This is a genomic window from Shewanella sp. SR43-8 (genome assembly GCF_014163775.1).
Classification (GTDB): domain Bacteria; phylum Pseudomonadota; class Gammaproteobacteria; order Enterobacterales; family Shewanellaceae; genus Shewanella; species Shewanella vesiculosa.
Genome location: NZ_JACJDX010000003.1, coordinates 1 through 57671, shown reverse-complemented (window position 1 = coordinate 57671; position 57671 = coordinate 1). Strand labels below are relative to the sequence as shown.

Genomic DNA, 57671 nt, shown 5'->3' with positions numbered 1-57671 from the left:
TTACCGTGGGGCAGAGTATCAAGTGGATTTTTTACCTAAAGTAAAATTAGAAATTGCGACCAAAGATGAAAACTTGGACATGCTTATTGAAGCGATTACCAGTGCTGCCCATACCGGCAAAATTGGTGATGGTAAAATATTTGTTACTGATTTAGAACAAGCGATCCGTATCCGTACGGGTGAACTTGATAACGAAGCATTATAGGAGACTGTTATGGAAGAGTTAACTCAATTAGGCCTAACGGTTACTGAATTACGTTTCGCACTAGATACATTTTATTTCCTTATCTCTGGCGCATTTGTGATGTGGATGGCCGCGGGTTTTGCCATGTTAGAAGCTGGCCTAGTCCGTTCAAAAAACACCACTGAAATTTTAACTAAAAACGTATGTTTATATGCAATCGCCTGTGTCATGTTTTTATTGGTTGGCTATAACATTATGTATGTAGACAATGTCGAAGGTGGCTTTATTCCTTCTTTTGGCACATTGATTGGTTCGCAAGCTGAAGGTGCAGACCATGCATTAGAGTCAGACTTTTTCTTCCAAGTGGTGTTTGTTGCTACTGCAATGTCGATTGTGTCTGGTGCCGTTGCTGAACGGATGAAATTGTGGTCTTTCTTAGTCTTCTCTATCGTAATGACAGCTGTTATTTATCCTGTCGAAGGCTACTGGACATGGGGCGGTGGATTCCTCTCGGAAGCTGGTTTTGTCGACTTTGCTGGTAGTGGTATTGTTCACATGGCTGGTGCGGCAGCGGCGATATCTGGTGTACTGCTTCTTGGTGCTCGTAAAGGTAAATACGGTGAAAATGGTCAAGTTCATCCAATTCCAGGATCTAACTTACCAATGGCAACCTTAGGTATGTTCATTTTATGGATGGGTTGGTTTGGCTTTAACGGTGGTTCACAACTGTTAGTTTCAGATGCTGAAAATGCCAGTGCAGTCGCTAAAATATTCGTAAATACTAACTCTGCCGCTGCTTTTGGTGCTATCTCAGCATTGATTGTGTGTAAAGTTGTCTGGGGCAAAGCTGACTTAACCATGATATTAAACGGTGCGTTAGCAGGATTAGTGGCGATTACTGCTGACCCGTTATCACCTTCACTGTTAATGGCTGGTGTGATTGGCTTAGTGGCGGGCGCTGTTGTTATCTTCTCGGTTATCGCATTTGATCGAATTAAAATTGATGACCCAGTTGGCGCGATTTCGGTTCACGGTGTTGCTGGTTTCCTTGGGGTGATGTTAGTTCCATTATCAAATGCTGATGCTAGTTTTGGTAGCCAGTTATACGGTGCCGCCGTTATCTTTATTTGGGTCTTTAGCGCATCGTTACTTGTATGGTTTATATTAAAAATGACCATGGGTATTCGAGTAACAGAAGAAGAAGAGTACAACGGTATGGATGCTTCTGACTGTGGTGTTGATGCTTATCCTGAGTTTGTGAGTGTCAAAAGCGCTGGTTAAGTTAATTCTTTAATCTAAGTAAGATAAAAAAACAGAACCTTTAGGTTCTGTTTTTTTATGCATCCAACAAAATTCTTAACGCCGCTGTTGGGGAAAGCGAGTCAATGTGCTAGCGTGATATATTGGTATTTGGATGATAAAAACAGTGATGAGGTAACTATGATGCGAGCATGGGTAAACTTATTGATCGCGGCGATACTTTTTAGCTTGTTGTTTGGTGTCATGAGCCATGCTGGCACTGTTGTGGTGCGTCAATCATCTACGCCTTTTGATGCTTTTGCTGTTCGCGACCAATTGTTACAACAGCACCAATGGCAAGAGCTGTTACGGCAGCAACAGCAGGTTACTATCCTACAATCGTTACCGATTGGATGCTTGGCGATAGCGTCACCGTTTAATTATTTTAGCTGTGGCCAACAATTCTATCGTCCCTATGACTATCAAGACACACAAGTTTTCATCCAAATTGATCCTCCTTTGAGTGACACCCCAGCTCAATAGCGAATGCCTTGGTATCAAACCTTATCTCAGTAGCTTTGGCTGAATAGGCAACTATTGACTATGCTTTTAGATAGCGTATTTCTATCTGAGGGCTGAATTATGTTCACTCGTCACTCAAAAAAGACAGCGGTTGATGCCTGTTACTATCATGACTATTTATCATTCAAATGGATTAAACTTCTACTCGTTACCTTACTTTTCGGTATGAGTGCTTGTCAGTCAACGCCATCTCCAAATCAAGCATTCAAGATTGCGAACTTATTTCATGATGAGCTATTTACGCCAATAGACACTGTGGAGGTTGATGATATTTATCGTTTACCTGAGCCATTTGTGGCTCAATTTAGGCGACAGTTTCAAGCGGATAATATGCTTCGTAGCCAGAGTATTATCGCCAATGAATGGTTAGCTCAGTATATTGGTGCTCAAGATGGTGGTTTTGAATACCGCGATAATGTTACTCATACCGCAAGTGAAACAGCGCTTAATCGCCAAGGTAATTGTATGTCTCTGGTGGTGTTATCGGCAGCTTTAGCTGATGTGTTAAATGTGCCTGTTGAGTTTTATGATATTGATATTGAACCCGTTTGGGATAGGCGTGGTGGTTTTTATTTAGTCAACGGTCACGTCAATTTGAGCCTGTTACCAGCGAAGGATTCTCATACTGTATTATTTAGGGGGACTGATATTTTGGTGGATTTCTTACCTGAACGTTCAGTTCGTGCTTACCATAAAAAAACAGTCAATAAGCGTCAATTAACCGCGATGTTTTATAACAATATAGCCGCGGAGGCATTGGTTGATGCTGATTATGATACCGCTTATTCACTGGTAAAAAAAAGTATTTTATTAGACCCGCAGTATGTAGCGGCAATCAATACAATAGCGGTTATTTATCGTCATAAAGGTTATGAAGCTGAGGCCGAATATGCATATCGGTTAGCGCTACAAGTTGACTCTCAAGATCTAACGACATTGTATAATTTAGCCTTAATTTTAGGGGAGCAAGGACGTCTACAAGAGTGGGCCGAGATACATAAGGTCCTTGAGTTAGCGAGAATTAATAATCCATTTTATTACTATGATATGGCTCAACAAGCATATTTTGATAAGCAATATCAAGATGCACTGGTGTGGTATAAACGAGCTGTTGAAAAAGCGGATTATCGGCATGAATTTTATTTTGGCTTATCTCGAGCGTATTGGGCAACAGGTGAGGCAGGGCTTGCTGAGAAAAACCTTAAGCGTGCAATGGCCTTGAGCGATACCCTTCATAAACAAGGCTACCAAATGAAGTTGCAAGCAATGATGCAACACTAATTATTGCGAAGGTGTTTTAGTCTGTGGTTGATAATAGTTCTTTTCTGCAAGCTCGAGTATGTCTTGATAACGATTTGATTGTTTGAGTGAAGTAATTGCGCTATCAATTTCCTCAGCCGTTATTTTATCATGACAGGCAATTTTTCGTTGGGCAGGTTCAAACAGTGAGACTTCTGTTACTGCAACACTCGTATCGAGTTTTGATGCGAGTAAATAGCGATAATATTCAAATATCCGCCTTTCTAGAACGATGACTTGTACATAACCATTAAACAGCATCACAACTTGGCTTTTTTGATTGGTAATCTCACTAAAATGAGGATTGCCGTTGGCAATATCTTTAAATTTATTACCTAAATATTGTTTTGAATTTTGAAAGCCTAAAACGGACAAGGTATTGAGATCACTTATTTTTTCTATATTAAGATTGTTTTTTGATAAGTAGAATGCGCTATTTTTATATTCAATCAAGCTTTGGGTATAAAATAAACCTGCAACATTGTCTGGCGTATTAATCATGCAGTCGATTTTATGGGTTCTAACTAAGCGTTGCGCACGTAAATTTGGTGCATGAACAATTTCTTTAATAGCAATGTTTTTACTGTCGAGGGCGGCTTTTAATAGATCATATTGCACACCAATCTCTTCATCAGCAAAGAAATACGGAGCAATACTATCACTGGTTGAAAAACTAATGCTGTCGATCATTAGCGGCGATTGTTCATTCTTGTTCAGCGCGTTCAATTTATCTGATAGGGGGACATTTTCTATTGGGGATAATAAAGTGGCAGATAAGGGTCTACAAAAGCCTAATAATAAGTTAAATAAACAGATAGAAAAAACGATATTGCTTTTCAATGGTTAGTCTCCTCAGGAGATACTGCTTAGTGTTAAATAGATCATCATCCTTGTGTTGATTCATGGTAATAACCAAAGTAAAGCACATTAACATCATGAGTACACTTTGATTATAAGACAAGTTATCTTTAGCGTCATTGAATATAAAAAAATCATCAAATAGCCTTACTTAATACTCCGTTTATACCAAGGTCCTGTCGGATCATCAGTCATTGTTTTAGCGTATTGCTAACGAATCAATTTTTATTGTCTCTTTTATCGGCCCAGATGAGTAATACTTGATTGATTTGTCGATAAATACTGGTTAAATTGAAGATTCTTATTCATTTTCTCGATGGTTTTTTATCATTTCTTAATGGATTGTATCAGCTGATTTAGCCTTATATTAAATCAGATAAATTATATGTTTTGCCGGAGTTGTAACCACTATGCATTATCAAAATGACGATATTCGTATCGATGAAATAAAAGAATTGCTACCTCCAATTGCGATTCTAGAGCGATTTCCGGCAACCGAACATGCATCAACAACCGTTTTCAATGCACGTAACAGTATTCATAATATTTTAGCGCGTAAAGATGATCGCATCTTGGTGGTGATTGGCCCTTGTTCAATCCATGATCCTGTTGCCGCGTTAGAATATGGTCAACGTTTGGTTAAGTTACGTCAGCAGTATAAAGATCAGCTTGAAATTGTTATGCGAGTGTACTTTGAAAAGCCGAGAACAACGGTTGGTTGGAAGGGGTTAATCAATGATCCTTATATGGATAACAGTTTTCAATTAAATGATGGCTTACGCACTGCTCGTAAACTATTAGTTGATTTGAACGATGCTGGTATCCCAACCGCGGGTGAGTTTTTAGATATGATAACACCTCAATATGTTGCCGATATGATGTGTTGGGGCGCTATTGGGGCACGCACGACTGAGTCGCAAGTTCACAGAGAGCTATCATCAGGTCTTTCTTGCCCAGTCGGGTTTAAAAATGGTACCGACGGTACCATTAAGGTGGCCATTGATGCGATTGGGGCTGCTAATGCTCCACATCATTTCTTATCGGTGACTAAGTTTGGTCATTCGGCTATTGTCTCCACTAAAGGTAATCCTGATTGTCATATTATTTTACGCGGTGGACGCACTCCCAATTATAGCGCTGAACATGTGGTTGATATTGCTCAGCAGCTGACTAAATCAGAATTGCTTGATAACATTATGATCGATTTTAGCCACGCCAATAGCAGTAAAGATTATAAAAAGCAGATGATGGTTGCTGAAGATGTGGCAGGGCAAATATCTCAAGGAAATTATGCTATTTTTGGTGTAATGGTCGAAAGCCATTTAGTTGAAGGGCGTCAAGATTTAATTGAAGGCAGTGCTCTGTGTTACGGGCAAAGTATTACTGATGCTTGTATAGGATGGGATGACACTGAGACGCTGCTAGCGACATTAAATCAAAGTGTCCTGAACCGTCGCCAAGCATAAAGTGAGTGTAAACTGACGTAAAAATAAGGCGCTAAATGCGCCTTATTTTTTTATACCTTGTACTAAGTATTCATTGGCCTTAGCTAAACTGCCAAAAGCCGATATGAGATTATCACGGCCTTTTTCTTGCAACTCAGGGTTACCTGATTCAATCATCATCCATACCCATGTTTGTATTAGTTGTAATGGTGGGTACTGAATTTTTGAATTCTCCAACATAAAGTATCCTTTAAACTCGTAAATCGTTGTTTGTTTACTATCAAACAAGCATTTTTATGTAACCAAAGAATAACAAATTCTGCTTACAGAAATAACTCAATTTAGATTAAAAAAGCTTAAAAGGGCTAAAAAAGTTTGAAATATAGTATTTATGACTAATGCGGATCCTATAAATATACTACTAAAGTGCTATCTACGTACTACTTACATGCGATTAACCCCCCCTTTTATGATCCTGGTGAGTTTGCCGTTATTACATCGTAATGTGAGCAATGTCTGATAAGAAAATGGCATATAATAAGACAATCAATATTAGATCGTCGTAAACTGCCTAGCAGCGGTAAATAACTGGAGCATAAATGAGACCTTCTGCGTATTTTGAAGGCCCGGTAGGGAAGTTAAATTGGCATGTTTTACGCCTGTTATGGCCATATTTACTAGAATTTAAAGCGCGCGTGATTTTGGCTATGATTTGTTTAGTGGTTGCTAAGCTCGCCAGTGTTGCATTGCCATTTCTTTTGAAAGAATTAGTCGATACCTTAGATAAACAATCTCCGGCCCAGCTTATTGCAGTCCCGGTTGGCTTGGTATTAGCTTATGGCGCGGTTCGTTTACTCAATGTCATTATTGGTGAGGTTCGTGACACCTTATTTGGCCGAGTCACCGAACGTGCTATCCGTCGTCTTGGGCGGGCGGTATTTGAACATTTGCATCGACTCGATCTTGATTTTCACTTAGATCGTCGCACCGGTGGCTTATCCCGCGACATTGAACGTGGCACCAGTGGTGTCAATTTTTTAATGCGTTTTATGGTATTTAATATCGTACCAACCCTGCTTGAGATTATGCTTGTTATTGGGGTCTTCTTTTATAATTATGGCATCAGTTTTGCGCTGATAACCTTAGTTTCTGTTGTAGCTTATATTGGTTATTCTATCGTAGCGACTGAGTGGCGCACCGGTTATGTTCGTGATGCTGCCCGAGCTGACTCGCTGGCCAATACTCGTTCAGTGGATAGCTTGTTAAATTATGAAACCGTAAAATATTTTAATAACGAAGAATTTGAGTCACAACGATATGACTCTGCACTTGAGCAATGGGAAGTGGCAAAACGAAAAAATCGTTTATCATTGTTTGCCCTAAACGGTGGTCAAGCGTTAATTATCGCTGTGGCTATGACAGCTATGATGGCATTAGCGGCTTATGAAGTAAGCCAGGGCTCAATGACTATAGGTGACTTTGTGTTAATTAATGCATTTATGATGCAGTTGTTTATTCCGTTAAATTTCTTAGGGTTTGTGTATCGTGAGATCCGCGGTGCATTAGCCAATATTGAGCGTATGTTTGATATTTTAGACAAACAACCACAAGTATTAGATTCGGATGATGCTATTGAGATTAGCCCAACGATTGGGACGATAAAGTTTACCGATGTGAGTTTTCAATACGACCAACGCCCTATTTTGAACAGTGTTAGCTTCGAGGTGCCAGCAGGGAAAAAAATTGCTGTAGTCGGTGACAGTGGCGCGGGTAAATCAACTATTATTAAATTGCTATTCCGCTTTTATGATGTTGCCAGTGGTGCAATCACTATTGATGGCATTGATGTGCGTCACTTTAGCCAGCAAGCTTTGCGAAGAGCTATTGCTGTTGTCCCGCAAGATACTGTGTTATTCAATGATTCTATTTACGAAAATATTCGCTATGGTCGTGCCGATGCGACTCATGATGAGATTGTCGCTGCAGTTAAGCTAGCGCATTTGAGTGACTTTATTGAATCATTACCAGATAAAGGCAATACCAAAGTGGGGGAGAGAGGTTTAAAGCTCTCAGGTGGAGAAAAACAACGAGTTGCTATTGCTCGAGCGGTGTTGAAGGGCTCGCCCATCCTAGTGTTTGATGAAGCAACATCGTCTCTCGACTCACGATCTGAGCAAGCGATTCTCAGCGCGCTTAGAGATGCTGCTAAAGGACACACAAGTTTAGTGGTGGCCCATCGTTTATCGACCATTATTGATGCCGATCAAATAGTGGTATTGAGTAAAGGTAAGATTGTTGAGCATGGTACTCATGTCAGTTTGTTAGCTAAACAAGGTCTTTATGCGCGACTTTGGCATATTCAACATGAACAAAAAAATCTGCCACATGCCTAGTGGACGTTGCTATGTTGCTAGGTGATATAAAAGAATAAAATACCGAAGTTGCTGTTTTTCATTTATGCTTTATTGACTATGAGTAAGGCTTATACAGCATTTAAGTTTTACATAAATGGCCGCTATTTATAACGCTAAACGCTATAATTGAATACTTAAGCAGCAAAGAATAGCGCGTAAACTGACTTGTTAGATTTATCGTGACTGAAATTTTTGACGGCAGTGATCAACGCAGTTAATCTATAGTCCGACTTATGGTGTATTATCCCCAGATAGCTATACTTTTCAATCAATTGGATTTTATTAAAGGTGCGAATTCGTGTATGGAGGTGACTTGTGCATAATATTGCGTTAATTGCGGCGCTAGAAGGCACCCGACATCAAGTGACAACTGATTGGTTTGCTATTATGGCAATGCTAAAAGGGCGTAACATGTCTGATGATGCGATTAAAATAGTCTACAACGATTTGTGTGCCGGTTTAAGAGTGACGACTCGTGGAGTGACTCTCGCGAAGGCAATGGACAGCGACTTGGATAAGAGCAATATATCAATCTAGCCATCCCACAATACAATTCCTATGTACTTTGGGATTAATCGAGTGTAATAAAATCATATTCTAGTAGCGGCTGTTATCACAAGCTGAAGTATTGGCTTTGGCTTAAGTGGATTTAATTTAATGCTCAAAGAGGATTAATCGCTAAATGAGATTTTCTGGATAATGTAAGTACAAGAGGATTGGCTGAAACAATGGTTTAGTAGAGAGTATAACGATGACTGGCTTATTTTTTTTGCCAATTAATACACACCATTTTTATCAATGCTGCTGGAGACGGATCGAGAGTTAAGCATTTAATTTTTCCTTGCTCAAAACACACTAGCTCGCCTTCGATTTCTGTCATTCGATTACAGTTTTTACAGCTTAAACTTAAGCTTTTGACATTTAGATCAACATTAAGATCTACTGCATTCTTTTTGATATTCAACATGAAATCCTTCTGTTTGATTTCGCTTTAAAATCACACTAAGACCGCTTACTGTGACAAACATCAAATTTTATTATACACCCTTTAATGATATTCGGCAAAGTAATCGCGCGTAGCGAACCCCAGTAGTTTACTGGGGTTGATGTGCTTCTCTACTGCATATGACGGTAATGGTTATCAAGGGTGACTGCAACTCCAGACGATTGCACTATTCGAGCGTGATGACGGGTTAAATACCTTGGGTCTGTTACGCCACAAGAGTGGGCAATCATGGTTAAATCATAATGTAAGAAATGATTGTAGTTTGCCACTCGCACAGATTTATCTTTAGGATCTAAGCCTTTTTGCAGACGGATATTATGGGTTGTGATACCCGTTGGGCAGGTGTCTCTGTTGCACTGTAGTGATTGAATGCAACCCAAGGCAAACATATTGCCGCGAGCTGAAGCAATAAAGTCTGCGCCAGTGGCCAATGCCCAAGCCACATAAGATGGCATAATCATTTTACCCGTTGCGATGACTTTAATGCGTTGCTTAAAGCCGCGTTGATTCAATAAATCAACCAGAGACGGCAAGCTTTGCCTTAGTGGTAACCCAACGTTGTCCATCAATGCCTGTGGCGCTGCACCAGTGCCGCCATCTGAGCTGTCCAAAGTAAAAAAATCTGGGGCATATTCTATCCCACGTTGCTCAATTTCATCCAAAAACTCGGTTACCCAAGACATATCGCCTAATACAGCCTTAATGCCAGTTGGTTTACCGGTAATGTCTCTTACTTGATTTATCATATCGACAATGTCAGCAACATTGTGTAATTCAATATGGCCATTAGGGCTAATTGAGTCGTGTCCTGCTGGAATACCGCGAATGGCTGCGATTTCTTCGGTCACTTTTACAGCAGGTAAAATCCCTCCTTTCCCTGGCTTAGCGCCCTGGCTCAACTTAATTTCAAACATTTTAACTTCAGGGTGGGCTGCTATATCGCTGAGTTTTTGAGGATCTAAATGGCCTTGTTCGTCTCGGACACCATATTTGGCTGTCCCGATTTGAAACACTAAGTCACAATGACCTTTAAGATGATACGGGCTTAATCCTCCCTCACCAGTATTGAGCCAGCAACCTGCTTTCGCTGCACCATGAGATAGTGCCGTTATCGCTGGTCGAGATAATGCACCAAAGCTCATTGCTGAAATATGGCAAATTTTACTGGTTGTGTAAGGATGGGTGCAATCTGGACCAATGGTTACGTCTATTGTCTTGTGAGAGTCATGATCGCTGACTGGAAAGGCTGAGTTCATGAACATCACTGAACCGGGTTTATCTAGAACTTGTGTTGATCCAAATGCAATTGTACGGTCAACATTTTTTGCTGCGCGATATACCCAATTGCGCTCGGCACGGTTAAATGGCAGTTCTTCACGATCTTGAGAAAAAAAGTATTGTCTAAAAAACTCACCCTGTTTTTCAAATATATATCGAAAGCGACCGATAACAGGGTAATTATGGCGTATGGCTTGTTTTGTTTGCCATTTATCAGCAATAAACATGTAAATGACCGCAATCAGTAATAGCCAAAATAACACTAAGAAAAGACCAGAGAAGATATCCATTCCCCACATAAACCAATGTTGTTGCGGCATATTATTGTCCTTAAATTGAATCGAGTACTGTGTGTTTATTCGCGGTAATTTAGTCGCAGTAATGATAGTAATTGAGTCTGGTTAATTAACCATATTAGCAATGCCAAATATAATCTCACTATATCGTTTATTTTTTCTGCTTGCTATCTAACTGCTTTGTTTTAAAACGAAGAAGCATTTATGGTCATTATTGCAGTGAATTAAATCGTATATTTATTTCATTATGACTTCAGGTATGCATTTTTTGGTCGATAATTAAGCTATCCGTTACTTTAAATAAGACACTATTATGGACATTAAAAGCGCAGCGCCCTCAAATGTGAAGGGACGAGAAAACAACAATACTCCAACCAGTGAAGCGAATACTTCAACTCAAAATAAAGCTAATAATACGAGTTCAGCGGTAAATTCATCAGCTAAAGTATCAGTGAGTCAACTGAGTCGTCAAATGATGAACAACAGTATTCTTGCCGCACAGGAGGAAGTGAGTATTTCTGCGGGTGACAAGTCTATGGCGTTGCTTTATCGCGCCGCAATTGAAGCCATTAACCAAGAACTTGCCCCTACGCTTGGAGACAACGCAATTCAGAAGGGCGTCGATAGCGGAGTGGATTACTCACCAGAGGCAACAGCTGATCGCATTGTGAGCTTTGCCACAAATTTTTTCTCTATTCACCAACAACAAAATAAATCTATGGGACTAGATGAGCAAGTTGATAGTTTTATGCTCAAAATTGGTGATGCCATAGATCAAGGCTTTAAAGAGGCTAGCGATATATTGTCTGGTTTAAAGGTGTTAGAAGGTGACATAGCCGCTGGTGTGGATAAAACATATGAACTGATACAGCAAGGGTTAGCGCAATTTAAGCAAGATAAGCTTGCTAAAGATGAATCACAAAGCGTGACTCAAGCGACGTAGTCTCTTATGATTAAGATTGGCTCTCAGTGAAAGGATCGTGACTATGTGGACTACGGGTAAAGTAATTGAACGCATTGATTGGAATGACAAATTATTTTCACTGCGGATCAAAGCCGATGTCGAACCTTTTATCGCTGGTCAGTTTATAAAGCTCAGCCAAATACGAGATGAAAAGCGTGTTGCTCGTGCATATTCACTGGTGAATCCCCCAGGTAAGGACTATGTCGAAGTGCTTGCTGTTGCGGTAGAGGACGGGCTGCTGTCTCCAGATCTACAAGCATTAACCCCTGGAGACTCTATTGAAGTGACGTCTAAAGCAACAGGGTTTATGACTCTAGACGAGGTGCCAAATGGTGCTTTGCAAGGTAAACATTTGTGGTTTTTTGCCACAGGCACCGCAGTCGGACCTTTTATCTCAATGCTGGCAACTGGTGGGCCTTGGCAACGTTTTGAAAAGGTCGTGCTCGTTTATGGTGTTCGCCTTGGTGAAGATCTTGCTTATTTAGAGACCATCCAGCAGTTTATTGAACTGCATCCACAGCAGTTTGTATTTATTCCTATTGTGACCCGTGAAGATTATCCTAATGCTTTATCATGTCGTATTCCCGATGGTATTAGCAGCGGATTAATTGAACAGAAAGCGGGGTTAGGGATAAATGCTGAGCATTCTCAAGTGATGATCTGCGGTAACCCTGGCATGATAACGGATGCTCAAATCGCTTTAGTGGAAAAAGGATTAGCAAAAAATCTTCGACGCGCTCCTGGGCAAATAACAGTCGAAAAATATTGGTAATAGCATCAATCATAACCATTAATGCCGTGATGGCAGAGCCTCAACAGTGCTCACTGATTTTTGTGGTCATTGCTTCCCTCGCTTGAAAATTCACTGCCCCGAGTGAAACAGCACTTGCTCCTTTGAAGATGATCACTTACCCTATCGCAATTGATAACCATTATCAATCGCGTCGGCGATGGCGCAATATTGTTTCAATTAGGGAGCGTTGATTAATGAAATTGCTAAAAAGTGTCGCATTATTAGGTTTGGCTTGTGTGGCTTCTTCGGTCAGTGCCGCAGAGGCATTAACGGTTTATTCTTATCGCCAAGCTTTCCTGATTGAGCCGATTGTTGAAAAATTTACCCAACAAAGTGGTATCGACGTTAATGTCGTATTTGCTAAAGATGGCATTGCTGAACGGATAGCGCGTGAAGGTCGTTTATCCCCTGCTGACGTAGTGCTGACATCAGACTTTTCTCGCTTGATGGAGTTGGTGGATAAAGATCTTGTTTCACCGGTCCAAAGCAACATTATCGACCATAATATTCCGTCTCAATATCGCTCACAACAACATAATTGGTTTGCACTCACTATGCGGGTGCGTAATTTATATTCTTCTAAAGATCGTACTGGTAAAATTGATATTGATTACGAGGACTTAGCCTTAGCTGAATACAAAGGTAAAATTTGTACTCGCAGTGGTAAACACCCTTATAACGTCGCATTAGTAGCCTCAATGATCGCTCATGATGGTGAAGCGAAAACGAAAACCTGGCTACAAGGGGTCAAAGCTAATTTAGCCCGTAAGCCTCAGGGTAATGATCGTGATCAAGTACTAGCCGTTAAAGAAGGCTTGTGTGATATCGCTATCGGTAACAGTTATTACTACGGCAATATGTTAATGGATAAAAACCAGAAAAGCTGGGCACAAGCTGTCGATATTAATTTTCCTAATCAAAAGAACCGTGGCGCTCATGTCAACGTATCAGGAATGGCATTAGCCAAACATGCTCCTCATAAAGACAATGCCATTAAATTAATGGAATTCCTTACCTCAGATGTCGCGCAAAAAATGTATGCTGAAGTGAACATGGAATATCCGGTAAAGGCTGATGTGGCTCCGTCTGAATTAGTGGCCTCATGGGGTGATTTTAAGGCCGACAGCTTACCGATTTATAAGTTGGCAGAATACCACCAAGCGGCAGTTAAATTACTCGACGAAGTGAAATTTGACCTGTAATTATGGCGATCCTCAATAGACGATCAACCTCCAAGCCAAGCGCACGTAACCATTTTTAGCGCACTATTGCTACGATTAATAGTATTGATAAAATGAGTTGGGTGCGCTGAGTTAACTCGGTATTATTTATGATTTTAGGCCTAACCAGAGGCTGGTCGCTTACTGGTTATTTTATCGCGGTAATATTAATATTGCCGCTGATTGCCTTAATAGTGCAATCCACTCTTCCTGACGAAGCTGTATTTAGCCATTTATTTAATACAGTGTTGCCGACATACATAGCCAATAGCTTATTACTGATGTTATTGGTTGGACTCGGCTCGCTGCTATTAGCTATTCCTGCTGCGTGGGTAATTGCCCGCTGTGACTTTCCTTTTCGACGATACTTTCAGTGGCTATTACTGCTTCCATTAGCCATGCCAGCATATATTGTTGCTTATGTTTATACTGATATGCTCGATTATGCCGGCCCAGTGCAACGTACACTAAGGGATTGGTTTGAATGGCAATCACCCCATGATTATTATTTCCCCGCGATACGCAGCCTTGGCGGAGCGGCAATAATACTGTCGTTAGTACTATTCCCTTATATTTACTTATTAGCCCGCACCGCTTTTATGGAGCAATCATCAAGTTTATTGTATGCATCACGGGTAATGGGGTGCAGTCCGTGGCGCAGTTTTTGGCGACTGGCATTACCCATGGCAAGGCCTGCTTTAGCTGTTGGCGTTGCCCTAGTGGCTATGGAAACCGCAGCAGACTTTGCCACTGTAAGCTATTTTGCCGTTCCTACTCTAACCACAGCCGTTTACGACACATGGCTTGGCTATGGCAGTTTAACGGCTGCCGCTAAATTATCGGCAATTATGTTGCTGGTGGTGTTCTCTATGATAGGTGTTGAACGATTTGCCCGTCGCAAACAACAATTATTTCAAAAACAATCATCCTTCAATGAAGCCGATCGATATGTGTTGTCATCAACTAAGGCATGGATTGCGCTAGGCTACTGCACTTTATTGTTATTTCTTGCCTTCTTGCTGCCTTTTACCGTGTTATGTGTTTATGCCATTGATTATTTTAACGAGAGTTGGGATACACGTTTTTGGCAATATAGCCTTAACAGCTTATACATTGCCGCTATCGTGAGTGCCGTGTGTATGCTGTTATCACTGATATTGATGTTTGTCCGTCGAGTCAGTCCGCGTAAAAGTGATTATCTTCCTTCTAGACTCAGTTCTACTGGTTATGCATTGCCGGGCACAGTCCTAGCAATTGGTGTTTTGGTTCCACTGACATTTATTGATTTTGCGATTAACGATGTTTACGATTGGCTGGGTGAACGTGGACCGGGATTGTTATTGACCGGCAGCGTGTTCGCTCTGATTTTTGCTTTTTGTGTACGTTTTATTGCCATATCTATCGGTAGCTTAGAGAACAGTTATAAGCGCATTTCGCCTTCTTTGGACATGGCATGTATTACCTTGGGGCAAACCCCATTGCAACTGCTTTGGCGGGTTCATTTACCGTTATTGCGTAAAGGGATTTTTGCCGGGGCATTGTTGGTGTTTATTGAAAGTATGAAAGAGTTGCCCGCAGCATTATTATTACGCCCCATCGGATTTGAAAACTTAGCCACTTATGTGTTTCAGTTTGTCTCAGATGAAAAGCTTGAACATGGTGCATTAGCCGCGATTGTTATTGTGTTAGTCGGGCTTGTTCCATTGATTTATCTTAATCGCTCCTTGGAGCAACAAGGCTAATTATGTCAACCTTAACCATTGAAAATATCTGTAGTGATTATCAAGGTCAAGTGATCTTGCGTCATTTAGATCTTACCTTGCAGCAAGGCGAAATTGTCGCATTATTAGGCCCCAGTGGTTGCGGCAAAACCACACTGCTGCGCGTGATTGCAGGTTTGCAAACCATTAGCCAAGGCAGTATCAGTATTAGTGGCCAGGTAATGAGCAGTGATGACGTGTTTGTTGCCAGTGAGCAACGTGGTGTCGGGATGATTTTTCAGGACTATGCTTTATTTCCACATTTAACCGTGGCGGATAATATTTTATTTGGCGTTAAAAATCTTAATGCAAAGGAGCGCCTTACTCGGTTGGATGAGATGCTTGAGCTGGTTAAATTAACTGGCTTGTCATCTCGTTATCCTCATGAATTATCTGGCGGACAGCAGCAGCGAGTTTCAATTGCGCGAGCCTTAGCATATCAACCTGAATTATTATTACTTGATGAACCTTTTTCCAATATTGATGCGCAAGTACGTAACGAGATGATGCTGGAAATTCGTGCCATATTAAAAAAGCGAAATGTGAGTGCGGTGTTTGTGACACACAGTAAAGATGAGGCATTTGTCTTTGCAGATAAGCTGGCATTATTTAAAGATGGCGCCATTATTCAACATGGTAAAGCGGAAACCTTATACCGTTCGCCAAAAGAGCGCTACGTGGCTGATTTCCTCGGCGCGGGTAATTATTTACCTGTTACTGTAACCACGAGTTATCAAGTTGATTATGCTCTTGGAAATCTTAATAGTACTGAAAAATTACCTTGGCCTATTGGAAGCCAAGGGCAAGTATTATTACGACCGCAGCAAATTGAAGTTCATCCTAATACCAATGGTCGTGGCTGTATTGTTGAAAGGCATTTTTTGGGTACTGTATGCCATTATCAAGTGAAAGTTGGCGCTGATATCTTGGATGTAAGTAGTCAATCAACGACACTAATACCTGGCCAACGAGTTGATATTCACATTGCGCCACATCCGCTAGTCATTTTTAATTAACGATTGCTATGGTCATCTTAATATGGAGCATAATTGTTAACATCAGACTTGAATCATAACCTGTTATAAAACCGTTTACTGTCTAGCCCACTGTGCTGCTTTAATTTAAAATAGACCATTACTTGCAGCATGCAGTCATAAAAGTGTGGGTCTGTTAATCAAATAAATGACAAGTTTGAGAGTCAATAAGCTCAATATTATGATTTCGGCTAACGAAGAATATCCTATAACTTGAGTTGAGTGAGCCATCTATTAAAACAGCTGTTCAATCTTTTACTTGAGAGAATATGAGTGCAATAGGTGAAACAAATCAGCTAAATGTGAGTACACTTCAAGTAATTTATATTTGATTAAGATAAGCTCATTGTTAGTTAATCATTAGCTAAACTAAGACGATATGTGAATCGCTCTCTAATGAGTTCAATGCGTTAAATTATCACCATTTAGGCCGACATTTAGTATTAAGGTGGATCAAGTTAATATGGATAACCAAGCTATGCCTCGTGAACAGTTAGGGATTTGCGCAGAAGGTAATTTACACAGTGTGTACCTGATGTTTAATGCCAATGATGGTGTTGAAGATCAGTTACGTCCATCTATTGCTAATGTGGCGCAATACATCTATGAGCTCACAGATCAATATGCAGACAGTGCTTTTAATGGCTTTGTCGGTATTGGTGCTAATTTTTGGGATACCTTTTATCCTGATGCGCGCCCAGCATTATTAAAACCTTTTCCGGCTATGAATGAAGGTATTCGTGATGCACCTGCAATGGAATATGATCTGTTTATTCATATTCGTTGTGACCGTTACGATATTTTACATCTTGTCGCAAATGAGATTAATCAAATGTTTGAAGATTTGGTTGAGCTAGTTGATGAAGAGCGTGGTTTCCGTTTTATGGACAGCCGTGATTTAACCGGTTTTGTTGATGGTACCGAAAACCCTAAGGGGCGCCATCGTCAAGAGGTTGCATTGGTTGGTAATGAAGATAAAGCGTTTGCCTCTGGTAGTTATGTTCATGTACAAAAATACATGCATAACTTAAGTAAATGGCATCGTTTACCACTGAAAAAACAAGAAGATATTTTTGGTCGAACTAAAGTTGATGATATTGAATATGAGTCGGAAGATAAGCCATTAACCAGTCATACCAAGCGAGTTAATTTAAAAGATGCGCAAGGTAATTCATTAGAAATCCTGCGTCAAAGCATGCCTTATGGTTCGATTCGAGAGCAAGGGCTGATTTTTATTTCTGTGTGCCGCACTCCAGAACATTTTGAACAAATGCTTCGCAGTATGGTTCACGGTGATGGCCATGGAAATCATGATCATTTAATGTTGTTTACCAAAGCGTTGACCGGATCATCATTCTTTGTGCCATCATTAGATTTTTTAACCCAATTCGATGATGCGTAACCACCCGCGTTAAGCAAAAAAAAAGCAATGCCATGGCATTGCTTTTTTTATAGTGATATTTTATTCACTATAATTGAATAAAGATCTAACGGTCTCTAAGGTATCATCAATAGTTTTTATACTTGCAGGGCAAATGAAAATCGTATCATCGCCAGCAATGGTACCTAATATCCCTTCAGGTTTACCTATTGAATCCAGCAAACGAGCAATTAATTGTGCTGCACCTGGACTGGTTCTTACCACTATCATGGCTTGGTTATGATCAACATCTAGCACTAAATTCTTAACTGGGCTACCCGCAGTTGGAACGCCTAGCTCTGCAGGCAGGCAATAGACCATCTCTTGCTTGGCGTTACGAGTACGAACAGCACCAAATTTGCTGAGCATACGCGATACTTTAGATTGATTAATATTACCGAATCCTTCGGTTTGAAGCGCATTAACAATCTCGCTCTGGCTTCCAAAACGTTCTTCTTTGAGAATCGATTTAAAAGTTCGTACGAGCTCATCCTGATTTCTTGTCGCTGGCATAATGATATTTCATCTTATATTTGTTATTCAAAAATCTAGCACATTTTGAATAGATTGACTTATTAAGTCAAGAAAAAATCAAATTTATTGAATAAAAATTCATTTTGTAGTGGAACTTTAAGCTGACACTTGTGTTAGTTCTGTGACTCATTTAAGCAATAAATGATTAAGATAATGGCGATGATTGTCTTGTCAGTACCAATAGAGTATCACCCTTTTCTGACAATAGATTAAGTTTTCCTTTTGAGAAATCAATTTGTTGTACTAATGAAATAGCTTGCATCAACTCGGCTTCTTGGCTCATAAAGCTGTCAACGCAGGCTTTCATGGTAGTGCCTGCTGGTGCCAGCTGTAAAAAGTTACCTTGCTGGGCATAACTGCCAAAAAACTGATTACAACTGTTGTTACCTGTTAACTCGCCATCTGCGGCAAAAACTAACGTTGCAGGACTATTATTAATGGTTGGAGTGTCGAGGACGGTGTCGACATGCCAAGTACCAATTAATTGTTCATTTGAGACAGTGGCCGATGGACTTTGGCAAGCACTAAGGCCTATAACTATAACTGCGGCGCCGAGAATATGCTTTATCATGCTGAGAGGGTTCCAAATACGAAAAAATTGGCGCTATTCTACTACTTGAGCATTAATAAAAGAGTAAATAATTGTCAGTTTTTGGATTAATGAACATTATTTAACGAACTAAAGAGAGTCAAATGATTAAATTAGTCAAAGTGTTGCATATCATCGGCTTAATTATGTTGCTGGTGGGCGTAGGCTTATATTGGCAAAGCGATATAGGTCAGCAAGTTAGTGGTATGTTGGTGATTGCATTGCTCATTGGCGTAGGAACATTAATTATGTCTCCGCTGCCTGTTGCGCTAGTGATAGAATGGGCTAAGAAGCAACCTCCCTATTCAGATCCAAAGGAATAATCATTGTCATTTATTATCCGTAAGGCGTTATTCACCGATGTTACTGCCATTGTGCAGTTAGAGCGTGCTCATGTAGATGATGAGTTGTCTGGTTCAGATAACCAATTACATGCTCATTCATTCACCAAAAGTGAGGTGGGTCAGCTAATTAATCAACATTGGTTTATGGTGGCAGAAGAGCAAGGGCAAATTATTGGTTATGTGATGGCCGCAAGATGGTCATTTTTTTCCGCGCAACCATTGTATCGCCATATTATTCAAAAGATTAAGTTCGCTGAGTTGGCTGGGCAAGCTTTATCGACGACCAATTCGTGTCAATATGGGCCGGTTTGGATCCAAGAGTCAAAACGTGGCCAAGGCGTGTTTGCGGCGTTAGTGAGTGAGTTAAAAAAACAAGTAAACACTAGCTTTCCATTTATGGTGACCTATGTTGCTGCAGACAATGCTCGCTCTTTAGCGGCACATCAACAAAAAGCTGCGATGACACAGATTGATCAATTTCGTTTTGAACAACGTGATTATTGTTTATTGGCCACCTCTACAGCTGATGTCATCAGCTAACTATGTCTTGGTGCGTGAATAAAGTGGTTATTAATTAGGAATATAATGAGTACTGACTTTGAAACCCTTTTTTCACCTTACCTTGGTTTAAGATTATCAGCATTTGACAACATGAAGCTGATTGCCGCGGTATTGGCTGAGGCAAATGAATCATATGATTGCATTGAAGCAAGTGTGCACAGTAAGGATAATCTACAAGTGCAGCAATCAGGATATTTTGTGCGCTGGCATGATAGATGGGTATTTTGTGGTGTAACCAATGACTATCATGCTGCAATAGCCTTATTTACTCAAATTGAGCAGATCAATATGGCATCAATTAGTGTCAAAGATGTGCCAATAATGAGTATGCAGCAAGTGTCATTTATGTGCATTGAAAGTGCGCACTTCGATCATTGTTAACCTATTTATTATACTATCTTCATTTATGTTTACGCATTAGGATGATTTCGCTAAATCATTGATGTGCATTATTGCTCAGGTTTATTTAACTGCATCAGTACCAGTGGTCGTTCTTCAGAGTGGTGACGATAGTATAATTGGGTGATTTCTGCTGGTAACTGCGATATTTGCCGCGGTTCTATCGCCACAAAGTGCTGCTGTTGATATAAGCCTATTAACCATGGGTGAGCAAATAAGAAGCAATGTTTAGTCTTTAATCTAGGTGCAATAAACTGTAATAACTGGCTTGCATGGTGTTGGCCACGATAGTCGGGGTGAACTAACAATCCATTTACCAGTTGATAGTGGCCTATTGGTTTGACTCTTATAGCGGCAATAATATTTCGCGGTCTGAATGTCGCTCTATTAACGTCATCACTCCTGTCTTGATTATCAGTAGCGTTTGAGTTTAGGTGATTAATAACTGCTATCGCTTCTTTTTGAGCTAATCGCGCATAAGGCATATGCTGACGATAGAATAATTTAATGGCTGACCATTCTTTTATTGTACAGAGCTTAATCGCTGAGAGTTTGCTTTCAGCAAGTTCAATCGCGTTGCCTTCTAAAGCGGTAAGATGACTCGCAATCGACTTATTCGCAATCGAATCACCTTCAATGGGTTCCGCCCCTATGGATGGCGGTGCAACAGCTTGCTTTTCTATTATATTTTTTTCTAGCCAAGTGGCTTGATACATAATGAACCCAGTGTCGAGATTAAATCATTACCTTATTACATCGGCTAGTGCAAATTGGATAGCGCCAATAAAATAAAACCGCCAAATGGCGGTTTTATGTTTGATATCGTTTTAGCTTAGCCAACAAGCGTTAGGCTATATCGATACCTAGCTTATTATAGTCCGGCATCAGCACGAAGAATCTCAGCTTTATCTGTCGCTTCCCAAGGGAATATATCGCGACCAAAATGGCCATAAGCTGCAGTTTGTTGATAGATAGGACGTGCCAAATCTAGCATTGCGGTTAAACCATAAGGACGCAGCTCAAAGTGCTGACGGATCAATTTGATCAATACTTCTTCAGACACTTTGCCAGTACCGAATGTTTCTATACTGATAGATGTTGGCTCTGCAACACCAATAGCATAAGACACTTGTAGCTCACAGCGATCAGCAAGACCTGCAGCAACAATATTCTTAGCCACATAACGTGCAGCATAAGCTGCGCTACGGTCTACTTTCGATGGGTCTTTACCAGAGAATGCACCGCCACCATGGCGCGCCATTCCGCCGTAAGTATCAACGATAATCTTACGTCCTGTTAAACCACAATCACCAACAGGTCCGCCAATAACAAAGCGACCAGTAGGGTTGATAAAGTATTTAGTGTCTTTGTTTAACCATTGTGCAGGTAATACAGGCTTGATGATGGTTTCCATTACGGCTTCAATCAAATCTGCTTGTGTTACGTCTTCACGATGTTGAGTTGACAATACAATCGCATCGATACCGATGATTTTGCCATCGTCATATGCAAAGGTTACTTGGCTTTTTGCATCTGGACGCAACCAAGGTAAAGTGCCGTCTTTACGCACTTCTGACTGACGCTTAACTAGCTTATGAGCGTAAGTGATAGGTGCAGGCATTAATACGTCGGTTTCATTGCTGGCATAGCCAAACATTAAGCCCTGATCGCCAGCGCCTTGTTCAGCAGGATCTGAGCGGTCAACGCCTTGATTGATGTCTGGTGACTGTTTGCCTATGGCATTAAGTACCGCACATGAATCAGCATCAAAACCCATATCTGAATTGGTGTAACCGATTTCGCGGACGGTTTTACGGGTAATTTCTTCAATGTCTACCCAAGCAGAAGTGGTGACTTCACCGCCCACTAATACCATACCGGTTTTAACATACGTTTCGCACGCAACACGAGCCTTTGGATCTTGCTCAAGTATTGCGTCTAATACCGCATCAGAAATCTGATCGGCGATTTTATCTGGATGACCTTCTGAGACCGACTCAGAGGTAAACAAGTGCTTTGCCATAATAGGAAAATCTCGTTGGTTGCATTTGAATATACGTCTAGACGTCTATTTTAGTCGAAATCTAATTTGATAACACCCCTTAATACGAATTTAAGCAGATAATTGTGCAGTAGTGCATGAATATTTTTTACTCTCTATGAGTGTGTTTAGCTAATGGGTTAATTAAACTGCTGATTAAATTAAGTTTTAATCATTTTTGTTGGTCTGCTTTAAACACTTTAGTGCCATTAATTGAACAATATTGAGGATGATTATGAGGTGTTAAGTGTTGAGACAATTTGACGTTTTACTTACCCAGCGCTGTTTTCTAAGCTGACTGTCAATAAATAATTACTCAGTATGTAGATGTTCATTACGGGGCTTTTTGCATGTTATCTACCCAATAAACATCAGCGGCAAGACGACCTTAATAGGTAAAAGTGAGCTTATTACTGACTAAAAATGTAATGAGAGAAATTTTAATTTGCGTCACATCGCCTTGTAGGGGAAAATATGGCTTCACAATTGCCCGCTAGACCTTACAAACAAGCAGGAGAGAGCATGTCATCTCGTAAAGTACTCGCTAACGCTATTCGCGCCTTAAGTATGGATGCGGTTCAAAAAGCCAATTCTGGTCATCCAGGTGCCCCAATGGGTATGGCTGATATCGCCGAAGTGCTATGGAATGATTTTCTAAAGCACAATCCAACTAATCCTAACTGGGTCGATCGCGATCGTTTTGTTCTGTCAAACGGTCATGGCTCTATGCTTATCTACTCTTTATTGCATTTATCAGGCTATGAGTTGCCGATTGAAGAGTTAAAGCAATTCCGTCAATTACATTCAAAAACACCTGGTCATCCTGAGTATGGTTATACTCCAGGTGTTGAAACCACCACCGGTCCTTTAGGCGCAGGTTTGAGCAATGCTGTTGGTATGGCGATTGCCGAAAAAACCTTAGCGGCTCAGTTTAACCGTCCTGGTCACGATATTGTTGATCATTTTACCTACTGTTTCTTAGGTGATGGCTGTTTAATGGAAGGTATTTCTCACGAAGCCAGTTCATTAGCCGGCACATTAGGCCTAGGTAAGTTAGTGGCATTTTGGGATGACAACGGTATTTCTATCGATGGTCATGTTGAAGGTTGGTTCACTGATGATACGCCTAAGCGCTTTGAAGCCTATGGCTGGCATGTTATTGCTGATGTTGATGGTCATAATCCTGATGCCATCCGTGCAGCAATTGAACAAGCTAAATCTGTCACCGATAAGCCATCGATGATTTGCTGTAAAACCATTATTGGTTTTGGTTCTCCGAACAAATCGGGCAGCCATGATTGTCATGGTGCACCATTAGGTGATGCTGAAATTGCAGCCGCTCGTGAGTTCTTAAACTGGCCACACGCTCCTTTTGAAATCCCATCTGATGTTTATGCTGGTTGGGATGCCAAACACAAAGGTGAGGCAAATGAGTCATTATGGAATGACAAGTTTGCTGCATATCAAGCTGCGTTCCCAGAACTTGCTGCAGAATATGATCGCCGTGTTTTAAAGGGTGATTTACCTGCTGATTTTGAAGCAAAAGCACAAGCCTTTATCCAAGAAAGCCAAGATAAAGCCGAAGGTATTGCGAGCCGTAAAGCGTCTCAAAATGCGATTGGTTTCTTTGGTGCTATGTTGCCAGAATTACTTGGCGGTAGCGCAGACTTAGCCGGTTCTAACTTAACGCTTTGGTCTGGCTCAAAAGGTATTCAAGACGATCCTGCCGGTAACTACATCTATTACGGTGTACGTGAATTCGGTATGAGCGGTATTATGAACGGTGCGTCGTTGCATGGTGGTTTTATTAACTATGGCGCTACCTTCATGATGTTTATGGAATACGCGCGTAACGCAGTACGTATGTCAGCATTAATGGGTATTCAAAACATTTTCGTTTATACCCATGACTCTATTGGTCAAGGCGAAGATGGTCCAACGCATCAGCCTATTGAGCAATTAGCTAACTTACGTTTAACGCCAAATATGGCAGTATGGCGTCCATGTGATGCAGCAGAAACGGCTGTTTCATGGAAGGCGGCAATTGAGCGCCGTGATGCACCAACATCATTAGTTTTCAGTCGTCAGGGTCTTAAGGCTCAAGCGCGTACTGCGGAGCAATTAGCTAACGTTGCTAAAGGCGGTTATGTACTGTCTGATTGTCAAGGCACTGCTGATGTGATCTTAATTGCAACCGGTAGCGAAGTGCAATTAGCCATGGATTCAGCCGCTGAGTTAAGCAAACTCGGCCAGAAAGTGCGCGTGGTTTCTATGCCTTCTACGACTGAGTTTGATAAGCAAGATGCTGCTTACAAAGAATCTGTATTACCAAAAGGTGTCACTAAGCGTGTTGCTATTGAAGCTGCGCATACTGATTTCTGGTACAAATACATTGGTTTTGAGGGCGGTGTTGTTGGCATGACGACCTTCGGTGAGTCTGCTCCTGGTGGTGATTTACTTAAGCATTTCGGCTTCACTGTTGATAATGTAGTAAAAACTGTCCAATCTTTAGGATAATCATCTGAGATTAAACACTTATCTATTAAGTGTTTAATCTGTATAATAACGGCTTGCAATATGATTGCAGGCCGTTTTTTTATGTCTTTTATTCACGTAAAATAATATATGCTAAATCACTTATATTTCAGTATTTTATCATGGTTGATTAAATAATAAGTGCCTAGGTTAATTACTCTGGACCCTAAATGATTCGAGTTGCAATTAATGGTTATGGCCGGATTGGCCGCTCAATACTTCGTGCCTTGTATGAGTCAGGAAAACGTCAACAGATCCAAATTGTGGCAATCAATGAGTTGGCAAAGCCAGAAGCCATTTGTCATTTAACTCAGTATGACACCACTCATGGTCGTTTTAAGCATACCGTTAAGCTAAAGGATGATCAGTTACTGATTGGTGACGACAGTATTTTGTTGCTCAATCAAGCAGATGCTAAGTTACTACCTTGGGCTGAACTTGATATTGATATCGTCTATGAGGCCACAGGCAGTTTAATCGACCGTCAAGCTTGCGAAGCACACATTTACGCTGGCGCTAAACAAGTACTTATTAGCCATCCTTCCTCTGCAGATGTTGATGCCACTATTGTGTATGGCGTTAATCATGATTTGTTACGCCCAGAGCATAGTGTTATTTCTAACGCTTCTTGCACCACTAATTGTATTGTTCCAGTCATCGATGTTCTCGATAAGCATTTTGAAGTCAAAAGTGGTGCTATTACTACAATTCACTCGGCGATGAATGATCAGCAGGTTATTGATGCTTACCATGATGATCTGCGCAGAACGCGCGCCGCAGGTCAGTCTATTATTCCGGTTGACACTAAATTAGCTCGCGGTATTGAACGTATTCTGCCGCACATGAAAGATAAGTTTGAAGCCATTTCCGTGCGGGTGCCAACCATAAATGTGACCGCGATCGACTTATCTGTCACGCTTGAGAAAAAAGTTAATATTGAACAGATTAACAGTGTGTTACAACGTGCCTCAAACGGCAGTTTTAATGGTATTTTAGGCTATACTGACGAGCCGTTGGTATCGTGCGACTTTAACCATGATCCCCGTTCAAGTATTGTTGATGGTACTCAAACTCGTGTCAGCGCAGGCCACTTGGTCAAATTATTATTATGGTGCGACAACGAATGGGGTTTTGCTAACCGCATGTTAGATACCAGTTTAGCGATGATCCAAGCAAAACTGGACCAATAACCTTAATCACATTTTGAGTAATGGGTGTTAACCGATTACACAGTAAAAATTTTGTTTTAACTTAAAAAGGAAAGGCTAATTATGGCAATTATAAACATGACAGATTTAGATCTACAAAATAAGCGCGTGCTTATTCGCGAAGATTTAAACGTGCCTGTCAGTGACGGTGTGGTGACCAGTGATGCGCGTTTACGTGCGTCATTACCAACGATTCAACTCGCATTAAAGAAAGGCGCTGCCGTAATGGTAATGTCGCATTTAGGTCGCCCAACAGAAGGCGAGTTTAATTCTGAGTATTCAATGCAACCGGTAGTGGACTATCTAGTTAAAGCACTTGATTGCCCAGTGCGTCTGGTCAGTGACTACCTTGATGGCGTTGACGTTAATGTTGGTGAAGTTGTGGTATTTGAAAACGTTCGCTTCAATGTGGGCGAAGGCAAAAACGATGACACATTAGCGAAGAAAATGGCGGCATTATGTGACGTGTATGTCATGGATGCATTCGGTACCGCTCACCGTGCTCAGGCTTCTACTCATGGCGTTGGTGTGTATGCTCCTGTTGCTTGTGCCGGTCCGTTATTGGCCCAAGAATTAGATGCATTAGGCAAAGCACTGGATAATCCTGCCCGTCCAATGGTGGCGATAGTGGGTGGCTCTAAAGTATCGACCAAATTAACTGTCCTTGAAAGCTTATCGACCAAAGTTGACCAATTAGTTGTCGGCGGCGGTATTGCCAATACTTTTATTGCAGCAGCAGGTTATAAAGTGGGTAAGTCACTGTATGAGGCTGATTTAGTTGAAGAGGCTAAACGTCTTGTGGCTAACGCTCGAAGCCGTGGTGGTGATATTCCTGTACCAACCGATGTGGTTGTTGCCAGTGAATTTAGCCCGACAGCGGCCGCGACACTGAAATCTGTCAGTGATGTTACTGACAGCGACATGATTTTCGATATTGGTCCAGACAGTGCTGAAGCTCTGGCTAAGATAATTGAACAAGCTGGTACCATAGTCTGGAATGGTCCTGTGGGCGTGTTTGAATTCGATCAATTTGGTGAAGGTACCAAGCGTATTGCTGAGGCCATTGCTAATTCAAAAGCATTTTCTATTGCCGGCGGTGGTGACACTCTAGCGGCAGTGGATAAATACAATATTGCCGACAAAGTATCTTATATTTCAACCGGCGGTGGTGCTTTCCTTGAGTTTTTAGAAGGCAAAGAACTTCCCGCAGTAGCAATGCTTGAAAAGCGTGGCGCTTAGTCCACACCAAGTATTGATGCCGTAAAACCAAATAATAACTATAAAAAAACTGCTCTACCACAGTGGCTGTTTAGCTGCGGTAGAGTAAAAAATCCGTCCAAACGATAGTGACCTAGGTGAGTAATCACCCTATTATTGGAGAACAAAAAAATGGCTCTTATCTCTCTACGACAACTGCTTGACCACGCTGCAGAGCATGGTTATGGCGTCCCTGCTTTTAACGTGAATAACCTTGAGCAAATGCGTGCAATTATGCAAGCGGCTGAAGCGACCGACAGCCCTGTGATTGTTCAGGCTTCTGCTGGTGCACGTAAATATGCTCGCCCACAATTTTTAAAATATTTAATGGCAGCGGCACTTGAGCAGTATCCTGATATCCCTGTGTGTATTCATCAAGATCACGGTACTGATCCTGACATTTGTCAGCGTTCAATTCAGTTAGGCATGTCATCAGTCATGATGGATGGCTCGCTAATGGCTGATGGTAAAACACCTGCGTCATACGATTACAACGTTGATGTCACTCGCCGTACTGTGGCATTTGCCCATGCTTGTGGTGTGTCTGTTGAAGGTGAAATTGGCTGTTTAGGCAGTTTAGAAACTGGCCAAGCAGGCGAAGAAGACGGTGTCGGGGCTTCGGGCATTCTTAGCATGGACCAAATGTTAACAACGCCAGAAGAAGCTGCGCGTTTTGTTGCCGATACTCATGTTGATGCATTAGCCATTGCCATTGGTACTAGCCATGGTGCGTACAAGTTTAGCCGTAAACCTACTGGCGATGTGTTACGTATCGACCGTATTAAAGAAATTCATGCGCGTATCCCTAACACGCATTTAGTCATGCACGGTTCATCTTCAGTACCGCAAGAATGGTTGAAAATCATTAACCAATACGGTGGTGAAATTCCAGAAACGTACGGCGTACCGCTGGAAGAAATCGTTGAAGGTATTAAGCACGGTGTGCGTAAAGTGAACATTGATACCGATTTACGTTTAGCATCAACGGGTGCTGTGCGTAAATTCTTGGCTGAACATCCAGCAGAATTTGATCCACGTAAATTCTTGAAAGCATCAATGGAAGCGATGGCTGACATTTGTACTACTCGTTATGAAGCATTTGGTTGTGCAGGTATGGGCTCTAAAATTAAGCCTAAGTCACTGCAAGCAATGTATAAAGCTTATCAATCTGGCGAACTTGATCCTAAAATCATGTAAACCTATTAACGCTAGTATAATAAATCAGCTCATTTTTTGAATGAGCTGATTTTTTTGTAACTAAATAACGAAAAATGTTGTTTTTTTAAACGTTATCCAGCATTATCCTCGCCTTAAAAATTGACGCTAAAACGTCATCATTTACCCATACAGTCCAAATCTGTTAGCCCACTTTATAGTTGAATTAATTCTATGCTTGTTAAGCCTAATGCCCCGTTATCGCTATTTTCATTGACTTGGCCATTATTTGTTGATTTTGCTTTACACTTTTTAACTGCCGCAATTAACACCTTTATGATAAGCCATGTGTCTTATCAAGGTGTGGCGGCGTTGTCTGTTGGTAACATGGTATTTGAACTGGCAATTACGTTATTTAGTTTCGTCAGTATCGGTGCCAGTGTAGTCATTACCCAGTATTTAGGTTCGCAAAATAAAGCTGCTGCAAGTGCCGTAGTGTATTCATCCATTGGCTTTAATTTTTTAGTTGGCTTGGTCGCTGCGATAGGTATTTTATCCGGTGCAACCATGATGTTGAATTTAATGAATTTACCAGCAGAGCTTATGGCCGATGGTAAGTTGTATCTCCAGATTGTTGGTTTATGTTTAATTCCTGAGGCGATGGCCATGTGCTTAGCGGCGGGAATGCGGGCACATGGTTTTACTCAGCAAGCCATGTGGGTGACGTTATCGATGAATATCATCACTTTTATTGGCAACTTACTATTACTTTATGGTTGGTTTGGTTTGCCACAAATGGGTGTCGCTGGTGTGGCTATTAGTACCGTGGCTGGGCGACTCGTAGGTGTGAGCATTATGATGCTATTGTTTGTGCGTTACACAAAAATCCCATTGCACTTGCCGAGTATTTTGCGCCCTAATAAAGCCATGCTGAAAAAGGTGTTTCACATTGGTTTACCTGCCGCGGGCGAAAACGTCTCGTGGATGTTGCAATTTATGGTCGTCACCTCATTTGTTGGCTTAATGGGCGATAAAGCCTTAGCTGCGCAATCGTTGTATTTTCAAATCTGTATGTTTATTTTATTGTTCGGCTTATCTATCGGGATCGGTAATGAAATTATTATTGGCCATATGGTGGGGGCTAAGCAATTAAAAGCCGCAGAGCAGCAAATGTATCGAGCATTAAAGTTAGGTCTGATTGTGACCAGTATTGTGGCTTTATTCGCCGCAATATGGGGACCCACTCTTGTTGCTTTATTTACGGATGAGCAAGATATTATTGTGCTGGTGGGGCAGTTATTTGTCATCACACTCATTATGGAACCGGGTAGAACCTTTAACTTAGTGGTGATTAATGCCTTAAGGGCCAGTGGTGACGCCAAATTTCCTTTTTTTATGGGAGTGTTTTCCATGTGGTGTATTGCTGTGCCTGGTGCTTATTATCTTGGTATTCACCTTGAGTTTGGCTTGCTGGGCATTTGGGCTGCTTTAGCCTTGGATGAATGGGTTAGGGGTTTAGCCATGCTATGGCGCTGGCGAAGTGGTCGTTGGCACAATAAGAGTCTAGTGGCCTAATACTTGAGACAAGACTATTTTTTCAATTTTGTGATCAAAGTGGTAATATGCGTGGAAATTTTAGACATACACCCTCCATTAGATTTTTGTAAATTGTAAATATAGGACGAAATGACATGAAAAAACTGCTAATTGCTGCAGCTATTACACTAACCATGCCATTTGCAGCACATGCTGGAAGTGAGTTTGTTGAAGGCGATGCGACTTTGGCTGGTGAGGCTGAAGTAGGTGCCACATTAACGACAGGTAACACTGATACTTCTTCGTTTAAAGCGCGCTTAGCGTTAAAGCAAGAATTGGGTAACTGGGAAAATCAGTATGTGTTAGAAGGACTGTACAAAGAAGACACTAAAGAAGTGACTGCAAAGCGTTATTTTCTTGGGGTGCAAGGTAACTACCAGATTAATGATGTGAGCTATATGTTTGCTAACACAAACTATGAAGTGGATCCATTTACGGGTTACGATTTAACGTCTACCACGTCTGCCGGTTATGGTCATCGCTTTATCGATACTGACAGAATGTCTTTAAAAGCAGAGGCAGGTCCTGGTTATATTTACCAACAACTTGATGAAGAATCATCACTTGCTGAAGGTTACGATAGCCAAGACAGTATTATTGCTCACGCAGTTATCGATTTCCAAACTAAGATCAGCGACTCATCTAAGTTCCAGCAGAAATTTATTGCCGATTGGGGATCTAAATTAGATGCTCGTTCTGAAACATCACTGACTGCCAATATTATTGGCGCATTAGCGATGAAGTTTGCCGTTATTGTTCGTTATAATAGTGAACCGCTTGATGATAAAAAAAGCACCGATACTGAAACAAACATGACATTACTTTATGCATTCTAAGTTAATGTTCAAGCGACATTAATGCGGGTAATGTTCAAACAAAAGCTGGCTTTGCCAGCTTTTTTTATGCTCGTTTGAAATGGCGTCATATCATCAGTCTTGATACTTATTACGACCTTGCATGTCTCAATATGCTAGTACTACTTTATAGGCTACCTGTTATTGGTTCGACTTCTTGATCCCATCTCTCAATCTGAATTTTGCCATTGCTCCAATGCGGTAATTTAGTCCTTTCTACATTCATTATCGTGCAATTAAACCTCGCGCAAAAAAACGCTATATTCGCGGACTGGTTCACGAATTAGTTATATTATCCACAGGATAGTCGACTTAGCAGCCATTAGGTTCTCAGTTTGAGAGTATACTTTTTGTATCGGTCGATACACTGGAACAGTGCGATGCAAATAGGATGTTGTTGGTTCGACAGTACGCAACGATTATTGATAAATCAGACCTCCGCTGTGCAGTGGCATTTAAATGATCGCGAGTATTGGGTCGTGAGTCAATTAGTCCAGCATCGTGGTCAAGTCGTGCCGCTATCTATACTTGAAGCTGTGGCGATTTCAGCTGACAGCCCTCAGCCACTATCTCAAGTTGAGCTGCTAGAAATTATCGATAAAATCACTGATTATTTGTGTAACAACCATAGCAATCTTATTGAGTATGTACCTGATCAAGGCGTTATTTTATATGCTTTTGCAAGCGCCAAACACACCAAAATATTTGAGCAACCTAATAAGCTATTATCTGTAGGCCAGTATCTGTTTATTATTGTCATTCTATTAAGTGTATTGTTATTTGTTTACTCTAAACTTAACCCTCCAGAGCTTACTCAAGCTGATGTAGTACAGCAAATATTGGCCTCAGATGGTCGTATTGTTCAGCTGTTTGTATTTGGTAATAATAATCCGCAAGATGCGCAATTACATGCGGATTGTTTATCTTCGCAATTACGCTTATGTCATCATATCCGCTGGGACTCCATCAATATGACATTATCATCTAATCAGCATTACGTTAGTTTTACCTTGGGTGACTCCACAGCAGAAATACCATTAGTGAATAGCATTAAAGTGAATGTTGATAATATGAGTGTGCCATTTATCACTCAAGAATGGCTATTAAAGGTGGCCATTTGTGGCTAGATCATCGAATCGATTGGCACGCATTAAGATGCGCAGGTTGCTGCAGTCAAAACGCGGTAAACTTGTTTTTGTACTAAGTATTGTATTAATGATTTTTCTTATCACCAGTGTGGTTAATCGTATTGCTAATACTCATACGGTTTGGCATTTTGATTGCTATGCCGACAGTTATTTCAGTCATCAAGGAGAATCGTCATTAAAGGTTGATAAAAGTAATTTATGGTTGAGCTTAGACATTGATCACCATCAAGCTAAACTGATTTACAAGATTGAGTCATCGGTCCATGGTACTGAAATAGCCCAGCTAGTCGGTAAGGTTGACCATGTGGATATGGGCTCATTCACATATCATTTAAGATTAACTCTTCAGCCCACACTTTGGCAAACTAGCAGTCGATTAAAGCCCTATTTACATAATGAATTTGGCATTATGGCCTCTCAAAAAATAGTGGGGGTTAACATTGCTCAGCAAGTACAGGTGATTGACTTAGATAATGCATTAACCAGTGCAACACTTAAATTTCTTCCCAGCAATAACGTTTGGTCTTGCCAGTTAAGATCGCCCGATACCGCTCACTGATTTTCATTGAATAAATTAACTTTTAGCTTAATATTGCCTTTGCGGTATAGTAGCTAAGCGTTAATGAAAAAAGGTGTGTGAAATATATAGTGGCAAAAGTTAAAGTAAAACAAGAAGAAGCGTTATCAATTAAGTTCAGTCATCAAATGGGCCCCGGTGATCAGCGGGTATTTGACCTGTATTTTTATTTGCCTACAGAAATGGGTATTGGTTCGCATACCTTAGATGAAGAGGACTATTATCATAGTAGTATCCTTGGGCGTCGCTCTTATTATTCTAAAGGGCTACATCTACCCTTAGTCCAGTCTCGTTTTGTTAGTCTAAACAAGCGTACCTTAGAAGAGTTTCGCTTGTATCTTAATTTATTTGCTTACCAATTTGCCGTTGCTATTGAAACGGATGTCAAAGAATTACAACAAAAAGTCGATCCTAATGAGTTTTATCCAGCCTTGGATGAGCTTTGCGATGTTGTGACTCAATTACTGAAAAAGTTTCGTCGTAATGCTCCGAGTGATCCTAAGTGGAAATCGTATTTTGAGCATGCCGATAATTATTTATCTTGGTTTTGTGAGCAGCAGCTATTAAAGACTCTGGCGCGAAGCCCCAGAAGTGCTGATTTTAGTGATGTTAAAGACAAGGTATTAAATGCATGTCGAGGTGAGAATCACTATAGAGAGCAAGAGTGCAAATACAATTCTGTGCAAACTCAGCTAGATGCCAATCGAATTTCCAATAAAATGCTCTTGTTAAGACGCTTAATCCAACAAGGTGTGGTGTTAAAAGAAGAGTTAAAACCCTTAGGTGTCGGTCTCAAAAAATTTGTTACTGGAGTCGCAACCGGGATGGTGATGTTGGTGGTGTCGGCATTGATTATTAAAGCCCAAGGTTTTTTTAATGAATTAACCATGACCCTGTTGTTAACATTAGCGGTGATTTATGGTTTCAGGGAGATATTTAAAGAGGATTTTCGTAATGCGATGTGGCGTTACATCCAACGTGGCCGTCCAAGATGGAGCCGTATTTTACGTGATACTACTACTCAAACTGTAGTTGCTAAGCAGTTAGTTTGGCTCGAATTTATGCGTAGTCAAGATATTCCCAAAGCGGTTTCGGATATCATGAGGCAACGTCACAGTCAGAATAAAGTCGACTCAGAAGTGCTGCATTATCGCATTGCGACTAAGGTGACAAACAAGCCTTTTGAAGCCGATTATTCGCAAATACAAGAACAAGTGAACTTCAGCTTAGTTCCTTTTGCCCGTCATCTAGAGCGAGGCAAAGCCAAAATATACTCAGAAAGTGAAGGTAATATTAGTAATGAGTCAGTTGAACGTCGTTATCAAGTTAACCTGGTTGCTGTGCTCCGTGATGGCAAGGAACAACCTGAATATGCTCGTTTTAAAGTGACCATGAACCGTTCAAGTATTGTGGAAATTAATGAAAGTAAACTGCCTGATAATGTTCAACCTTTCAGATTAGAGTCTGACGAAGTCCTTCCTGAAGTCGTTAGCCCTGCGCAGTCGCACACTTAAGTTACTCAGGAATAAGGCCATTGATGTCCCATTTCCTGTTACATTATCAAGGTTGTCAACAAGCACATCACCTGACGTTAAGCCATGCTTTGTTAGGTGATGTAAGCCGTCAATTTTAGCCAATGTTATTCGTTTCATTATTACTTGGTCGAGTAAAAGCTTGGCAAATATTTTGATCTACAGACTGTTTCGCGCGTTTTAAGGCTATTTCAGCATTGGTAAGATATTGGTCTAAACTTTGTGCTGGTTGGTAGCTGGCAATACCGATATTAATACCTTCTGCTAAATTTTTCTCTTCCAAGGTTTTCATCATGTTAATTGCATATTGATGCGCTGAATTGGCATTGGTATCTGTGAGTAAGATAACCAGCTTTCCGAGCTGCCATTGCGCTATTTGATAATGAAGCGGTAACTCAATCAATAATTGTAGCTCAATGTCTTTTTGGCGTTTTTCAAGCTGACTCACATTACCCATGTTGCTAAAAATACCTTCAGGATTAATGTCCATCACCAGTAGGCTAGAGTATTTTTTAATCGAGTCACCTAGGTTGATAAAATAATTTTCAAGTTCATTTAAACGCAGCACTATCGCACTACGATGGCCAATAACATTACTGCTGTTTTTAGCTAATACAGTGGGGGTTGTTTGCTCAAACGTACAAATAAGGTATTCAATGTCACCGTCAAATGTTAATTGGCCGACTAATGTTGTTTTTAAACAATGATCATATCGACTGTGGTTAAACGGCATTATCTGTGCAGTCCATTCTCCCTGTAAACTGATTTGCGCGGTAATATTTTGCCATTGATTACTGACTTCGTCGCCGAGTAATGTCGTCAGTGAAATATCAGTGTCTCCGTGTAAAGACATCAGTTGATCAAATTGGTCATTACATTTTATGAGCACTCCGTTGGCATCAGTTAGTGCGGTAGCAACGGCGCTATTACTCATTAGTTGATACAGATAGGCTTGGCGCTGACTATCAAATAAGGCACTAATATCTTCAAAAGTGATCAGCCAATAATGTTCATTACTGTTGGGGCACTTTTCACTGCGAATATGAGTTTGCAACATACTACTATTCTGCGTTTCCAAGCTGATCTCACCATGCCATTGTTTATCTTGGATTAACGCCTCTTTAATCTGATTTAAACGATCATCATCCAGATGCAGTACCCGTTGTAAACTGCGATCTTTTAGGGCATCAATTGACAGCGATAGCGCCGAAGCCGCTTTGGCATTAGCGCTCTGGATCCGGCCGCTATCATTAACAATTAAACAGCTTAATTCACTGTTAAACAAACCGTTACTCAATTGAAGGCTATTTTGGTTTGAGCGACGCTCAAGCACAAATCTATGTCTTAATATCACTAGTAAACTGGCTAATAGTGCGACTAAGCATCCAGCGATAATGAGTACTATGCGCCATTGCTCATACCGAGCAGAAATATCATCATGACGAATGTACGACAATAAAAAGTATTCTCTCTTGGTTTCATATTGGCTGGTTAACTCAACCTTCAGGTATACAAATGTGGCATCTTCACTATGAAACTGGCCAAAATTATTCATTGCCATTACACGCCATAATTCTGGATAAGTTTGTTTTAAACTGGACCCTAGAGTGTCAGGCATGCTGTCTAATGGCTCAGGTTGATTGGCACCTGCATACAGAAAGCCTTGGGTATCAAGTAAAAGTAAGGGGGAATTCTGATTAAAAAAAGCAGGTTTTATTGTTTCAAGTAATTTAACAATAGAATTATAAGTGACCAAATAACCTTTAATACTCTGATCAGGATTTTCTATCCATGATAATTGATAGAAATACGGCTCTAGTATGCCATCAACAGGTGTAAATGCCATGGGTGAGGTGTAAATATCATTACCCCCCATATTCCTCCCTGAGCCCAATAATGCTGCGGGAAGTTGCATATTATTGAAACTCCCTGTGGTCGAAAATTGCAGTTGTCCTTGGGGATTAAATAATGCAAGTCCAAGCAGTTCTGGAATATTTTTCGTTAATGAGTCCCAGCTTTCGATCGTTCTTGATTGCAGTTGTGCAGAGGGTTTTTGCAGGTATTGTCGCAGTAACTCACCTTTGGCAAATGTCTGGGTTCTAAACTGCAAAAATGACACTTTGTCGGAGGCTAACGACGCAACAGTCTGTAATTCACTGTAACGTTGATCGGCCCAATCTTCTTGCAGACGACGCTCGCCTAAATTAACCACCATACTCGTAACGATAAACACCGCAATTAATAAAATAATCAATTGGCTTAGCAGCGAAAGAATATGCTGTTGCGACCAATGGGTCGCTTGTGAAGAAATTAATAACGAGTTTGAAGAACTCACTGCTGTGTGTTTAGACATGGTGCCACTTTTTTAGCATTCTCATGCTGGCAATACTAGCATGAAGCCGGCGTTGGCGAAAATGTCTGTGCACTAATCGAATAGATTTGTTTAACCGATTATATCTAACTCGCGTTGTTTAAATATTGCGCCGTTTTTTTCAGCGATATTGCGGCAATGTTCAATGTTTACATTAGCCAGCCCGTTGATCGCACTGACATGTACTTCAGGTATGAATTTCGGCGCAAGATTAATAAATTCAAGTAACGCTTCATAGGACCCTGCTAGTTTAGGCCGGCAATGTTGCTGGTATGCTTCAGGAGTATCGGCATTAAGTGAAATTGACAGACTGTCTACACATTGGCTTAGCTCTGGTAAAATATTACGGCGATGAAAATGGTTACCCAAGCCATCGCTATTTAGCCTTACATGTCCACCTTGGGCTTTTATCGCGTGTGCAACCTGCAGCAAACACTCAAGGTTTAAGGTGGGTTCACCAAAGCCGCAAAAAACATATTCTGCTACTTCCTGCACATTACCCAACAGGGGGAATATATCGTCAGCTGTAATACGTTGAGACAAGGATAAGTCATATTCATGTATTTGCTTAGAACCATTATGCTTAGGACAGAACTGGCATCTTAGGGTACATCTTGCGGTAATGTTCAGATAACGGTGATGACCTATATCGTAAACTAAGGTTGGCATGGTTGAGGAGGTGTTCATAATGGCTTTTTATCATCAAGATTATAGCGAGTATTCTAGCTAAATATTCAGCGTGACTATGTTGCTTAGCTCGCAGTTTTTAAAGCAAAAAAAACAGAGCCACGTAAGCTCTGTTTTTTAGGTTAATAATCGAGTTTCATTGGCTTAATGGTGCTCGTCAGAACCTAAGGGGTCAGCAAGGGTTTTAGGTTGCCACCACCAAGAGAAAAATCGTCGCCATAGGCGTTTTATATCATCAAGAATAATGTATAAAATCGGCACTAGAATTAATGTCACTACGGTAGAGAATAAAATACCGAATGCTAGTGATGTCGCCATTGGAATAACAATTTTAGCCTGTAAGCTTTTTTCCATAATGATGGGCACTAAGCCAACAAAAGTGGTGAGTGAGGTTAAGATAATCGCTCTAAAACGGTAACAACCAGAATCGATAGCCGATTGCAGCAGCGACTTGCCTTCTTCACGCGCTCGGTTAACAAAGTCGACTAAAATAAGCGAGTCGTTTACCACCACTCCAGCGAGTGCCACAATGCCACATAAGCTCAGTACACTCATTGAAAGCCCGAGAATATAGTGGCCAAACAAGGCGCCAATCATACCAAATGGAATAACCGACATAATGATTAACGGTTGTGTGTACGACTTTAATGGGATGGCCATTAAGGCATAAATAGTGAACATGGCAAAGAAGAAGCCTTGGGCTAAACCGAGCATGGCATTTTGCTCATCCAAGCTGCCGCCATCCAAAGCAGAAGCCACTTTGGGGAAACGCGCGGTTAATTCTGGCAAGAAGTCTTGCTGAATTTCGGCGACCACTTTTGATGGTTCAACATTGTTTTTATTCACATTGGCGCTAATGGTGATCGCTCGGCGACCATCAACCCGAGTGATCGATGCGTACGACTCACCCAGTTCGATATCGGCTACGGTTGAAAATGGCACCGAGGCGCCAGATGGAGTGCGGATCAGCATGTTTTCAAGATCACCCATAGTACGACGTTGTTCTAGTGGGTAACGCACCATGACTTTGACTTCTTCTTTATTACGTAAAATTCGTTGGGCTTCATAACCATAAAAGCCGTAACGAACTTGGCGTGCTAAATCTGACAGTGTTAATCCTTGTGCTTCAGCTTCTGGACGAATGTTTAAGCGGATTTCGTGTGAACCCGATGAGAAGTTATCGGTAATATCATACACGCCTTCGTAGGTAGCCAGTTTTGCTTTAAGCACTTTAGCGGCTTCAGATAACTGGTCTAAGTCCGTTGCCGTTAAGCGGAATGATAAGTCACCACCGGCATCGTTGGTGCTAGCATTGATATTAAGTTTTTTAACCGATAATAATTCCGGTAACTGTTTACGCCATTCTTCAGCAATTGCGACACCGTCGATTTCACGGTCTTCGCCTTTAGTCAGTTCGGTAAATACAAAGGCACTGCTGCGTGATTTCAATTCGATATAGCTATGCTTTACCATAGGGTAACCGTACTGTTCTTCAAGCTTAGTGTTCATTTTATATAACGCATCTTCGACTTGTTGCAGTACTTTTAAGGTATTTTGCTCAGAGCTGCCTTCTTCCATTTCAAGCTGAACTTGAATAAAGTCCGACGGAATATCAGGAAAGAAAACCCAGCGCACTTTGCCGCTTTGTACTAATGCAAGTGACAAAATCAGTACCCCAACAAATACCGCCACTACGCTGTAACGACGCGAAATGCAACGCTCTAAAAAGTGACGATAAGTGTGGTGGATAAAGTGCTGTAACCATTCATTGATGGCAAATTTAAGCCGCGAGAAAGGATTAGTTGGTGTGGTGCGTTTTTTGATTTTCATGTGAGCCAAATGCGCCGGTAAAATCAATTTTGATTCAATCAACGAAAATGCTAAACATAAAATCACCACCATGCCGATGGATTTCCAAATGATACCCATGGGGCCAGAGACCATGATCATAGGTACAAAGGCGGCAATGGTAGTGAGTACCCCAAATGTGGCCGGCATTGCCACTTTTTGCACTCCTTTTACCACGTTATCTAAAGAGTGGCCGTTTTCTTCTAGCTCGGTATAGGCGCTTTCTCCGATGACAATTGCGTCATCGACCACGATCCCCAGCACGAGAATAAATGCAAACAGTGTCAACATGTTGATCGACATATTAAATGGTTCAAGCGGCATTAATAACATGGTGCCTAAAAAACACACAGGCAAGCCCATCATCACCCAAAAGGCCAGTTTAAGATCTAAGAATAAGGCTAAAATAATAAACACTAATAGAGCACCGTAAAACATGTTCGACAGCATCATGTTCAAACGGCCTTGCAAGTAGTGGGTTAAATCACCCCAGGTGTCCAGTTGAATATTGTTCGGTAAGGTTTTTTTTCGTTCAGCGACATAAGCTTTAACTTGTGACGAAATATCTAACGCGTTTTGATCGTCAATACTGGTGATTTCAATCACTGCAGCGGGCTTGCCGTTAAAGCGGGTGTATTCTAAACGCTCTTCAAAATCATCATTAATGGTGGCCACTTGCGGTAGCATAATTCGGCTGCCATCGGCACGGGTTTCTACCACTATTTGGGCAAAATCATCGGCAGTATAAGCTTGGCCTTTAGTCCGCAGAAGAATGTCACCGTCTTGGGCACGAATTGATCCACCGGGCAAATCAATGGATGAGTTTTGAACCGCTAATGCCACTTGGGTGAAAGTAATGCCATATTCGCGCAGTTTGTCTTCAGACAGCTCAATACCAATTTCGTAGTCGCGAACACCAGTGACTTTTGCGCGAGTAACTGCAGGTAAGTCAGTGATGTCGTCTCTGATTGCTTTAGCCATTTCCTTCATGTCATGTAGGCTCATGTCGCCATAGACAGATACCCAAATAACATTGTTTTCTGGCTTTATTTGGTAAATATTAGGTTTTTCGATGTTATCTGGAAAGGTGGCAATAGCATCAATACGCAACTTAGCTTCATCTAGGACTTGCTGAACATCGTAACCGTCTTCAACTTCAATGGTCACCGAGCCCACACTGTCGCTGGCAACTGACGTGACTTTTTTGATGCCGCTAATATCTTGAATTGCTTCTTCGATTTTAATATTAATCCCTTCTTCAATTTCTTGTGGCGCAGCACCTGGATAGGCCACATTAATATTGATGAGGTTTAATTCGAAGGTTGGAAATATTTCTTTATTAATAAGGACGGCACTAAACAAACCGCCAATAAGCAATGCTGCCATGAGTAAGTTGGCCGCGACACTGTTACGAGCAAACCAGGCGATAATTCCTTTATTCGTTTCCATGCTTATTCACCTGCCGTCGGCGCGACTTGGACATCAGTATCGACTGGAGTGATCTTGCTTTCTTCGCCGAGAACTTTTATTTTCTGACCGGCATTCAAGCTGTTAATACTCGTGGTTGATACGCGCTCATTTGCTTTGAAACTGCCTTGAATATAAATATTGTCAACGTCTGAACGAATAATATTCACTGGGCGTATTTCGATAATATTGTCTGCGCTAACCACTGCTACTTGACCATTGCGCACTACGTGACGTGGCAGCATTACCACATCATTCACCGTTCGCCCAGTAATTACAGCATTAACAAAGCTGCCGTATTTTAACGGTAATTGGCCTTCGGTTTTATGGTTACGTAAATACGGGTCATGTATTTCTGCGACCAGATATACCATGCGAGTTTGTTCGTCGATAACGTTTTCGCTGCGAACAATTTCGCCTTGCCAAGTGACTTGCTTGCCGGCTAACAATGCCGTCAATGTGACTGCCGTTTCAGGATTATCAACAGATTCTAAATACGCGAGATCTTCATTTGCTAAAGGCAATCTAATTTCAGCAATACTGGTGTCGTATAGCTCGCCTAAATTAGTACCTAGTGTAACGTACTGACCTAAGTCAACATTACGCGCCTTAATGATACCGTCAAATGGTGCTCGGATAACGGTGCGGGCTAAGTTTCGTTGTGCACGGGCTAGTGCTGCTTCGGCATATTTAACGTTAGCTTGTTCTTTTTTGAGTTGTGGGATACGTAATCCCAGCTCTGGTGGTAAGCCGTTACCAAAATCTTTAAATTCAATTTTAGCGACTTCGCCGCGGGCTTTTTCTTCATTCAATGCTGCCGTCGCTTGAGCAAGCGTTGCTTCAGCCTGCATGAGGTCGGCTTCATAATCTGACGGTTCTATAATGGCAAGTTGCTCACCTTTTTTAGCCACACCACCAGCAACAAAGTTAGCTGAAATACTGAGTAAGCGTCCTTGAACTTCTGTGACTAACTGGGTTTTATACTTAGGATTCACTACGCCGTATGATGGTAAGTTCAGCGACAAGGTTTGCGGGGTGACGGTTTGCACATTAATAATCGGCACACTGATCACTTCATCTTTTTGTTCAGGGGCTTCTTTGGTGCTGACCAATAATATCGCTGCGGCGGCAAACACGGCGATGATCAATAGCGGTGATAATCTTCTAAGTATGGTTTTTATCATTTCTTTTTGCGTATCCATGCTGAAATAATGCTGAAAGATTGTTAACTACGTTGGCTAACAAGTTTTACTGATTAATATTTTTACTCATTATCTCTAAATTAACAGAGTATGAAGCGTATCTGAATAGCTTAATGTAAATAAAATGTTTCAGGGTTTCATGTTTTTTATCATTTGGTCCCGAAATATCAGTAAATTGATTTTTTTACGGTGTTCGTATCGGGGTATACCATACCATTAAATTTTAAATTGTTATTAATTAGTTGGTTAGGTTGAAATATTTGTCTGGGTGTTTTTTGAGCTGAAATTAACATTTGTTGACACTTTCTTGCTCTATTGCCTCTAGTTAATAATGATATATAACGGTTTAGATATAAAAAAAGCGAATTACAGAGTAATTCGCTTTAATGCTGTCTAGTTAAGGCTGTCTAAGGAAGCCTAGATAAACCTAAATACTACTTTTTCTTGTATTTTTTTGATTTCACTCGAGCATCTTTTGCGTTGGCTTTTTTCTTTCCTGGCACCTTGGCTTCTTTGTGCTTAGGGCGAAGCTCTTCAATAACACGGCGTTTTAGCGGTAGCTCAATGTAGCGTTCAATTTTAGACACTATGCGCATGTCATGGGCTTCAACTAATGAAATGGCAGTGCCCTTTGCACCAGCACGTGCAGTTCGCCCAATGCGATGAACATATGCATCAGCAGAGCGAGGCATGTCAAAGTTAATCACATGAGTAATGTCATCAACATCAATACCGCGAGCTGCAACATCAGTGGCCAATAGCACATTGACCTCGCCTTTAGAAAAACGTCCAAGTGCCTGAAAGCGCTTTTTCTGTTCCATATCGCCGCGCATAAATGCACAAGGGATATTCGCTTTGAGTAATAGGCCTTCAAGGCTGGCAACCATTTCGCGCGTTTTAACAAACACTATGGTGCGTTTAACATTTTCTTGTTGAAGAATATGACACAACAAGGCAAATTTATGAGCTTGATCATCTGCCAAGTGTACCCACTGATGTACTTTGGCTTTTTCACTGCGCGGTGCTTCAACATCGACCATTACGGGATCGTTTAACAATTCACGTGCAAAACGATTAACCCCATTACCTTCAAGCGTGGCAGAGAACAACATATTCTGTTTTCGACCCTGAGCTTCGATGGCAATTGATTGCACGACTGATGAGAACCCCATATCGAGCATGCGGTCAGCTTCATCAATAATTAAAATTTCAACTTCAGTCGCGTCAAATTTATCTTTATCTAAATATTCCATTAATCGACCTGGGGTAGCGATTAATAAATCAACATTGTCTGCAAGAGCTTCTTCTTGTGGGCCATATGGCACACCACCGGTAATAATAACGATGTTGAGATCAAGCCCTGTTGCTAAGTGACTAGCATAACGATGAATTTGACTGGCTAATTCGCGAGTTGGTGTCAGCACTAAAATACGTGCTTGACCCTCAAAACGGCGTGGGAAATCGATAAGATGCTGTAAAGCTGGCAGTAAAAAACTGGCCGTTTTACCGGTGCCTGTTGGCGCACGCGCTAAAATATCCCGCTGATCCATGGCCAATGGAATGGTTTGCTGCTGAATAGTGGTAGGGGTGTTGTGTCCCATGGCCTTGAGTGACTCTAATAAGCTAGGGTCGAGCTGGAAATCTTCAAATTGCATGCGCTGGTCTCGCTGAAAAATAGTTGAGTATTATAGCTGACCTAATGAGTAGGCTAAAGCTTTAAGTAGAATGGGCGGCATAAATCTATCATCGTTTCGCTGTATCGCCCTTGTTTATCGCGGATCGTCATCTGCTGATACTGAGTTTCAACCGGTGGAACAGTCAATATTGGTTGTTCAGTTACCGCTAGGTGATGCTGAATGGCCAATATTGATCGGTTAGCGAGCTTTCCCTCAATGCTAATGATATCAAGTTGCTTGGCAACGAATAAACCATAAGCATTAAGTTGTTGTGTAAAGCTCGCTAAACTTTGTTGCGGTAAAATAACACTTGCAGTGCCCTGGGGAGCAAGTAATTTGCTGATCACGCTTTGTAACTCACCGAAAGACAAGGTGTTCGTGTGTCTTGCGTCTGCTCGAGCGCTATTTTTAGCCTGGGTACCTTGCTCAAAGTAGGGCGGGTTACAAATAATATGATCAAATAATGGCGCCGAATCGTTGAGGTGCTGTAGTTGAAAATCTTGAATTGCACCATGGAAGAGTTGTACCGTTTCAGGCCAAGGGCTTTGTCTAATATTATGTTGGCAAGCATTAGCTGCTGCAGCGTCTATTTCTACAGCAATAATACGGCGGTGTTCAGGGCTGCGTTGGGCCGCCATTAGGCTGAGTAAGCCACTTCCTGCACCAATATCAAGAATATGGTTCGACTGTGTTAATTCAGCCCAAGCTCCGAGTAAAACCGCATCTGTACTAACAGCCATACCACATTCTTTATCATCAATATGAAATTGTTTAAACGTAAAAGACATAGATAATTGATTACTCTTTCGGCTGTTTGAATGACTCGGACGGGATCATAACTGCTTTAGTTTTTACTGTCGCGTTTTAATTACCGACCTCTATCGTGGTTGATTTTTTGTTATGTTAATTAACTTAACATTCATAGGTGTGGTGAATATGTGCGCAAGTCTTGCCATAAATAGTAACTAAATCGTTTATTTTGCCTTTATGAGGTGCTGAAGCTTGAGTATTTAAGCGATGTTTGCTATTAGTTTGCGCACTTTTTTAGGCTTAAAGCTGAGTAAAAGGTCTAATTAAGACTGTTTTGACAGGGATGTGATGCTGAGTACTGAGCTAGCGATTTATTTCGTTACTTTCAAAAAAAGTTTTACTATTTTTAAGTGTATTTTTAACTTTACAATTTATTGCTCGTTCAGCTCATCAGTAGCTAATTAAAGCGTAATCAATTAGGTTTGTTAAAAAACATAACAATAAAACGAGGCTAGTAGTGCAAACAACTAAAATGAGTGTAACTGATACGCTAGGGTTAGGCTTTATGACCTTTGCGTTCTTTTTAGGTGCGGGTAACTTAATTTTCCCACCTTTTGCTGGCATGCTTGCTGGCGAGAATATGTCTTTTGCAATGTTTGGATTCTTAATAACTGCAGTAGGAATGCCTTTGATAGGCTTAATCGCCGTGGCGAAAGCCAACGGTAAAGTGATGGCGTTATTACCAGCCTTTGCTGCCACCGCATTAGCAGTGGCGATTTATATTATTATTGGCCCTGCATTTGCCGCCCCGCGTACTGCTTTGGTGGCGTTTGAAATTGGTGCAAGACCGTTTATTAGTCACCCTGATGCATTGATGCTACTCGGTGGGCAAGAGTTTAATATTGCGCAATTGATTTATACGTTAGTGTTTTTCTCTGTTGTGATGTTTTTATCTTTATTTCCAGGCAAATTACTCGATAGCGTAGGTAAAATACTTACTCCAGTATTAATTATATTATTAGTCGGTTTAGCCAGTTCAGTGATTATTCTCCCCGGTGCAGCGGTAAATTTACCCGTTGGTGAGTATATTAATAATCCATTAACAAAAGGGATAATTGAAGGCTATAACACCATGGATACCCTGGCATCATTGATGTTTGGTATGTTGATTATTGATTTGTTACGCAAAAAAGGTGTTAACGACGCTGCCGATCAAACTAAGTATTTAGTCCGTGCAGCCTTTATTGCTGCTGGTGGTCTCGCGTTTGTGTATGTGTCGCTATTTTATCTTGGTGCATCTGCTGGCGATTTTGCTATTGGCGCAGACAATGGTGGTCAAATTTTAACTAATTATGTCACTTATCATTTTGGCTCAATTGGCACATTAATGTTATCAACGGTAGTAACGCTAGCATGCTTAACGACTGCGGTTGGTTTAGTCACAGCTTGTTCTGAATTTTTTAACGAGTTAATGCCAAGCTTGTCTTATAAATTGTTGGTCGTTTTGCTCAGTGTGATTTGTGCTACCGTTGCTAACGTTGGGTTAACTCAGTTAATTAGCATTAGTATTCCAGTGCTAATGACCATTTACCCAGTCGCCATAGCCTTGGTATTAGTAACGTTTTTAACAGAGCGTTTTGCTAGACCTGAGTTTTCGCATCGTATTGTGTTAAGTGTTGCACTATTTTTTGGTATTTTTGACGGGTTACAAACCGCTGGTATGGACATGAGTTTCCTTGATTTTATGCCATTGCATGCCGAGGGAATGGCTTGGTTGCTACCCACGGCGTTAACGGCGATAGTGTGTTTGTTTTTACCTAAAAATATGCCTCAAAAAGCCGATATTTAAACTTTAAATAAGTCATAATATACCCATCAATATAACGACGTTATGATAAATTATCTAACGTCGTTTTTTATTATTTATTGGATAATGCTTTGGCCAAACCTGCTTATCAACCGGATCCATTAATTAACCAGTTTCTTGATGATCTATGGTCAACCAAGGGGTTAAGTGACAATACTTTGGTGTCCTATCGTACTGATTTACAACATTTGGATCGTTATGTATCGGCTAAAGGGATCCATTTACTCGATGTTGACCAAGCCCAATTACGCGACTATCTAGCTATGCGCTTTGATAAACAATTTGCCAAAAGCAGTACCGCTAGATTGCTTAGCAGTTTACGGCGTTTTTATGCTTACTTATTAGTGAAGCAAAAAATTAGCCAAGATCCGACCGCATTAATTAAGTCGCCAAAGCTCGCGCGTCAGTTACCTGATACCTTGTCGGAGGCACAAATTGACAGCTTATTATCTGAGCCGAATACCGATGAACCTATTGAGCATCGTGATAAAGCCATGTTGGAACTCTTATATGCCACCGGCTTGCGTGTAACCGAGTTGGTCAGTTTAACCATGGAGCAAATTAGTTTGCGTCAAGGCTTGGTCAGGGTGATGGGTAAAGGCGGCAAAGAGCGCTTAGTTCCTTTAGGTGAGTTGGCTATTTCAGCCGTTGAGCAGTACATCAAGTTTGCTCGTGCTGAGTTATTAAGTATGAAGCAGTCTGATGTATTATTTCCATCACGACGAGGGCAAATGATGACACGGCAAACCTTTTGGCATCGGGTTAAGTTGTATGCTGCAAGGGCGGGGATTAGCTGTCATATATCACCGCATACGTTACGGCATGCTTTTGCTACTCATTTATTGAATCACGGTGCAGATCTTCGGGTTGTCCAACTTTTATTGGGACATAGTGATTTATCCACCACGCAAATATATACTCATGTAGCGAAAGTGCGTTTACAACAATTGCATAGCCAGCATCATCCGCGCGGTTGAGTGCGATAATGATCAAATCGTTACATTTTAAGCATGTCAGTCTAGTTGCGTTAACGAAACTAAGTCTGTAAGTTTTATTCACTAAGTCGGGTCTATTGAACTTAACCCGTGCCATTTAGGAATTATCATGAAGTTAACCAAAACATTAGCCCTTGTTGCCAGCCTTGTTATTGCTCCTATTGTGTCAGCTGCACCTGCGACTGATGTCTCAAATGAATCTGCATTAAAGCAAAAGCTTACAGATACCTTGGGTGTCAATGTGTCGTTAATTCAACAATCTCCAATTGATGGTTTATATCAAGTACTAACCGATCGTGGAGTGTTATACGTGACCAAAGATGGCGCTAAGCTGTTTCATGGCAATCTGTATGATATCGACAAAGGGATGAAAAATTTAACCGAGGCTGCATTGGCCGGTCCTCGTATCGAACTGTTGAAACCATTTGAAGATGAGATGTTGGTTTATAAAGCTAAAAATGAGAAACACGTTGTCACTGTGTTTACTGATGTCGATTGTGGTTATTGCCGTAAGCTACACAGTCAGATGCAAGGCTATAATGATTTAGGTATTACCATTCGCTATTTAGCATATCCTCGTGCGGGTATTCCTTCTGCTAATGCTGATGAGATGCAAGCGGTATGGTGTGCTAAAGATCCTCTCAAAGCGATGTCAGAAGCAAAGTCAGGTGGTAAGGTCACTGCCGCGAGTTGTGATATCGATATCGCTGCCCAGTATAAGTTAGGCACATCTTTTGGTATTAACGGTACTCCTGCGTTGATTTTAGAAAATGGTGTTATGGTGCCGGGTTATCAAGCGCCAGCTGACTTATTACGTACGATAGAAGCAAACTTATAAAGCATATTGATAAATCAATGTCGTAAAACGTGTGCTAAAAACGTAAAATTAAGGTGAGCTTAGGCTCACCTTTTTGTTATGCTTATTTCTCATATTACCCGGTTAAGGTTGCCTTTTGTCTCATAGAATAGTCCGACGTCCTCAGGTTGATGATAGCCATTTACCCGCCTCATTATCACCATTATTGAAACAACTTTATGCTCGCCGTGGCGTGACTGAAGACAACTGTGATTTATTACTCAGTAAGTTATTACGCCCCGAGACGATGAAAGGGCTAGCGGAAGCTGCCATTGTCATTGCCGATGCCATTGCTGCTCAGCGGTCGATACTCATAGTTGGGGATTTTGACGCTGATGGTGCTACCTCAACCAGTGTATGTATGCTGGCACTGAAAATGATGGGGGCTCAGAATATTGATTACCTCATTCCAAACCGTTTTGATTATGGCTATGGTTTAAGTCCTGAAATTGTTGCTGTGGCATACTCTAAAAATGCCGATGTATTAATTACTGTTGATAATGGTATCTCTTCGATTGAAGGCGTGGCTGCAGCCAAGTTATTGGGGATGACCGTTGTCGTGACAGATCATCACTTGCCCGGTAATACCTTGCCTAACGCTGATGTTATTGTAAATCCAAACCAGCCAGGGTGTCAGTTTGCCAGTAAGTCTATTGCTGGTGTTGGGGTGGCATTTTATCTTATGTCAGCACTGCGCGCCGAATTAAGGCAGCGTAATTGGTATCAACTACAACACATTGTAGAGCCTAATCTCGGCTCATTATTGGATATTGTCGCTCTAGGGACGGTTGCTGATGTGGTGTCGCTAGACACTAATAATCGTATTTTAGTTAATGCAGGTTTACAGCGTGTTAGAAGTGGTCGTTGTCGTGTCGGTATTACTACTTTACTTGAAGTGGCAAAACGTAGCCCTGAAAAGATGGTTGCCGCCGATTTTGGCTTTGCGGTGGGCCCCAGATTAAATGCTGCTGGTCGTTTGGATGAAATGGCTTTAGGGGTTGAGATCTTACTGTGTGAAGACATCATGCTTGCAAGAAGAATGGCTGCCGAATTAGATGGCTTGAACCAAGAGCGCCGTGAACTTGAAACGGGTATGCAGCAAGAGGCATTAAAGAGTCTATCGAAAGTATCACTAAATGAGGATCATTTACCTTGGGGGATTGCTATCTTTCAGGATGATTGGCATCAAGGGGTGATTGGTATTTTGGCTTCACGGATTAAGGATCGCTATCATCGGCCGGTTATTGCTTTTGCAGATGCCGGTGATGGGACGATTAAAGGCTCGGCTCGTTCAATTAAGGGTTTGCACATGCGCGATGTGCTCGAGCGTATCAATAGCCTCTATCCAGGGATGATAACTAAATTTGGCGGCCATGCGATGGCGGCAGGACTCTCGTTAAAAGCTGATGTGTTTGAACTCTTTACCCAAGCCTTTGATGATGCAGTAAGGGAGGTATTAGATTATGAGCAACTCACAGGAGAGCTTCTGTCTGATGGTGAGTTACCGAGTGATTTAATGACGCTCGATATGGCCTTTTTATTACGTAATGCTGGGCCTTGGGGGCAGTCATTTGAAGAGCCGCTATTTGATGGCATGTTTAATGTTGTCCAGCAGCGTATCGTCGGCGAGAAACACTTAAAGCTATTATTAGAGACGCAGTGTGGCAGCACTATGTTAGATGCAATTGCCTTTAATGTGGACTTAGCCATATGGCCAGATGCAACGATTAAACATGCTCGAGTGGTTTATAAGCTTGATGTGAATGAGTTTAGAGGTAACCAAACCGTGCAGTTAATGGTGGATTACATTGAACCCTTGTGATCGCAATTTAACTGTTATTTAGCTTAGAGCTTTAGGTTTGTTCTGTGTTCTAAGAGCAACAGCACTGTAGCGTTAACTTGTCGATACAACTAAAACAAAAAGGCCTCGCAATGCGAGGCCTTTTTGTTAAATTTTATAAAGTTATTTGGTACAGGTGAGAGGACTTGAACCTCCACGCCCTTGCGAGCATCAGCACCTGAAGCTGACGTGTCTACCAATTCCACCACACCTGCAAAACATGTATCGCGAAACAACTTTATTTTTATTAGTCGCAGTAGCCACCAATATCAATATGGTGCCCGAACCCGGAATCGAACCAGGGACACGAGGATTTTCAATCCTCTGCTCTACCGACTGAGCTATTCGGGCGACGGACGCAATTTAAAGGATTTTGACCTGTTGAGTCAACTTGTTTTTAATGTTTTTATCAAAATTTGTTTCATTTGAACGTATTTTGGTCGTATCGAATATTATTCGGCCAAAGCATCGTATTGTAATCAATATTGCATTTCATGATGGTTAGTGGATTAAATGATGTTAAGGTGCCTTTTTTACCCGTGGCATCAGCACGCAAAGTAAAAATACCGTTAACTATGTAGCGATGAGATCTGCTGATATTGTTGAGTTAGGTATAAAAAAACGCTCCTAGGAGCGTTTAATACTAAATACCAGTTGCTGTCATTTGACTAGTTAGATACAAGCTCATTATTTGGAAAGTTAGCTTTCATTACTGTTTTGACGTTTTGTTGAAGCTTTTCCTGACCTAGCTCCTCATACGCTTGAGCCATAATTTCTAATGCTCGTTCGGTTGAAGGCGTGCCTGGAAACTTCTCCATCACTGATTGAGCACGAACAGCAGCAGCACTCCATGCATTCATTTTAATATAATATTCAGCAACTTGGATAGAATATTTAGCTAAACGGTTCTTTAAGAACTGCATACGTTGTTGTGCATCAGCAGAATACTTACTGTCTGGATACGATTTAATCAATCTATCGAAATCTTTAAATGCATCTTGGGCATATTTAGGATCACGATCGGTACGATCAATATTCATTAAATCGTGAAATAAGTAATTATCTGCCTGCATATTCGTTAAACCACGCATATAATAGACGTAATCTATATTAGGATGCGTTGGATTGAGGCGTAAAAAGCGATCAATATTGGCAAGTCCTGATGCAGCATCATCCATTTTGTAATACGCATAAATCAAGTCTAATTGAACTTGAGTTTTGTGCGGACCAAATGGAAAACGAGAGTCCAATGCTTCAAGTGAACGGACGGCTTTAGAGTAATTACCTAATTCCATTGACGTTCTTGCTTGAGAATACAGGACCTCAGGTGATGCTTTACTGGCAACATCATCGTCTTCAGGACTGCTACTACAGGCTGTTATAGCCAGTGAAAGTAATACTAGGGCGGCACCTTTGGCAATTTTATTCATACTTGAATTTAATTCTTTTTAAGTTGTTGTTAAGAATTTTTCCATTTCACGGTAAAATAGAAAACATCCGATTGTAACAGATAGCACATTCACTTTGGACCCCTAAACTGGGGTACGGTTCCTATGACACAAGAGATTAATCTAAAAAGCGAGATAACAGCAACACAAACTGGTCTGAGATTAGACCAAGCATTAGCTGGTTTGTTCCCTGACTACTCGCGCACACGCATCAAGGAATGGATCCTATCTGGTGCAATTACTGTTGACGGTATCACAGTCGACAAGCCACGGGAAAAGGTTTTCGAAACTCAACTGATTGAAGTGACCGCCACTCTTGAAGAAGAAGTGCGTGCACAAGCGCAAAAAATCGATCTCGATATTATTTATGAAGATGATCATATTATCGTGGTTAATAAGCAAGCAGGTTTAGTTGTGCATCCAGGTGCGGGCAATGCCGACGGCACATTGATGAATGCACTGTTGCATCATTGTCCTAGTATCGAGCTCGTTCCACGCGCTGGTATCGTGCACCGTTTAGATAAAGACACCACTGGGTTAATGGTTGTAGCCAAAACGGTTGAAGCGCAAACGCATTTAGTTGCCGCATTACAAGCTCGCGATATTGTTCGTGAATACGAAGCGATTGTATTGGGCACTATGACTGCTGGTGGCACGGTTGATGAACCTATCGAGCGTCATGCTACTCGACGTACTCAAATGGCAGTGATCCATGGCGGTCGCCCATCGGTGACTCATTACCGTGTGGCTGAAAAATTCCGTGCTCATACTCGTTTACGTTTACGTTTGGAATCTGGTCGTACACATCAAATTCGTGTTCATATGGCGCATATTGGTCATGAGTTAGTTGGCGATCCTGTTTATGGTGGTCGTCCTCGCCCACCTAAGTCAGCTAGCCCTGAGTTTTTTGAATTACTCAAAGGTTTTAAGCGTCAAGCTTTACACGCGGTGCGTTTAGAACTTGCTCATCCGTTTACCTGTGAAATCATGACTTGGCATGCGCCTATTCCTGATGACATGGTTGAGCTGACAAAAGCACTACGAGTTGACACTGAGCTTAACCCGATAGTTTATTTATAATGCTTAAGCACGATTGGCCAATACCTGAAAATGTTGCCATTGCGATAACAAATCGCTTTGGTGGTGTTAGTGTTAGTCCTTTTGATAGTTTAAATTTAGGCTTACATGTAGGCGACAAGCCTCAAGATGTATTGACTAATCGTGCTATATTAAGTCAGCAATTTGCATTACCGGCAGAGCCTACTTGGCTCGAGCAAGTTCATGGTACTAACATTGTCGAACTTCAAACATTGACGGCTGATAGTGCTTTAACCTTTGCCGATGGCAGTTACAGTAATCAGTTTGGTCATGTTTGTGCGGTAATGACTGCGGATTGTTTACCGATATTATTATGTAATCAACAGGGCACTGAAGTTGCAGCTGTTCATGCTGGTTGGCGTGGCTTATGTGAGGGAGTAATCGAGCAAGCATTAGCGATGTTTCAGTCTCCAGCGGCAACATTAATCGCTTACTTTGGACCAGCAATTGGCCCTAGTGCATTTGAAGTGGGTAGTGAAGTGCGCGATGCTTTTATGAGTAAAGATCCACAGGCTTCAAAGTGCTTTGTCCCTCATAACACCAAATATTTCGGAGATTTAGTCGGATTAGCTAAGTTGCGCTTATCTGCAGCTGGTGTACATCAAACCTATAATGCCGATGTTTGTACCTTTGCAGATCCACATTTTTTTTCCTATCGCCGCGATCAGCAAACAGGTCGAATGGCATCATTAATTTGGCTTAAATCTTAACCTGCTATTATTGACAGTATCCAAGTCTAAAAAATAATCGATTTGTTGATCTAGATTAAGTTTTAACCTTGAATTTACATTAAATGGCCCCATCTTTAAGTTAACAAATTATTCGTTTCTGAATTAATTTCCCATTTTATCAGTATCAGATTCCTAGGAGGTTGTATGAGACTCGATCGTATGACTAATAAGTTTCAAATTGCCATTTCTGATGCCCAATCATTAGCATTGGGGCGCGACCATCAATTTATTGAACCTATTCATTTAATGATGGCACTATTAAATCAAGATTCTGGCTCTATTCATTCTCTACTCACTCAAGCGGGTATTCGCGTAAGCGCGCTTCGCTCTGCAATTAGCCAAGACTTAGAGCGTTTACCGCAAGTTGAAGGCACGGGTGGGGATGTCCAGTTGGCGCAAGGATTAATTCGATTACTTAACCTGTGCGACAAACTAGCCCAAAAACGTAAAGATAAATATATTTCATCAGAACTCTTTGTTTTGGCTGCATTGGAAAATAACGATCCGCTTGCCAAAGCCTTAAAAGATTCTGGTGCGACTAAAGAATTAATGGAAAAAACCATTGAAGATATGCGCGGTGGACAGAAAGTCGATGATCCTAATGCAGAAGATCAACGTCAAGCACTGAAAAAGTTTACCGTTGATTTAACCGAACGTGCAGAACAAGGTAAATTAGACCCTGTTATTGGCCGTGACGAAGAAATCCGCCGCACGATCCAAGTTTTACAACGCCGTTCTAAAAATAACCCCGTACTTATTGGTGAACCCGGTGTAGGTAAAACGGCTATTGTCGAAGGCTTAGCACAACGCATTGTTAATGGTGAAGTCCCTGAAGGGATTAAAAATAAACGGGTATTATCATTAGACATGGGGTCGTTAATAGCGGGCGCCAAATATCGCGGCGAATTTGAAGAACGCTTAAAAGCGGTATTAAATGAACTCTCTCAAGAAGAAGGCCAAGTCATTCTCTTTATTGATGAGCTGCATACCATGGTCGGCGCAGGTAAAGGTGAGGGGGCAATGGATGCGGGTAATATGCTCAAACCTGCATTAGCACGCGGTGATTTACATTGTGTCGGTGCAACAACTCTGGATGAATATCGTCAATATATTGAAAAAGATGCAGCACTAGAACGTCGCTTTCAAAAAGTGATTGTTGATGAGCCCAGTGTTGAAGACACTATTGCTATTTTACGTGGTTTAAAAGAGCGCTACGAATTACATCACCATGTGGAAATTACCGATCCTGCCATTGTAGCCGCGGCAACTATGTCACATCGTTATATTTCTGATCGAAAACTACCCGATAAAGCCATCGACTTAATTGATGAAGCTGCGTCGAGTATTAGAATGCAAATTGACTCTAAACCTGAAGCTCTCGATCGATTAGAGCGTCGTGCTATTCAGCTTAAATTAGAAGAGCAGGCGTTAAGTAAAGAGTCTGATGAGGCCAGCCGTAAACGTCTCGAGTTTTTGCAACTTGAGTTAAGAGACGTTGCAAGTAAAGCGGCTGAGATGAATGAAATTTGGCATACCGAAAAAGCTGCATTAGCGGGCACCCAACACATTAAAGCCGATTTAGAACAGGCAAGAATGGACTTAGAAGTGGCTAGGCGTGCGGGTGATTTAACGCGGATGTCAGAATTGCAGTATGGACGGATCCCTGAACTTGAAAAACAGTTAGATTTAGCCTCACAGGCTGAAATGCAAGACATGACATTGCTGCGCAATAAAGTGACCGATGTTGAAATTGCCGAAGTGTTATCAAAAGCTACCGGTATACCGGTATCAAAAATGCTTGAAGGTGAACGAGAAAAGCTATTGCACATGGAAGATGCGCTTCATCATCGTGTTATTGGTCAAAATGAAGCTGTTGATGCAGTCGCTAATGCCATTCGTCGAAGTCGTGCAGGACTTGCTGATCCTCAACGTCCAATCGGCTCGTTTTTATTTCTTGGTCCAACCGGCGTCGGTAAAACTGAGTTGTGCAAAGCATTAGCCAAGTTTTTGTTTGATACTGAGTCAGCCTTAGTGCGTATTGATATGTCTGAGTTTATGGAAAAGCACACAGTCTCTCGTCTAGTTGGTGCACCTCCAGGTTATGTTGGCTATGAAGAAGGTGGATATTTAACCGAAACCGTTCGACGTAAACCTTACTCAGTCATTTTGTTAGATGAAGTTGAGAAAGCACATCCAGACGTATTTAATGTATTACTGCAAGTCTTAGATGATGGTCGGTTAACCGACGGCCAAGGCAGAACGGTTGACTTTAAAAATACTGTTATCATTATGACCTCAAATCTCGGTTCAGATATTATCCAAGAGGGCTTTGGTCATACAAGTTATGAGGATATGAAAGCGGGAGTCATGAATGTGGTGATGCAGAGTTTTCGTCCTGAGTTTTTAAATCGCATCGATGAGTCTGTGGTATTCCATCCCTTAGATGCAGAAAACATTAAACACATTGCCAGTATTCAATTCGAGTTACTGCGCAAGCGTTTGATTGAAAAAGAGTTCGATATAGAGTTATCTGATGACGCATTATCTTTAATTGCTGAAGCTGGATTTGATCCTGTATATGGTGCAAGGCCATTAAAACGAGCATTGCAACAAGAAGTAGAAAATCCTTTAGCGCAAAAACTACTTCGCGGCCAATTACTGCCAGGTAAAATGATTAAAGTCGTTGTGGAAGATGGCAAGCTAGCCTTCATTCAATAAGACTCGCTAACCTGAACATCTAATGTCGTTATAACAAAGGGAGCAATTGCTCCCTTTTTCGATTATTTACTCTGACAAAATAAGCTGACTCGCTCGGTATTTTCGGCTATTGCAGCTTGTCTTTGCTCTTCCGTCATCGCAACAGTCTCACCAGTGTCTTTATTTTGTTGATTTAACTTGCTGTGAGTCTGTAACACACTGAGGCTATGTTTAGCATTTTCACAGATATCTTTGGCTTGTTGCTTATCTTTTTCGTTGATAATTTTTGCCGATTTCTCTAGTTCAGTCTCAACCTTAGCAGAAGATTTTTTTTGGGGCACATAAGTGCCAATTTTTGCGGGTTCCATATCTTCGGTATAAATTTTGCGAGCATCTACATTTGAGGGTTGTTGCTGACTGTAATGTACAACTCCAGCATCATCTACCCAAGTGTAAATAGTCCCTGCTAATAAGGATGTGCTAAATGCTAAAGCGGCTAAACTGATAACTAAACGCATAATTCCCATTTGAGTATCCTAGAGCTAATTGACGTTATGCTTGAACGTTTCAAAATATGCTATCTTTGAGTATAAATCCAACATCTGCAACGATAGTGTATAAAGTGTATGCAAAATTCACCCAATCACCCAGTAAAAAATAAAGGTATTTACTTATTACCTAACTTATTTACCACAGCTGGATTGTTTTCCGGTTTCTATGCTGTCATTTCATCTATGAATGGTCACTTCGAGTCTGCTGCTATTGCTATCTTTATTGCCATGATTTGTGACGGACTTGATGGCAGGGTTGCTAGGCTAACAAATACTCAAAGTGATTTTGGTGCTGAATATGATAGCTTGGCCGATATGGTCTCATTTGGCATGGCTCCAGCTATTCTTGTCTACAACTGGGCTTTACAGGATTTAGGTAAAATAGGTTGGTTAGCGGCATTTATCTATTGTGCATGCGCAGCATTAAGATTAGCTCGATTTAATACTCAGGTTGGTGTTGCTGACAAACGATTTTTTCAAGGCCTTGCCAGTCCAGCTGCTGCGGCATTAATTGCTGGCAGTATTTGGAGTGGATCCGAATATAAGCTCGATCCTACAGACATAAATTATCTCGCTGCATTAATAACGACAATGACTGGACTGCTCATGGTCAGTAATTTTCGCTATCACTCGTTTAAGGAAGTTGATTGGCGAGGAAAAGTGAATTTTGTCGTGATGTTATTGCTGGTGGGAGTATTTGTCATTATCTCTGTTGAACCTGCTATTATCCTTTGCCTTGGTTTCTATATATATGCACTATCTGGTCCTGTGATTACTATTAACACCATAAAGAAGTTAAAAGTAGCGCATATTGTTGGTGATGAGCCGATCGCACCAGACCTACAACAAACCCCAATTCCAGATTCGTCTAATGACATCACTCACGCAGGTGGTAATAGCCATAATGCAAATAAGAAAAGTGAAACTTAAAATACACTCAATTATTAGCATAGTGCTTATCAACAGGGTTCACCGTTATTGCTAATAGGTATAAAGAGTAAAGCCAGCTAGGGTTTTCTCGCAAAACTTAATAAAATGATGTCTTTTTCGTCCAATCCTTAAAGTTTGTACTATAGTTTTTATCCCTATTGGTATTAAAAGGGGATCTGGGTGATTGCAAGGTTCCAGTTACCAATAGCTATTTTGCATAAAAATAAACCTCATTGAATGATTTTAGTACTGTGTTGTTTGAATAGTGTTCGGTTGAATGCTGTTTTGCTAAAAACGTTTAAAAAGGCCTTGCACAAAATCTTGTGGTGCCTATAATGCGCATCCACTGACACGGCAGACAGCGAAAGCGGTTAGCGTGTTAGGTTGAATTAAGTGCTTCAAAACACTGAATTCAAGGCGAAAAGAAAGTTTGAAAAAACACTTGACGCCGACACGGGAAAGCGTAGAATACGCACCCCAAGCCAACGACCTAGCGTCTTACGGCGATGTCTGAAAAATCGACATCACGTTCTTT

Annotated in this window: 49 protein-coding genes and 2 tRNA genes (1 of these 51 running past the window's edge); 33 read left to right on the top strand and 18 right to left on the bottom strand. The window is 41.2% G+C overall.

The window, feature by feature from the left end; genetic code table 11:
- The 4 genes from glnK to H5114_RS04395 form a co-directional block, all read left to right on the top strand.
- Positions 1 to 205, top strand: partial view of a P-II family nitrogen regulator gene (gene glnK, locus H5114_RS04410; protein ID WP_011636110.1) — the 3' portion only. The gene continues 134 nt to the left of window position 1, outside the view; 205 of the gene's 339 nt are visible here — the last part of the coding sequence; the start codon falls outside the window, past its left edge; it ends in the stop codon at positions 203 to 205.
- Between the two features lie 9 nt (positions 206 to 214).
- Positions 215 to 1465, top strand: a complete 1251-nt coding sequence (locus tag H5114_RS04405) for an ammonium transporter (RefSeq protein WP_124018058.1) — start codon at positions 215 to 217, stop codon at positions 1463 to 1465.
- A 57-nt stretch (positions 1466 to 1522) separates the two neighbouring features.
- Positions 1523 to 1966, top strand: coding sequence for a hypothetical protein (locus tag H5114_RS20640; protein ID WP_310736383.1), 444 nt, complete (start codon positions 1523 to 1525; stop codon positions 1964 to 1966).
- 99 nt (positions 1967 to 2065) lie between these two features.
- Positions 2066 to 3286, top strand: a complete 1221-nt coding sequence (locus H5114_RS04395) for a tetratricopeptide repeat protein (RefSeq protein WP_259395231.1) — start codon at positions 2066 to 2068, stop codon at positions 3284 to 3286.
- Here H5114_RS04395 and H5114_RS04390 read toward each other — a convergent pair whose 3' ends face one another.
- Positions 3287 to 4144, bottom strand: a complete 858-nt coding sequence (locus H5114_RS04390) for an ABC transporter substrate-binding protein (RefSeq protein WP_220492448.1) — start codon at positions 4142 to 4144, stop codon at positions 3287 to 3289.
- A 428-nt stretch (positions 4145 to 4572) separates the two neighbouring features.
- Between H5114_RS04390 and aroG the strand changes: the two genes are divergently transcribed.
- A complete protein-coding gene (gene aroG / locus H5114_RS04385; protein WP_124018056.1) occupies positions 4573 to 5628 on the top strand; it encodes a 3-deoxy-7-phosphoheptulonate synthase AroG in 1056 nt (351 codons plus the stop codon).
- Between the two features lie 42 nt (positions 5629 to 5670).
- On the opposite strand, the gene H5114_RS04380 is transcribed toward aroG, so the two are convergent.
- Complete coding sequence (locus tag H5114_RS04380) at positions 5671 to 5847, bottom strand: hypothetical protein (RefSeq protein ID WP_124018055.1); 177 nt, start codon at positions 5845 to 5847, stop codon at positions 5671 to 5673.
- 359 nt (positions 5848 to 6206) lie between these two features.
- Between H5114_RS04380 and H5114_RS04375 the strand changes: the two genes are divergently transcribed.
- Both H5114_RS04375 and H5114_RS04370 read left to right on the top strand, forming a co-directional pair.
- On the top strand, positions 6207 to 8000 hold the full coding sequence (locus H5114_RS04375) for an ABC transporter ATP-binding protein/permease (RefSeq protein ID WP_124018054.1): 1794 nt from the start codon (positions 6207 to 6209) through the stop codon (positions 7998 to 8000).
- A 336-nt stretch (positions 8001 to 8336) separates the two neighbouring features.
- Entirely contained in the window at positions 8337 to 8558 is a 222-nt protein-coding gene (locus H5114_RS04370) for a hypothetical protein (protein ID WP_124018053.1), read from the top strand.
- Between the two features lie 223 nt (positions 8559 to 8781).
- On the opposite strand, the gene H5114_RS04365 is transcribed toward H5114_RS04370, so the two are convergent.
- Both H5114_RS04365 and H5114_RS04360 read right to left on the bottom strand, forming a co-directional pair.
- Positions 8782 to 8988, bottom strand: a complete 207-nt coding sequence (locus tag H5114_RS04365) for a hypothetical protein (RefSeq protein WP_235781755.1) — start codon at positions 8986 to 8988, stop codon at positions 8782 to 8784.
- A gap of 149 nt (positions 8989 to 9137) precedes the next feature.
- Complete coding sequence (locus H5114_RS04360) at positions 9138 to 10625, bottom strand: FMN-binding glutamate synthase family protein (protein WP_124018052.1); 1488 nt, start codon at positions 10623 to 10625, stop codon at positions 9138 to 9140.
- Between the two features lie 289 nt (positions 10626 to 10914).
- Between H5114_RS04360 and H5114_RS04355 the strand changes: the two genes are divergently transcribed.
- From H5114_RS04355 to H5114_RS04330, 6 genes are all read left to right on the top strand, one after another.
- On the top strand, positions 10915 to 11544 hold the full coding sequence (locus tag H5114_RS04355; protein ID WP_182696663.1) for a DUF5610 domain-containing protein: 630 nt from the start codon (positions 10915 to 10917) through the stop codon (positions 11542 to 11544).
- Positions 11545 to 11587: 43 nt separating this feature from the next.
- On the top strand, positions 11588 to 12337 hold the full coding sequence (locus H5114_RS04350) for a ferredoxin--NADP reductase (RefSeq protein WP_182722317.1): 750 nt from the start codon (positions 11588 to 11590) through the stop codon (positions 12335 to 12337).
- A 215-nt stretch (positions 12338 to 12552) separates the two neighbouring features.
- Entirely contained in the window at positions 12553 to 13560 is a 1008-nt protein-coding gene (locus tag H5114_RS04345) for a Fe(3+) ABC transporter substrate-binding protein (protein WP_182722316.1), read from the top strand.
- Between the two features lie 128 nt (positions 13561 to 13688).
- A complete protein-coding gene (locus tag H5114_RS04340) occupies positions 13689 to 15320 on the top strand; it encodes an iron ABC transporter permease (RefSeq protein WP_182696661.1) in 1632 nt (543 codons plus the stop codon).
- Positions 15321 to 15322: 2 nt separating this feature from the next.
- Complete coding sequence (locus H5114_RS04335; RefSeq protein ID WP_182722315.1) at positions 15323 to 16354, top strand: ABC transporter ATP-binding protein; 1032 nt, start codon at positions 15323 to 15325, stop codon at positions 16352 to 16354.
- A 481-nt stretch (positions 16355 to 16835) separates the two neighbouring features.
- On the top strand, positions 16836 to 17774 hold the full coding sequence (locus H5114_RS04330) for a Dyp-type peroxidase (RefSeq protein WP_124018046.1): 939 nt from the start codon (positions 16836 to 16838) through the stop codon (positions 17772 to 17774).
- A 60-nt stretch (positions 17775 to 17834) separates the two neighbouring features.
- On the opposite strand, the gene argR is transcribed toward H5114_RS04330, so the two are convergent.
- Positions 17835 to 18305, bottom strand: a complete 471-nt coding sequence (gene argR, locus H5114_RS04325; RefSeq protein ID WP_124018045.1) for a transcriptional regulator ArgR — start codon at positions 18303 to 18305, stop codon at positions 17835 to 17837.
- Positions 18306 to 18471: 166 nt separating this feature from the next.
- Entirely contained in the window at positions 18472 to 18897 is a 426-nt protein-coding gene (locus H5114_RS04320; RefSeq protein WP_182722314.1) for an META domain-containing protein, read from the bottom strand.
- Between the two features lie 122 nt (positions 18898 to 19019).
- On the opposite strand from H5114_RS04320, the gene H5114_RS04315 reads away from it, so the two are divergent.
- Genes H5114_RS04315 through H5114_RS04305 form a run of 3 tightly spaced genes read left to right on the top strand, consistent with a single transcriptional unit; the run spans position 19020 to position 20201 of the window.
- The gene (locus H5114_RS04315) at positions 19020 to 19238 is read left to right on the top strand and encodes a hypothetical protein (protein ID WP_182722313.1); all 219 of its coding nucleotides are present in this window, start codon (positions 19020 to 19022) and stop codon (positions 19236 to 19238) included.
- 3 nt (positions 19239 to 19241) lie between these two features.
- Positions 19242 to 19799, top strand: coding sequence for a GNAT family N-acetyltransferase (locus H5114_RS04310; RefSeq protein ID WP_124018042.1), 558 nt, complete (start codon positions 19242 to 19244; stop codon positions 19797 to 19799).
- A gap of 45 nt (positions 19800 to 19844) precedes the next feature.
- Positions 19845 to 20201, top strand: coding sequence for a hypothetical protein (locus H5114_RS04305; RefSeq protein ID WP_182722312.1), 357 nt, complete (start codon positions 19845 to 19847; stop codon positions 20199 to 20201).
- Between the two features lie 68 nt (positions 20202 to 20269).
- Here H5114_RS04305 and H5114_RS04300 read toward each other — a convergent pair whose 3' ends face one another.
- Positions 20270 to 20935: a GNAT family N-acetyltransferase gene (locus H5114_RS04300; protein ID WP_182722311.1), complete on the bottom strand. Its 666-nt coding sequence runs from the start codon at positions 20933 to 20935 to the stop codon at positions 20270 to 20272.
- A gap of 155 nt (positions 20936 to 21090) precedes the next feature.
- Positions 21091 to 22242, bottom strand: coding sequence for a methionine adenosyltransferase (gene metK, locus H5114_RS04295; RefSeq protein ID WP_124018039.1), 1152 nt, complete (start codon positions 22240 to 22242; stop codon positions 21091 to 21093).
- A 540-nt stretch (positions 22243 to 22782) separates the two neighbouring features.
- Between metK and tkt the strand changes: the two genes are divergently transcribed.
- The 9 genes from tkt (at position 22783) to H5114_RS04250 (ending at position 34104) form a co-directional block, all read left to right on the top strand.
- A complete protein-coding gene (gene tkt, locus H5114_RS04290; protein ID WP_124018038.1) occupies positions 22783 to 24777 on the top strand; it encodes a transketolase in 1995 nt (664 codons plus the stop codon).
- 188 nt (positions 24778 to 24965) lie between these two features.
- Complete coding sequence (gene epd / locus H5114_RS04285; RefSeq protein ID WP_124018037.1) at positions 24966 to 25985, top strand: erythrose-4-phosphate dehydrogenase; 1020 nt, start codon at positions 24966 to 24968, stop codon at positions 25983 to 25985.
- An 81-nt stretch (positions 25986 to 26066) separates the two neighbouring features.
- Positions 26067 to 27242: a phosphoglycerate kinase gene (locus tag H5114_RS04280; protein WP_124018036.1), complete on the top strand. Its 1176-nt coding sequence runs from the start codon at positions 26067 to 26069 to the stop codon at positions 27240 to 27242.
- Positions 27243 to 27392: 150 nt separating this feature from the next.
- Positions 27393 to 28457: a class II fructose-bisphosphate aldolase gene (gene fba / locus H5114_RS04275; protein ID WP_124018035.1), complete on the top strand. Its 1065-nt coding sequence runs from the start codon at positions 27393 to 27395 to the stop codon at positions 28455 to 28457.
- Between the two features lie 192 nt (positions 28458 to 28649).
- Positions 28650 to 29990, top strand: a complete 1341-nt coding sequence (locus tag H5114_RS04270) for an MATE family efflux transporter (RefSeq protein ID WP_182722310.1) — start codon at positions 28650 to 28652, stop codon at positions 29988 to 29990.
- A 116-nt stretch (positions 29991 to 30106) separates the two neighbouring features.
- Entirely contained in the window at positions 30107 to 30847 is a 741-nt protein-coding gene (locus tag H5114_RS04265) for a DUF481 domain-containing protein (RefSeq protein ID WP_182722309.1), read from the top strand.
- Between the two features lie 461 nt (positions 30848 to 31308).
- Entirely contained in the window at positions 31309 to 31992 is a 684-nt protein-coding gene (locus H5114_RS04260) for a hypothetical protein (RefSeq protein WP_182722308.1), read from the top strand.
- A complete protein-coding gene (locus tag H5114_RS04255; protein WP_182722307.1) occupies positions 31985 to 32572 on the top strand; it encodes a hypothetical protein in 588 nt (195 codons plus the stop codon). The genes H5114_RS04260 and H5114_RS04255 overlap by 8 nt, the downstream gene beginning before the upstream one ends.
- An 89-nt stretch (positions 32573 to 32661) precedes the next feature.
- Positions 32662 to 34104, top strand: a complete 1443-nt coding sequence (locus H5114_RS04250; protein ID WP_182722306.1) for a hypothetical protein — start codon at positions 32662 to 32664, stop codon at positions 34102 to 34104.
- Positions 34105 to 34219: 115 nt separating this feature from the next.
- Here the strand turns inward: H5114_RS04250 and H5114_RS04245 are convergent, their stop codons facing one another.
- The 6 genes from H5114_RS04245 to H5114_RS04220 form a co-directional block, all read right to left on the bottom strand.
- Positions 34220 to 36475 carry a PAS domain-containing protein gene (locus tag H5114_RS04245; protein WP_182722305.1) on the bottom strand — a complete coding sequence of 752 codons (2256 nt, stop codon included), beginning with the start codon at positions 36473 to 36475 and terminating at the stop codon, positions 34220 to 34222.
- Between the two features lie 90 nt (positions 36476 to 36565).
- On the bottom strand, positions 36566 to 37180 hold the full coding sequence (locus H5114_RS04240; RefSeq protein WP_182722304.1) for a TatD family nuclease-associated radical SAM protein: 615 nt from the start codon (positions 37178 to 37180) through the stop codon (positions 36566 to 36568).
- Between the two features lie 144 nt (positions 37181 to 37324).
- Positions 37325 to 40477, bottom strand: coding sequence for an efflux RND transporter permease subunit (locus H5114_RS04235; RefSeq protein ID WP_124018027.1), 3153 nt, complete (start codon positions 40475 to 40477; stop codon positions 37325 to 37327).
- A 2-nt stretch (positions 40478 to 40479) separates the two neighbouring features.
- Positions 40480 to 41679: an efflux RND transporter periplasmic adaptor subunit gene (locus H5114_RS04230; RefSeq protein WP_182722303.1), complete on the bottom strand. Its 1200-nt coding sequence runs from the start codon at positions 41677 to 41679 to the stop codon at positions 40480 to 40482.
- Between the two features lie 452 nt (positions 41680 to 42131).
- A complete protein-coding gene (gene srmB / locus H5114_RS04225; protein ID WP_124018025.1) occupies positions 42132 to 43352 on the bottom strand; it encodes an ATP-dependent RNA helicase SrmB in 1221 nt (406 codons plus the stop codon).
- Between the two features lie 53 nt (positions 43353 to 43405).
- Positions 43406 to 44161, bottom strand: coding sequence for a tRNA1(Val) (adenine(37)-N6)-methyltransferase (locus H5114_RS04220; RefSeq protein ID WP_124018024.1), 756 nt, complete (start codon positions 44159 to 44161; stop codon positions 43406 to 43408).
- Positions 44162 to 44640: 479 nt separating this feature from the next.
- Here H5114_RS04220 and brnQ point away from each other — a divergent pair, with 479 nt between their 5' ends.
- The 4 genes from brnQ to recJ all read left to right on the top strand — a co-directional run bounded on the left by brnQ (position 44641) and on the right by recJ (position 49663).
- Positions 44641 to 45972 carry a branched-chain amino acid transport system II carrier protein gene (gene brnQ / locus H5114_RS04215; protein WP_235781757.1) on the top strand — a complete coding sequence of 444 codons (1332 nt, stop codon included), beginning with the start codon at positions 44641 to 44643 and terminating at the stop codon, positions 45970 to 45972.
- Positions 45973 to 46061: 89 nt separating this feature from the next.
- Positions 46062 to 46967 carry a site-specific tyrosine recombinase XerD gene (gene xerD / locus H5114_RS04210; RefSeq protein ID WP_182696649.1) on the top strand — a complete coding sequence of 302 codons (906 nt, stop codon included), beginning with the start codon at positions 46062 to 46064 and terminating at the stop codon, positions 46965 to 46967.
- A gap of 127 nt (positions 46968 to 47094) precedes the next feature.
- Positions 47095 to 47823: a bifunctional protein-disulfide isomerase/oxidoreductase DsbC gene (dsbC, locus tag H5114_RS04205; protein WP_124018022.1), complete on the top strand. Its 729-nt coding sequence runs from the start codon at positions 47095 to 47097 to the stop codon at positions 47821 to 47823.
- 115 nt (positions 47824 to 47938) lie between these two features.
- Entirely contained in the window at positions 47939 to 49663 is a 1725-nt protein-coding gene (gene recJ, locus H5114_RS04200; protein ID WP_182722302.1) for a single-stranded-DNA-specific exonuclease RecJ, read from the top strand.
- Between the two features lie 146 nt (positions 49664 to 49809).
- Here the strand turns inward: recJ and H5114_RS04195 are convergent.
- The 3 genes from H5114_RS04195 to H5114_RS04185 all read right to left on the bottom strand — a co-directional run bounded on the left by H5114_RS04195 (position 49810) and on the right by H5114_RS04185 (position 51111).
- Positions 49810 to 49896: transfer RNA gene (locus tag H5114_RS04195), tRNA-Leu, on the bottom strand.
- 60 nt (positions 49897 to 49956) lie between these two features.
- Positions 49957 to 50032 (bottom strand) — tRNA-Phe (locus H5114_RS04190).
- A 317-nt stretch (positions 50033 to 50349) separates the two neighbouring features.
- Positions 50350 to 51111, bottom strand: a complete 762-nt coding sequence (locus tag H5114_RS04185) for an outer membrane protein assembly factor BamD (RefSeq protein WP_124018020.1) — start codon at positions 51109 to 51111, stop codon at positions 50350 to 50352.
- 123 nt (positions 51112 to 51234) lie between these two features.
- Here H5114_RS04185 and rluD point away from each other — a divergent pair, with 123 nt between their 5' ends.
- The 3 genes from rluD (at position 51235) to clpB (ending at position 55676) form a co-directional block, all read left to right on the top strand.
- Positions 51235 to 52209, top strand: coding sequence for a 23S rRNA pseudouridine(1911/1915/1917) synthase RluD (gene rluD / locus H5114_RS04180; RefSeq protein WP_124018019.1), 975 nt, complete (start codon positions 51235 to 51237; stop codon positions 52207 to 52209).
- The gene (gene pgeF / locus H5114_RS04175) at positions 52209 to 52937 is read left to right on the top strand and encodes a peptidoglycan editing factor PgeF (protein ID WP_182722301.1); all 729 of its coding nucleotides are present in this window, start codon (positions 52209 to 52211) and stop codon (positions 52935 to 52937) included. Before rluD ends, pgeF begins: the two co-directional genes overlap by 1 nt.
- A 165-nt stretch (positions 52938 to 53102) precedes the next feature.
- Positions 53103 to 55676: an ATP-dependent chaperone ClpB gene (clpB, locus tag H5114_RS04170; RefSeq protein WP_124018017.1), complete on the top strand. Its 2574-nt coding sequence runs from the start codon at positions 53103 to 53105 to the stop codon at positions 55674 to 55676.
- A 62-nt stretch (positions 55677 to 55738) separates the two neighbouring features.
- Here clpB and H5114_RS04165 read toward each other — a convergent pair whose 3' ends face one another.
- A complete protein-coding gene (locus tag H5114_RS04165) occupies positions 55739 to 56182 on the bottom strand; it encodes a DUF4124 domain-containing protein (RefSeq protein ID WP_182722300.1) in 444 nt (147 codons plus the stop codon).
- Positions 56183 to 56281: 99 nt separating this feature from the next.
- On the opposite strand from H5114_RS04165, the gene pssA reads away from it, so the two are divergent.
- Positions 56282 to 57136, top strand: a complete 855-nt coding sequence (gene pssA, locus H5114_RS04160; protein ID WP_259395230.1) for a CDP-diacylglycerol--serine O-phosphatidyltransferase — start codon at positions 56282 to 56284, stop codon at positions 57134 to 57136.
- Positions 57137 to 57671 lie beyond the last annotated feature (535 nt).

Coding starts and splice junctions, on each gene's coding strand:
- H5114_RS04405 (WP_124018058.1), top strand. CDS start 215: ATGGAAGAGTTAACTCAATTAGGCCTAACGGTTACTGAATTACGTTTC.
- H5114_RS20640 (WP_310736383.1), top strand. CDS start 1,523: ATGCATCCAACAAAATTCTTAACGCCGCTGTTGGGGAAAGCGAGTCAA.
- H5114_RS04395 (WP_259395231.1), top strand. CDS start 2,066: ATGTTCACTCGTCACTCAAAAAAGACAGCGGTTGATGCCTGTTACTAT.
- aroG (WP_124018056.1), top strand. CDS start 4,573: ATGCATTATCAAAATGACGATATTCGTATCGATGAAATAAAAGAATTG.
- H5114_RS04380 (WP_124018055.1), bottom strand. CDS start 5,847: ATGTTGGAGAATTCAAAAATTCAGTACCCACCATTACAACTAATACAA.
- H5114_RS04375 (WP_124018054.1), top strand. CDS start 6,207: ATGAGACCTTCTGCGTATTTTGAAGGCCCGGTAGGGAAGTTAAATTGG.
- H5114_RS04365 (WP_235781755.1), bottom strand. CDS start 8,988: ATGTTGAATATCAAAAAGAATGCAGTAGATCTTAATGTTGATCTAAAT.
- H5114_RS04360 (WP_124018052.1), bottom strand. CDS start 10,625: ATGCCGCAACAACATTGGTTTATGTGGGGAATGGATATCTTCTCTGGT.
- H5114_RS04355 (WP_182696663.1), top strand. CDS start 10,915: ATGGACATTAAAAGCGCAGCGCCCTCAAATGTGAAGGGACGAGAAAAC.
- H5114_RS04350 (WP_182722317.1), top strand. CDS start 11,588: ATGTGGACTACGGGTAAAGTAATTGAACGCATTGATTGGAATGACAAA.
- H5114_RS04345 (WP_182722316.1), top strand. CDS start 12,553: ATGAAATTGCTAAAAAGTGTCGCATTATTAGGTTTGGCTTGTGTGGCT.
- H5114_RS04340 (WP_182696661.1), top strand. CDS start 13,689: ATGATTTTAGGCCTAACCAGAGGCTGGTCGCTTACTGGTTATTTTATC.
- H5114_RS04335 (WP_182722315.1), top strand. CDS start 15,323: ATGTCAACCTTAACCATTGAAAATATCTGTAGTGATTATCAAGGTCAA.
- H5114_RS04330 (WP_124018046.1), top strand. CDS start 16,836: ATGGATAACCAAGCTATGCCTCGTGAACAGTTAGGGATTTGCGCAGAA.
- argR (WP_124018045.1), bottom strand. CDS start 18,305: ATGCCAGCGACAAGAAATCAGGATGAGCTCGTACGAACTTTTAAATCG.
- H5114_RS04320 (WP_182722314.1), bottom strand. CDS start 18,897: ATGATAAAGCATATTCTCGGCGCCGCAGTTATAGTTATAGGCCTTAGT.
- H5114_RS04315 (WP_182722313.1), top strand. CDS start 19,020: ATGATTAAATTAGTCAAAGTGTTGCATATCATCGGCTTAATTATGTTG.
- H5114_RS04305 (WP_182722312.1), top strand. CDS start 19,845: ATGAGTACTGACTTTGAAACCCTTTTTTCACCTTACCTTGGTTTAAGA.
- H5114_RS04300 (WP_182722311.1), bottom strand. CDS start 20,935: ATGTATCAAGCCACTTGGCTAGAAAAAAATATAATAGAAAAGCAAGCT.
- metK (WP_124018039.1), bottom strand. CDS start 22,242: ATGGCAAAGCACTTGTTTACCTCTGAGTCGGTCTCAGAAGGTCATCCA.
- tkt (WP_124018038.1), top strand. CDS start 22,783: ATGTCATCTCGTAAAGTACTCGCTAACGCTATTCGCGCCTTAAGTATG.
- epd (WP_124018037.1), top strand. CDS start 24,966: ATGATTCGAGTTGCAATTAATGGTTATGGCCGGATTGGCCGCTCAATA.
- H5114_RS04280 (WP_124018036.1), top strand. CDS start 26,067: ATGGCAATTATAAACATGACAGATTTAGATCTACAAAATAAGCGCGTG.
- fba (WP_124018035.1), top strand. CDS start 27,393: ATGGCTCTTATCTCTCTACGACAACTGCTTGACCACGCTGCAGAGCAT.
- H5114_RS04270 (WP_182722310.1), top strand. CDS start 28,650: ATGCTTGTTAAGCCTAATGCCCCGTTATCGCTATTTTCATTGACTTGG.
- H5114_RS04265 (WP_182722309.1), top strand. CDS start 30,107: ATGAAAAAACTGCTAATTGCTGCAGCTATTACACTAACCATGCCATTT.
- H5114_RS04245 (WP_182722305.1), bottom strand. CDS start 36,475: ATGTCTAAACACACAGCAGTGAGTTCTTCAAACTCGTTATTAATTTCT.
- H5114_RS04240 (WP_182722304.1), bottom strand. CDS start 37,180: ATGAACACCTCCTCAACCATGCCAACCTTAGTTTACGATATAGGTCAT.
- H5114_RS04235 (WP_124018027.1), bottom strand. CDS start 40,477: ATGGAAACGAATAAAGGAATTATCGCCTGGTTTGCTCGTAACAGTGTC.
- H5114_RS04230 (WP_182722303.1), bottom strand. CDS start 41,679: ATGATAAAAACCATACTTAGAAGATTATCACCGCTATTGATCATCGCC.
- srmB (WP_124018025.1), bottom strand. CDS start 43,352: ATGCAATTTGAAGATTTCCAGCTCGACCCTAGCTTATTAGAGTCACTC.
- H5114_RS04220 (WP_124018024.1), bottom strand. CDS start 44,161: ATGTCTTTTACGTTTAAACAATTTCATATTGATGATAAAGAATGTGGT.
- dsbC (WP_124018022.1), top strand. CDS start 47,095: ATGAAGTTAACCAAAACATTAGCCCTTGTTGCCAGCCTTGTTATTGCT.
- H5114_RS04185 (WP_124018020.1), bottom strand. CDS start 51,111: ATGAATAAAATTGCCAAAGGTGCCGCCCTAGTATTACTTTCACTGGCT.
- rluD (WP_124018019.1), top strand. CDS start 51,235: ATGACACAAGAGATTAATCTAAAAAGCGAGATAACAGCAACACAAACT.
- pgeF (WP_182722301.1), top strand. CDS start 52,209: ATGCTTAAGCACGATTGGCCAATACCTGAAAATGTTGCCATTGCGATA.
- clpB (WP_124018017.1), top strand. CDS start 53,103: ATGAGACTCGATCGTATGACTAATAAGTTTCAAATTGCCATTTCTGAT.
- H5114_RS04165 (WP_182722300.1), bottom strand. CDS start 56,182: ATGGGAATTATGCGTTTAGTTATCAGTTTAGCCGCTTTAGCATTTAGC.
- pssA (WP_259395230.1), top strand. CDS start 56,282: ATGCAAAATTCACCCAATCACCCAGTAAAAAATAAAGGTATTTACTTA.